Raw genomic sequence first — 54,834 nt, 5'->3', positions numbered from 1 at the left:
CCCGCTCCCCTCCCCCCCCGATCGTACCCCACCCCCCCCCAGCTCCACCCCCCCGTTTTGTCCCCCCCCCCCCCCCCCCCCCTCCTTCCCCCCCCCCCCCCCCCCCCGGGCCCCCCCCCCCCCCGCCCCCGGCGCCCGGGGCCCCGGGGGCGGCACCACGACCGTCTCCGCCGCCTCCTACGGCGCCGCCGAACTGCGCACCGACCGGGGCGTGCCGCCCGCCTACCGCCTGCTGATCGTCGAAACGGCACGCGACTGCGGCCGCAAGGACGTCAGCCCGCCCCTGATCGCGGCCATACTGAAGGTGGAGAGCGACTTCGACCCGGACCTCGCCGACCCCGTCAAAGACGAGTACGGCATCGCCCGCTGGACCCCGGCAGTCCTGCGCTGGTGGATGAACGAGGACGGCACACCCGCCGACTCCGTCCCCGAGCCCCCGTTCCCACCGGCCGAGTCCATCCCGGCGATGGGCCGCTACCTGTGCTGGATCACGCCCCGTCTCGACGCCGGCCTGCCGGGCGACCGCCGGGTACTGATCGCCGTCGCCTACCGGACGTCGTACCGCAAGGTGAACGACGCGGGCGGGGTTCCCCCGAAGAACCGCGCCTACGCCGACCGCGTCGCCCACCACCTCAAGGAGTACACGCCACCCGGGCGGAAGTGACCCTGAGAGGTGAGAGGTACCGTGCGGCGGGCGCCCCGGGCACGGTGTGAGCACACCGCTTCAGCGGTACGACACCGACGTTCATGGGGGAACGACAGTGAACATCATCAAGCCCGCCGCGCTGCTCCTCGCGGCCTCGGCCCTGGTCGCCGGCTCCACGGTCGCGGCCACCGCCGCCGACCCGGCCGGCACCCGGGTCACCGCCCTCCAGCAGGCGGCCGACCAGGTGCTGGCCGACAAGCCCAAGCCCCTGCACGTGTCCGCCGACGCGGTCGAGTACGAGGGACTGACCGTCACCGAGGCGCCCAAGACCAAGGCCGCCAAGGACCTGGCCTGCGACTACGGCCACCTGTGCATGATCGTCAAGGGCACCAAGTTCGACTTCTACAAGTGCCAGACGTGGAACGTCACCAACTGGACCGGCAACGGACCGTTCACCAACAACCAGACGCCGGGCACGGTCGCCAAGTTCTTCAACAAGGACGGCAGCGTCCGCTGGACGTCGACGGCCTACCAGGCCGGCACGGCGACCTGGGACCCGATCTGGTCCCTGCGCCCCTGCTGACGATCCACCTGAACGGGCATGGCCTCCGGTCCCCTCTGGGGCGGCCGGAGGCCATGCCCGTTCACGACGGGGTGCCCCGGACCACCGGGGAGATCACCGCGCACCGCTCCGTCCGGATGTCCCGCGGTCGCTCCGGGGAGCCTTCCGCAGGGCGGCCCGGAGCACCGACGCCCCCACGGGGGTGAGGGTGTGCAGGACGCTCGCGCCGTGCCGCCGGCTGGTGATGAGCCCCGCCTCCCGCAAGGCCGTCGCGTGCCGGCTGGCCGCGGACGCGGAGACACCGGCGGCACGCGCGATCTCCCCGGTGGTCGCGCCGTGGGCGACGGCGCGCAGGACGGTGGCCCGGGCCGGGCCGAGGAGGGCGGTGAGCGGGGACCTCGACGGGGGCGGAGCCGGCGGCTCGTGCACGAGGGGGTAGACCAGTACGGGCGGCAGGCCCGGGTCGGCGAAGGCGATGGGACGCTGGTGCAGGAAGTACGACGGCACGAGCAGCATCCCGCGCCCCTCCAGGTACATATCCCGGTCCACGGAGGGGTGGTATTCGACATGCAGGACAGGCCGTTCCCACCGCGCCCACGGCCCCAGCCCCGTCAGCACCGCCTCCACACCCCCGTCCATCCACTCCCGTGCCCGCAGGAATCGTTCGGCCTCGGTACGGGCGTGGACCTGATCCTCGTAGGGAGCGACAGCGATGTCGTGGTAGGCCCGCAGCAACGTGACGAACTCCTCCCGGGCGGCCCGGTCGGCGAGCCCCGCCGCCCACGAGGGCGCGCCCACGACCCAGTCCAGGCGGCCGATCTCGGCCCGCACCCGGCGCGGATCGGTGGCGCGCACCGCGTCGAGTCCCGCCCGCAGTCCCCCGGCCGGCTGGAACGGCGTGAGGAAGTCGGGAAAGTAGGCGGCTCTCGGATAGAGCGGCAGCAGCACACTCCGCACGGCCGGCTCCAGCCCGGCCTCCCTCAGCCGTTCCCGCACGGTCCGGTACCACGCGGCATGCGCCCAGCGCCCCTGCCGGGTCTGGAGCCGGTGCAGGCTGATGGCGATGTCCCACAACGGGTCGGACGCCGCGCGCAACCGGATGCCGCCCAGGTCGGCGTCGCTGAAGTGGACGCGGAGCATCTCGTCCTCCCCCGGTGAACTGAGCTTTTGCGCTCGACCGCAACAGGATCGCCGGACGTGCCTCCGCCGGGCAACAGTGGGGACGGACCGGCAGGGCGAGGACACGACGCGCCCCGCTTCCGGACGGGTTCCGGGCCGCAACCGTTCTCCGCCCCCGCCATCCGGTCAGGGGCACCACCCGGAGAACGACGGCGGCACCGGGAACCGAGGACTGCCGACCGAAGGAGTCCACTGGGCCGTGCCGCTGAAGCTGACCATCATCCTGACGGTCCTCGCCGCGCTGAGCGCCCTGCTCGCCACCCCGCGGTCACGGCGTGAACGCCGCCTGCGCAAGCACGGCCGGGTCGCGACCGCGATCTGCCGGGGGCACTTGAACCCCCGCGACCCCCAGGGCCCCATACGGGTCCGCTGCAGTTTCCCCGTGGAACCGTACCGAGGCGATTTCTGGGCCGTCGTCCGGACGCGCGAGCGGATTCCCCAGGTCGGCGATCAGCTCCGCATCATCTACGACCCCGACGACCCCAATTACGCGGAGAACCTCGAGTACATGACCACAGCGGCCTTCGGCCGCGAAGACCTCATCATCCTGGCGTGCTGGCTCGTCTTCTATCTCGTGGCCGCGTCCTGCGCCGCGAGCGCGCCGTAGTGAGGAGTCCCGAAGAAGGAGTCCCGAAGACCGTCCGTCCCTGTTCCTGTCCACCGGGGCCGGTGGACAGGAACAGGGACGGGGACAGCGGCCGTCCCCGTGCCGGGGGTACGCCGCGTACGGGCGTACCCCTGCCGGATCTCAGTGGAAGAAGTGCCGCGTCCCCGTGAAGTACATCGTCACGCCGGCCTTCTTCGCCGCCTCGACGACCAGCTCGTCGCGGACCGAACCGCCCGGCTGGACCACGGCCTTCACGCCGGCCGCGGTGAGGATCTCCAGGCCGTCCGGGAAGGGGAAGAAGGCGTCGGAGGCGGCGTACGCGCCCTGCGCGCGCTCGGCGCCCGCCCGCTCCACCGCCAGCTTCGCGGAGTCGACCCGGTTGACCTGGCCCATGCCGACACCGACGGAGGCGCCGTCCTTGGCGAGGAGGATCGCGTTGGACTTGACGGCCCTGCACGCCTTCCAGGCGAAGGCCAGCTCGGCCAGCTCCGCCTCGGGGAGCGCCTCGCCGGTCGCGAGGGTCCAGGTGGCCGGGTCGTCGCCCTCGGCCTGGAGGCGGTCGGCGACCTGGAGGAGTGCGCCGCCGTCGATGGGCTTGACCTCGACCGGGGCGGCGGGGGCCTCGGGGGCGCGCAGCACGCGGATGTTCTTCTTCTTGGTGAGGGCTTCCAGGGCGCCGTCCTCGTAGTCCGGCGCGACGATGACCTCGGTGAAGATCTCGGCGACCTGCTCGGCCATCTCCTTGGAGACCGGGCGGTTGACCGCGATCACGCCGCCGTACGCGGAGACCGGGTCGCAGTCGTGTGCCTTGCGGTGGGCCTCGGCGACGTCCGCGCCGACCGCGATGCCGCACGGGTTGGCGTGCTTGATGATCGCGACGCAGGGCTCGGCGTGGTCGTAGGCGGCACGGCGGGCGGCGTCCGTGTCCGTGTAGTTGTTGTACGACATCTCCTTGCCGTGCAGCTGCTCGGCCTGCGCGAGGCCGCCGCCGTCGGGGGCGGTGTAGAGGGCGGCGGGCTGGTGCGGGTTCTCGCCGTAGCGCAGGGTGTGGGCGCGGTCGTACGTGGCGCCGAGGAAGTCGGGGAACCGGGACTCGTCCACGGGGGCGTACTCGGAGGCGAACCAGGAGGCGACGGCCACGTCGTACGCGGCGGTGTGCTGGAAGGCCTCGGCGGCCAGGCGCTTGCGGGCGGCGAGGTCGAAGCCGCCGTCCCGGACGGCGGAGAGCACGTCGGCGTAGCGGGCGGGGCTGGTGACGACGGCCACGGACGGGTGGTTCTTGGCGGCGGCGCGGACCATCGACGGGCCGCCGATGTCGATCTGCTCGACGCACTCGTCGGGGGTGGCGCCCGAGGCGACGGTCTCGCGGAACGGGTAGAGGTTGACCACGACCAGGTCGAACGGCTCCACGCCCAGTTCGCCCAGCTGCTGCCGGTGGCTGTCCAGGCGCAGGTCGGCGAGGATACCGGCGTGCACCTTCGGGTGCAGGGTCTTGACGCGGCCGTCCAGGCACTCGGGGAAGCCGGTGAGCTCCTCGACCTTGGTGACGGGCACGCCGGCCGCGGCGATCCGCCCGGCGGTGGAGCCGGTGGAGACGAGTTCGACGCCGGCCTCGTGGAGCCCGCGGGCGAGGTCCTCGAGCCCGGTCTTGTCGTAGACGCTGACGAGCGCGCGACGGATGGCCCGCTTGTTGCTCTCGGCGGTGGCGGTCACTGGATAACTACCTTTCGTCCCTCAATGCGATAGCCGTTGCGGGCGAGCCGCCCCACGACATCGACGAGCAGCCTTCGCTCGACTTCCTTGATGCGCTCGTGCAGAGCGCTCTCGTCGTCCTCGTCCCGGACCTCCACCACGCCCTGCGCGATGATCGGCCCGGTGTCGACGCCGTCGTCGACGAAGTGGACGGTGCAGCCGGTGACCCTGGCGCCGTACGCGAGCGCGTCCCGCACGCCGTGGGCCCCCGGGAAGCTGGGGAGGAGCGCGGGGTGGGTGTTGACGAACCGCCCCCCGAAGCGGGCCAGGAACTCCCTGCCCACGATCCTCATGAACCCGGCCGAGACGACGAGGTCCGGCTCGTGGGCGGCGACGGCCTCGGCGAGCGCCGCGTCCCACTCCTCCCGGCTCCCGTAGTCCTTGACCTTTCGTACGAAGGTCGGCAGCCCGGCGCGTTCCGCGCGCGCGAGCCCTTCGATGCCGTCGCGGTCGGCGCCGACCGCGACGATCTCGGCTCCGTAGGCCTCGACGCCGGTGGCGGCGATCCCGTCGAGCAGCGCCTGCAGGTTGGTGCCGGATCCGGAGACCAGTACGACAAGGCGCTTGGCTCGCTGGGCCACGGGCTTGGCAGCCACGGTGGGGGCCTTTCTCGGGGGAGCGGTCTGGGTGCGGGGTCGGTTCGGCACGGCCGCCGTTTCCCACAGCTGGTGACTCGGTACGACCGTCGGTTACCCGACCGTACGTTGTGTACGTTCGTCTGTTTGTACGGTCGTACGAATGCTTCACGCCCCCGGATACGGGGAAGTCTACGAAGCGGCCGACCGTCAGCAACGATACCGGCACACCGGACGGCCCCCTCGGGACGGGGGCGTGGCCGGAAGGTAGCGTCTGCGTGGAGCCGGACCGGGAACGCGACCCGCGCGTCACGCGTTCACCAGTCGTGCCGACCAGTTCGCCCGTTCCACCAGCTCGCCCGTTCCTTATCGCCGTTATCGCCGTTATCGCCAAGGGGAAGACGCTCAGTTGATGCCGGACCGCAGCCTGCGACTGCTCACGCTCCCCCAGCAGTCGGCGCAGCCAGGGGGACGCAGCACCGTGTTGCTGCGGGAGCGCCCCTCCTCGCCGCCCGACACCCCGCCGGACGGGACCAACAGCGGCGAGCGGGACGGCGCCACCGACAAGGACAACCCGTTCGCACCGCCCCCGGAGGGCACGCCGGACCGCCCCTGGCAGCCTCGGCACCCGTCGGGCGACGGCGGCGACTCACAGGGGGACGGCGGACGTTCGCCCTGGGGCCGCCAGTGGAGCGACCGGCAGCCCGGCCGCTCCTCCGGCGGCTTCGGTGAGCGACCCGGCGCTTCCGGTTCCGGCCCCGAGGGTCCGGGCGGCGGCACGGGCCCGCGCTGGGACCCGACGGATCCCACCCAGCGGCGTGCCCGCTATGCCCTGCTGAGCGGCATGTGGGCCCTCTTCTTCGCGCTCTTCACGTGGCCGTACGTGGCTCTGCTGCTCGGCGCCCTGGCCCTGTACTGGGGCATCAGTGCGCTGCGCGCCAAGCCCCGCGCCGCCGCCGACCCGGACACCCCGGCCCCGCCCGCCGCGCAGACCGGCCGCCCGCAGCGAACCGCCGCGATCAGCGGCCTGGTCACGTCCTCCCTGGCCCTCGTCCTGGTCGCCGCGTCCTTCAGCGCCCAACTGGTCTACAGCGACTACTACACCTGCCGGAACGACGCCCTGACCAACGAGGCGAAGCAGTCCTGCGAGACCCACCTCCCGGAGCAGCTCCGGGACCTGCTGGGCACGGACGACTGACACCCGGCCGCCGTTCGACACCGGCCACGGCACGTGCGGCCCGTGCGGCCCGTGCGGCCCGTGCGGCCCGTCCGGCTGGCGGGGACGGGACCGTCCGGGCCGGAGCGGGGATCCGGGGCGGCAGCACCCGGGGGCGGTGCGGGGCGGGACGGCAGGAGCGGTGGGACGGCAGGAGCGGCGGGACGGACAGCGATGATGGGACGGCGGTGATGACGGGGGTGGCGGGGCGGCAGGGGCGAAAGCCTCTGCGGTGACGCGACGCCTGCCCGCCGCTCGAGGCATCCGCCGCGGCCCACAGAGAAGCCGACCGGCAGCAGCGCGTGCGGCGCACCGCCACCGCCACCGCTGCCGCTCCCGCCACCAGCGCCGCCACTTCCGTCACCACCACGCCTCCGCTCCCGTCACCACCATCGCCACCGCCACACCCGTTCGCTGCCGGTGCCGCCCCGTCTCCGCCACCGCCTCATCGAGGGCAACGGCATCCGCTCCCACCGACGCCCACCGCCGTCAGCCGCCTCTCCACCCCGCGTCGCCGGCTCCGGCTCCGGCGCCTCAGCGGCAACGCTTCGCTCCCGGACCGGCCACACCCGCGCCCCCACCGCCACCGGCACCGCCACCACCCCGACCCACGCCAGCGTCGCGCCCCCGGCCTGCCACCACACCGGCCCGAACCGGGCCAGGGACGCACCACCGAGCGGCCCGCCCGCCAGCGCGGCCAGCAGGGCGACGAGGCACGCGCACAGGACGGCGGCCAGTACGGCGGCGACAACGGTCCGCCACCACGACCACGCCCCGACGGCCTCACCTCCTGCCGGCCCCGTCTCCGACCCCACGCCCGCCGTACCCGCCGTACCTACCGCACCCGCCGCTGGACCCGCCGCGTCCGCCGTCGCCGCCCGCGCCGTGAACCACCCCACCACGGCCCCCGCCGCCAGCGGCACCGCCCCGGCCATCCAGTGCAGCGGTGTGCCCGGACCCGCGTCCGGCACCGCCGCCAGCAGCGGAAACGGCGGCAGCAACGGTGCGGGAGCGGAGGCGAGGGGATCCACGACGTGACCGGTTCCGAGCACGAAACCGGGCCCGAGGGCGTAGGCCGCCGCCCACACCGCCGCGTTCGGCACCAGCGCCAGACAGAGCAGCAGCACGGCGAAATGACCCGCCCACCCCTCGGTCAGCTGCAGGAACGCGTCCCGGGCGGCGACTCCGTGCCACACCAGCGACATCGCGAGCAGCAGCGCCCCACCGCCGACGAGGACCGCCGCTCCGGCGCCCGCGGCGCGCGTCGCGGCGCCCAGGCGCGCGTCCGGCTCCACCACCAGCTCCCGAAGGCTCCGGGGCAGCACGCGCAGTGCGCGCCCCACCGGTCCGCCCGGACGGCCGAACGCCGTCCACATACCCGCGCCGGCCGCGCCCATGGTCACGAGCGGCAGCCACACCACCGCCCACCAGGAGGGCCGCAGCGCACCGCCCGCCGCGTACAGGCCGACCGGCGCGGCGACAGCGAGGTAACCGAGAACGACCCCGGCCCAGGCGTTGCGCGCGGAGACGGGCGGCGGGCCGGTGTCCGGGAGGGCCCCGCCCTCGCCCCCGCGCGCACCGAATTCCCCCTTCGCTCCCGCGCCCGCACCCACCACCAGACCAACGTCGTCCCCGGGTTCCGTGGCATCCCGGGCCGCCCGATGCAGCAGCCACACCGGCAGCAGGAGCAGCAGCAGCGGAGTGACGCCCACGGGCGCGGACCCGCCGGAGAGCGTGTCGGCACGGACCAGTTCGGCTCCGTGGGACAGCACCCACAGCGCCGCGGCGACGTGCAGGGCTCCGCCGGGCCCGCTGTCGGGGTACGGCGCACTGACCCACAGCACCATCACGAGCACGGCGCACGCCGCCAGCCCCAGTCCCGCCGCGACCACGCCGCCCAGGAAGCCGGCGGCCAGCCCGGGAGACCGGTCCCGCCAGCGGGTGCGCAGCAGAGACAGCGGGGCTCGGTGAGCGGTCGTCTGGATCACGCCCGTCATGGTCCCAACGACACGCGCTTTCCCGGCGTAACACGCGAAGGTCCGCTGTGTCGCCCAATATATGTTTATGTACTTTTTCGTACGAAGGGGTGCCCTGTGACACGGAGCCCCGCAACCCCGCTCCCTCCTCCCAAGGCACGCCGACGACTGCGTGAGACCGCCGCCCTGACGCAGGCTCAGGTCGCGGAGCGGGTGGGTGTCGCCCGTGAGACGGTCCGTGCGTGGGAGAGCGGCCGCACGACTCCGCGCGGCCGGAAACGGGAGGCGTACGCGAAGCTGCTGAACACCCTGGCCGAGGAGGCGGCGGCGCGACGGACCGAACCGGCGCCCACCTCGCAACCGGAACCGCAAGCGGTGCCCGTCGTCGTGGCCGTCCGCGCCGGATCGGCGAACGCCTCCGAGAAGGCCACCGACAGCCTCGTACTCCCCGCGAAGCCACTGGCCGAGCGGGCACGCGGGTCCGAACCGGAACAGAAGTCGGAACCGGAACCGGAACGGGAACTGAAAGCGGAGCCGGAGCCGGAACTGAAAACGGAGCCGGAGCCGGAACTCGAACTGGAGCCTGGGCCTGGGCCTGGGTTTGGGGAGCAGCCAGCACCGGGATCGCAGCCCGTGCCGACGCCCGGTCCGGTCGAGTTGACGCCCGCTCAGGCCTTCGACGCGCTGTACGAGTTCGGCGCCCCCTCGCTCGTACGGCAGACCTTTCTGCTGACCGGCCGCCGCGAGCTGGCGCGCGAGTCGGTGGAGCGTGCCTTCCAGGTCGCCTGGGAGCGCTGGCCCGAAGTGGCCCGCGACCGCGACCCGGTGGGCTGGGTGCGGGCGACGGCGTACGAGTACGCGCTCTCGCCCTGGCACCGGTTCCGGCTGCGCCACCGGCACCCGGAGCCGCCGCCCGCAGACCCCTCCGACCGCACCCTGCTGAACACCCTTCTCAGACTCCCCCCGCCGCACCGCCGCACGCTCATGCTGTACGACGGTGTGGGTCTGGGCCTGCCGGAGACGGCCGCGGAGACGGAGGCGAGCACCCCGGCGGCGGCGAACCGGCTGCTGCGCGCCCGCGAGGCCCTCGCCGACCGGCTGCCGGAGCTGGCCGACCCGCAGGTGCTGCACCGGCGGCTGGCCGAGCTGGCGGCGACCGAGCGGCTGCGGGCGGCCAGACCGCCGACGGTGCGGATGGGCAGCGAACGCCGGGCGCGGTTCTGGACCCGGGCAGCGATCGCCTTCACGGTCGCCCTGATCGGGAGCACCGCCCTGACCCTGCGCACCGCGCCCACGCAGTACGAGCCGCCCGTGTCCCCGGGCGTCACCGTGCGCGGGGTGCCTCCCCGGGTGGCGCCGGGGGCGCTGTCGGACGAGCAGCTGGAGCTGCGGCAGAAGCTGCGGGACCAGTGGCAGGACGGGCCGGAGCGGCTGACGCCCCGACTCGAATGACGGCGCCGCCCCGACTCGGCCGACGGCGCCACCCGGGCCCGGACGACTGCGCCTTCCGAGCCCCGGACGACTGCCCCTTCCAGGCCACGGACGACAGCGCCACCTGGACGGGACGGCTGTGCCGACCGCCGGACCCGGATGACGCGCGTACGCCGAGTGGCCCGCCCCGTGAGAGGGGCGGGCCACTCGGCGTGGGAGGACGGCGGCCGGCCGTCCGAACCGTGCTCAGCTGCCGAGGATGGCCCGGGCGAGCTTCGCCGTCTCGGTCGGCGTCTTGCCGACCTTGACGCCGGCGGCCTCCAGGGCCTCCTTCTTCGCCTGGGCGGTGCCGGACGAACCGGAGACGATGGCACCGGCGTGGCCCATGGTCTTGCCCTCGGGCGCGGTGAAGCCCGCGACGTAGCCGACGACCGGCTTGGTCACGTTCTTCGAGATGAACTCCGCCGCACGCTCCTCGGCGTCGCCACCGATCTCACCGATCATGACGATCAGGTCGGTCTCGGGGTCGGCCTCGAACGCGGCGAGCGCGTCGATGTGCGTGGTGCCGATGATCGGGTCGCCACCGATGCCGACGGCGGTCGAGAAGCCGATGTCACGCAGCTCGTACATCATCTGGTACGTCAGCGTGCCGGACTTCGAGACCAGACCGATGCGGCCCGGCTTGGTGATGTCGCCCGGGATGATGCCGACGTTGGACTGGCCCGGCGTGATGATGCCGGGGCAGTTCGGGCCGATGATCCGGGTCTTGTTGCCCTTCTTGCCGGCGTACGACCAGAAGGCGGCCGAGTCGTGCACGGCGATGCCCTCGGTGATCACGACGGCCAGCGGGATCTCGGCGTCGATGGCCTCGACGACGGCGTCCTTGGTGAACTTCTCCGGCACGAAGATGACGGAGACGTTGGCGCCGGTCTTCTCGATGGCCTCCTTGACGGTACCGAAGACCGGTACCTCGGTGCCGTCGAAGTCCACGGAGGTGCCCGCCTTGCGCGGGTTCACGCCGCCCACGACCTCGGTGCCGTCACCCAGCATGAGCTTGGTGTGCTTCATGCCGGTGGCGCCGGTCATGCCCTGGACGATGACCTTGCTGTCCTTGTTGAGCCAGATAGCCATGGTGTGTTGGTGTCCTCGTCCTGAGTGCTTACTTGGCGGCGTGGGCCAGCTCGGCGGCCTTGTCGGCCGCGCCGTCCATGGTGTCGACGCGCTGGACCAGCGGGTGGTTGGCGTCGGTGAGGATCTTGCGGCCCAGCTCGGCGTTGTTGCCGTCGAGGCGGACGACGAGCGGCTTCTCGACCTTCTCGCCGCGGTCCTCGAGGAGCTTCAGCGCCTGGACGATGCCGTTGGCGACCTCGTCGCAGGCGGTGATGCCGCCGAAGACGTTGACGAACACGGAGCGGACGTCCGGGTCGCCGAGGATGATCTCCAGGCCGTTCGCCATGACCTGGGCGGAGGCACCGCCACCGATGTCCAGGAAGTTGGCGGGCTTGACGTTGCCGTGCTTCTCACCGGCGTAGGCGACGACGTCGAGGGTGCTCATGACGAGACCCGCGCCGTTGCCGATGATGCCGACCTCGCCGTCGAGCTTGACGTAGTTGAGGTTCTTCTCCTTGGCGGCGGCCTCGAGCGGGTTGGCCGCGGCCTTGTCGTGGAGGGCCTCGAAGTCCGGGTGACGGAACTCGGCGTTGTCGTCCAGCGACACCTTGCCGTCGAGGGCGATGACGTCGCCGGAGACGACCTTGGCCAGCGGGTTGACCTCGACCAGGAGGGCGTCCTCCTTGATGAAGGTGTCCCACAGCTTGACCAGGATGTCGGCGACCTTGTCGGCGACCTCGGCCGGGAACTTCGCGGCCTCGACGATCTCGCGCGCCTTCTCGGGCGTCACGCCGTCGATCGCGTCGATCGGGGTCTTGGCGACGGCCTCCGGACGGGTGGCCGCCACCTCCTCGATCTCCATGCCGCCCTCGACGGAGGCGATGGAGAGGAAGGTGCGGTTGGCACGGTCGAGGAGGAAGGAGACGTAGTACTCCTCGACGATCTCGGGGGCGGTCTCGGCGATCATCACCTTGTGGACCGTGTGGCCCTTGATGTCCATGCCGAGGATGTCCGTCGCGCGGGCGACGGCCTCGTCCGCGGAGGCGGCCAGCTTCACGCCACCGGCCTTGCCACGACCACCGACCTTCACCTGCGCCTTGACGACGGACTTGCCGCCCAGACGCTCGGTGATCTCGCGCGCCGCCTCAGGCGTGTCGATGACTTCACCGGCCAGCACCGGTACATCGTGCTTGGCGAAGAGGTCCCTCGCCTGGTACTCGAACAGGTCCACGCGCTTCCGTCCCTATCAGTGATCTCGCGGTTCGTTGGATGCGTGGGCGTGCCGCGAGGGCAACGTGACGTCCGCTGTGTCACAAGGGGAGCGCACACGGTGACCGAGCGCGCGGCATGTCCGTCTCGCAGGTTATCGCCGGTTGCGGGGGGTCTCTAAATCGTAGGTCACACCTGAGCGGTGATGCCTGTCACATGATGCCGTGCTCACTGGCACGGGGTGCCGGGCGTGAGGGGTCTACAGGGGCGGGTGAGCGCCGCTCCGGCGGGCTCGGTGGGGCTCGGGGGGCTCGGGGGGCTCGGGGGCTCGCGGGCTCGGGGGCTTTCGCCGGGCCGTGGGAGGGGCCTCACCGGGCTGGGGTTGGCCCGGTGAGGCCCGTCGGACTCCCCGGGAGGCGCACGGGTGCGGTCCTCCGGGAAGCGGGCCTGCTGATACCCACCCCAATGGGAACCAGCTGGCCCCGACCGCGGGGTTTCGGCCAAACGGAGGCCGACGGCTTTCGGCCGTCCGGGACCTGTCGACCCGCGGAGTCCACGCCCGCCGCAGTGGTCCGCCGTGCCGGCGTCGCGCGGTGCCGGCCTGTGCGGGGCCGGCGTCGCGCGGTGCCGTCGTCACGGACCACCGGTCACGGGGCCTGGGGGCACTTCCTGATGCCGGGCCGGTGATACGGCGTCGGCGGCGTCCGCCCGGAGGTGCGAGAGGTGTCCGGGCGCCGGGCAGACCTCTCCGCCCGCGCGCGGCGGGGCTGTGGCGGAGGAGGCCCCCGCCGCTAGGCAGGAGAGACGGGAATGTCCCGGTGCCGGTCCTGGGTCTCGGCCGCGTCGGCACCCACCAGGGCGCCGGGCACGAGTGGGAACGGGATCCGGTGGTGCGGGGTGACCGCGTGCGCGTCACCCTGGCGCGGCGTTCCCTGATCGGCGCCGGACGCGCCGCCCAGCGTGCCGTCGGGGTCGCCGGTCGGCGCCTGGTGGGCGGGGGCGTGCTCGGTGGGCGCGGGCACGGCGTGATGGATATCGACACGCGCCGCGGCGGACGCCCCGTCGGCGACTTGCTCCGGACCGTACGCGACCTGTCCCACGCCTCCGGCTCCGTCGGGGACCCGGACGTCTGAGGTGTCGGAGATGTCGGGGGTGTCGGCGGCGTCGGATGCGGCGGGCACCGTTTTCGAGGGCTCGGGGTGCGAGTCCGGATCGACCGGCGTCAACCGACCGGGAAGTCCGGTCGTGCCGGACAGGTCCGGCTGCACCGACAGCGGAGGTGACGACGGCAGGGAGGGTGCGGACGGAAGCGCCGGCAACGCCTCCAGCGGCGGTGCCTGCGCCTGCGCGACCGCGCCGAGGCCCTCGGTCGCCGCCTCCACCGCGTCACCGACCGGCCGCACGAGGCGGCCCTCCACGGACCGGACGACGTTCTCGACCACGGAGCGAGTGTCCGGAACCACCACGTCGGAGCCGGGAATGCCCCAGGAACTCTGCCCCCGCCGAGAGCCCTGCCCCGTACCGGAGTCCTGAGCGGTATCGGAGTCCTGAGCGGTACCGGCGCTCCGGACCGTGCCGGGGCGCTGCGGGGTGGCTGATCCCCGTGCTTCCCGCGGGCGCTCCGCGGAAACGTCGACGACCTGGCCGACCACCCCCCGTACCGACGGCGTTCCTTCGGCCGCCTGCGCCCGCTCTCCGCACAACACCCCGAGCACGAACAGTCCGCCCACCAGCAGCGCCACGCGCAGCGCACGCCGCCCGGCCGCCGTGCGCATCAGGCGCAGAGCGGCACCGGGCAGGGCGGCGGACCAGAACAAGAGGGGAGATTCCTCCCGTGCGGCGGAACGGGTCGCGCGCCGGTCAACGCATCGACACGCCGCGCGATCCTCGCACGGGAGTCCGGAGAATACGCAAGCCCGGCTGCACCGATGGCCAGTCATATCCCTTTTGCCGGTGGCAGTCGGGCCCCCCGGATCGACAGGTCGTCACCCGGCATCCGGTATCGGCAAGGGCCGCTTCTCGATCGCCGCGGCCATCACCTCAGGGAAGAGATCGGGCGTGCAGGCGAACGCCGGTGCCTCCAGCGCGGCAAGCGCTGCCGCATGCTCCCGGTCGTACGCGGGCGCCCCCTCGTCGGACAGCGCCAGCAGCGTCACGAACTGCACCCCCGACGCCTTCATCGCCGCGACCCTCTTGAGCATCTCGTCCCGTATGCCTCCCTCGTACAGGTCGCTGATCAGCACGACCACCGTCTCCGTGGGCCGGGTGATCTGCGACTGGCAGTACGCCAGCGCGCGGTTGATGTCCGTGCCTCCGCCGAGTTGCGTGCCGAAGAGCACGTCGACCGGGTCGTCGAGCTGGTCGGTGAGGTCGACGACCGCCGTGTCGAAGACGACGAGCCGGGTGTCGATCGACCGCATGGACGCCAGCACCGCGCCGAACACGGACGCGTACACGACGGACGCCGCCATCGAACCGGACTGGTCGACGCAGAGGACGATCTCCTTCTTCACGGACCGGGACGCCCGGCCGTAACCGATGAGCCGCTCCGGCACGATCGTCCGGTACTCGGGCAGGTAGTGCTTGAGATTGGCCGCGATCGTGCGGTTCCAGTCGATGTCGTGGTGGCGGGGCCGGCTGATGCGGGCGCTGCGGTCCAGGGCGCCGGTGAGGGCGGCCCGGGTGCGGGTGGCGAGCCGCTTCTCCAGGTCCTCGACGACCTTGCGCACGACGGCCCGCGCCGTCTCCTTGGTCGTCTCCGGCATCGCCTTGTTGAGGGAGAGCAGGGTGCCGACGAAATGGACGTCGGCCTCCACGGCCTCGAGCATCTCGGGCTCCAGCAGGAGCGTGGCGAGACCGAGCCGGTCGATCGCGTCCCGCTGCATGACCTGCACCACGGAGGACGGGAAGTAGGTCCGGATGTCCCCCAGCCAGCGCGCCACGGCCGGCGCGGAGGCCCCGAGCCCCGCCGAACGGTCGCGCCCCGCCCGCGGTGTGTCCCCCTTCCCGTAGAGCGCGGTGAGCGCCCCGTCCATCGCGGCGTCCTGTCCGGAGAGCGTGCGACCGGTGCCGTCGGCCGCATCACCGCCGAGCACGAGCCGCCACCGCCGCAGCCGTTCCTGCGCTGGGCCGGCATCCAGCCGGTCGGTCGTCATGCGTCCACTCCCACAAGGTCGTTGTCGTCGGATCCCGGCCGCCGGCCACCGGCGCCCGGCCCGACGGTTCCGGTGCACGCGTCCACCCCATCGGCCCTGCCGGCCACCGGCGCCCCACCAGCCATGTCGGCCCCCTCAGGCACGTCAGCCCTGCCAGCTGCCTTCGCCCCCTCAGCCACTCGCGCCCTGCCGATCACGTTCGCCCCGCCCGTCGCCTCTGCGGAGTCCATCGCGCCAGCCACACCCACCGCGTCGGTCACGTCCACCGTGTCCACGCCCAGCAGCAGCCGGATCACCGGCAGCACAGCGTCGGCGCGTCCGGTGTCGAGCCCGGCCGCGAAGCCGGGTATGCCGGAACCGGCCGTCGTCACACTCCCCCGCCACTCCGGTCCGCGCCGGACCAGCTCACCGAGGCTGCGCCGCACTCCCGGCTCGTAGGCCGAGAAGGTGCGCCGCAGCAGCGGCAGTACGTCCGTGAACGCCTCTGCCGGCACTCCGGTCAGCCAGGCGTCGATCAGGCCGAGCAGCCGCTCGTCGTGAAGGAGGAGCATGCCGCCGCCCGAGCCGCCGCCGACGAAGCCCTCGATCCATGCCGCCGCGTCCGCCGGTGGCGTCCCCCGGGACAGCACCAGGCCCATGAGCCGCGCCGCCTCCCCCGGCGCCAGCTCGCCGTCGTCCAGCAGAAGCCGTACGGCACGTCCCCGGACGACGCCGGGCACGGTGTCCCGCACGGAGAGCGCCCGCAGCACGGCCCGCCAGCGGGACCGCAGGTCGCTGTGGCCCGGCGCCGGGGCGTCACCGAGCAGGCCCACCGCGCCGTGCACGGCATCCACGTGTCGGCGCATCTCCTCGGCCGCGTCCGCGTCCAGCGCGGCGCAGGCCGCGGGCAGACCGACGAATATCCGTTCGGCGAGACCCGCGGCGACCTCGGCAAGGGCGCTGGTGTCGGTGCCGCGCACATCGCCGTAGCGCAGGGAACGGACGAGGGCCGGCAAGGCCTGGGCAAGGTGGCCGACATCCGCGTCGAGCGCCGCGCGGTCGGCGAGTATCCGCATCACCGGGGGCAGCGCGTCCGGCAGTTCGGCCAGCAGGCAGCGTTCGGCGAGCGCGGTGACCTCTGCGAGGCCCTGCGCCGTGACGGCGTCGGCCTCGGCCCTGGCCGTCGCGGCGGCGAGCACGGTCGTGCCCCACACCCCGGCCTCGGCGACCCGCACCGACAGCTCCGGCTCCCACCGCAGCCGCCACGTCTCCCGGAACGTGCCCGTGCTGCCCCGCGAGGCGGCCGGCTCGCCCCAGCCGACGCCGAGCAGCCGCAGCCGGTGCAGCAGTCTGCTGCGCCCCGCGTCGGTCTCCTTGCGCAGGTCGAGTTCCAGCTCCCGCTCCAGTGCCTCCGGCTTGAGCCGCAGCCGCCGCTGGATCCGGTCGAGGTCGCGCTGCAACGGCACCGCCGGTGCCCCCGCGGGCACCGCCCCCAGCGCGTCCCCCACCACCAGCCGGTCGTGCACGAGCGCCAGCGGCACGTCCGAGCCCTCGCACATCACCGCCCGTACGGCGTCCGTCGTCTCGGTCAGCCCCGGGAGTGGACGCCCGCGCATCACCGCGAGGGTCCCGGCCAGCCGTACCGCCTCGATGACGTGCGCCGAGGAGACGGCCTGGTCCTCCTCCCTCAGCAGCCCGGCCACCTTGGTCAGCCACCGCTCGACGGGCCGGTCCGGCGCGGCGAACAGATGCCCGTACCAGCCCGGCGACTCGATGCCCGCCCCGTACCCCCCGGCCCGGGACAGCCTGCGGTGGGTCCAGGGCACCCAGGTCATGTCCACCTTGGTCCTGGGCAGCCCCTTCAGCAGCGCCCGGTCGGCGGCGACGGCGACCTTGCGCCGCAGCGCGGGCACGTGCCACGCACCGCACACCACGGCGACGCCCTCGGCGAACTCGCGCCGCGCCGCCCGCACCTGGAGCCGCATGTACGCCTCCCGCACCAGGTCCCGGTGGTGCCCGCCCTCCTCCTCCGTCTCCCGCAGCGCCCCCATGGCCTCCTCCAGGGCCGTGAACGGCGCGAGCACGTCCCCGCCTGCCACGCCGCGGTGCTCGACGACGTCCTCCCACCAGCGCTCGGGATCGTCGTGGCCGGCGGCCCGGGCGAGGGCGGCGAGCGGATCGCCCCGGACGGAGTCGGGGACGGCGGCGCCGGGCTCGGTCCCCTTGCCGGGGCCGGGCTCCCCCGGCCCCGTCCCCTCCGCCGCACCGTCCGCCTCCTGCCACGCCAGCGTGTGTGCGGCAGGGAGGTCGATGAAGCGGGCCGGGACGTCGTGTTCCAGGGCCCATCGGACGGCCACCCACTCCGGGGAGAACTCGGCCAGCGGCCAGAAGGCCGAGCGGCCGGGCTCGTCCACGGCGTGGGCGAGGAGCGCGACCGGCGGCCGCATGTCCTCGTCGGCGGCCAGCGGGATCAGGACATCGGCCTCCGGCGGCCCTTCGATGAGCACGACGCCCGGCCGGGACGTCTCCAGCGCGGCCCGGACCGCCCGTGCCGATCCCGGACCGTGGTGTCGTACGCCCAGCAGTAGCGGTCCGCCCCCGGAATCCCCGGAACCCCCGGAACCCCTGGAACCCGCGGAACCCCCGGAACCAGCGGTTCCGACCAGCCTGCCGGTCGCACCGCTCCCAGCCCTGTCAGTGCCCGCCACGCCGTCCCCCTCGCCTACGGGTCCAGGTCGAGTCCCCGTCGTCCCCCGCCGGGCAGAGCACCGGAACACCCGGTCCACGACGCTTCCGCATCCGCATGCCGCTCACGAGCTCACCTCCCGGCAGGCCCGGTAGAAGTCCTTCCAGCCGGCGCGCTCGCGGACGACCGTCTCCAGATACTCCTGCCAGACGACGCGGTCGGCGGCCGGGTCCCGGACGACGGCGCCGAGAATGCCCGCGGCGACGTCACCGGGCCGCAGAACCCCGTCGCCGAAGTGGGCGGCCAGCGCCAGCCCGTTGGTGACGACGGAGATGGCCTCCGCCGTCGACAGCGTGCCGCTCGGCGACTTCACCTTCGTACGCCCGTCGCTCGTCAGCCCGTCGCGCAGCTCCCGGAAGACGGTGACGACCCGGCGGATCTCGTCGATGCCGTCAGGAGCCGACGGCAGGTCGAGGGAGCGGCCGATCTGGTCGACGCGGCGCGAGACGATTTCGACCTCCGCCTCGGCGGTCTCCGGCAGCGGCAGTACGACAGTGTTGAAGCGGCGACGCAGCGCACTGGACAGGTCGTTGATTCCGCGGTCACGGTCGTTGGCGGTGGCGATCAGATTGAAGCCGCGGACCGCCTGCACCTCCTGGCCCAGCTCCGGTATCGGAAGGGTCTTCTCCGACAGGATCGTGATGAGTGTGTCCTGTACGTCCGCCGGAATGCGGGTCAGTTCCTCCACGCGGGCGGTCATGCCCTCCGCCATGGCCCGCATGACCGGGCTGGGTACGAGGGCGTCCCGGCTGGGGCCGTGGGCGAGGAGCTGCGCGTAGTTCCAGCCGTAGCGGATCGCCTCCTCGGGTGTGCCTGCCGTGCCCTGCACCAGCAGGGTCGAGTCGCCGCTGACGGCCGCGGCGAGGTGTTCGGAGACCCACGTCTTGGCGGTGCCGGGAACACCCAGCAGGAGCAGGGCACGGTCGGTGGCGAGTGTGGTGACGGCGACCTCGACGATGCGGCGCGGGCCCACGTATTTCGGGGTGATCACCGTGCCGTCGGGCAGGGTGCCGCCGAGCAGGTAGGTGGCGACGGCCCACGGCGAGAGCTTCCAGCGAGTCGGGCGCGGACGGTCGTCGTGCGCCGCCAGTGCGGCGAGTTCGGCCGAGAACGCGTTCTCGGCGTGCGGGCGCAAGGCCTCCGCTCCGGTCGCGGAACCGATGTGACTCGGTTCGACGGACGCCGGCTCCACGGACTTCGGTTCTACGGACACAGGCATGGCTGATTCCCCCTCCAGCTCGGCCGGTTCGATCTGTCATCCACGGTGCACCACACCACTGACAATCACTCTGACCTGCGAGAACACCGCCGCTCGGACCGATTGTCAGTGGCGGGTCCTACCTTCGATGGCATGACTCAGCAGGGGGAGCGCTGGAGCACGGACCAGGTGCTGGCACTGGCGCCTGACGCCTCGTCACGCACGGCGGGGAGCAGGCTCGGAAGGGCCGGCCCGTGGACCGGAGTGGGGAGTTCCGACGACGAGGGGACGGTGTGGGGGCTGTGCAAGGGCAGCGGCAGCAAGCCGTACCAGACGGCCGTCGACATCGCGGGCGCGTCCGGACCCGCATACAAGTGCGGTTGCCCGAGCCTCAAGATCCCGTGCAAGCACGTGATCGGGCTGTTGCTGCTCTGGGCCGACGGCGATGGAGCGGTGCCGGGGGGCCAGGCGCCGGACTGGGTGAAGCAGTGGGTCGCCGGACGCCGCGAGCGCGCGGAGAGGAAGAGGACGGCGGACGGGTCCGGGCCCGCGGCCGGGTCCGGTGAGTCGGAGGCGGCGCGGCGCCGGGCGGAGCAGCGGGCCGAGCGGATCACCGGGGGTGCGACGGAGCTGGAGCAGCGGCTGACGGACCTGCTGCGCGGTGGCCTGGCCGGCGCGGAGCAGGCGGGGTACGGACTGTGGGAGGAGACGGCGGCCCGCATGGTCGACGCCCAGGCGTCGGGGCTGGCCTCGCGTGTGCGGGAGCTGGGGGCCGTACCGTCTTCGGGTCCCGGCTGGCCGGTCAGGCTGCTGGAGGAGTGCGCTCTCCTGCACCTGCTGGACCAGGGCTGGCTGCGCCGCGAGCAGCTGCCGGACGGCCTCGCGGCGACGGTCCGTTCACGCGTCGGCCTGACCGCGTCCGCGGCCGGCCCCCCGGTGCGGGACCACTGGCTGGTCCTCGCCCAGTACGACACGGCGGACGCACGACTGACGACCCGTCGCACATGGCTGTACGGCGCGGAGACGGACCGCGCCGCGCTGCTCCTCTCCTACGGGGCCGCGGGCCGGGCACCGGAGCCGGCACTGCCGGTGGGACTGACCCTGGAGGCGGAGGTGTCGGCGTATCCGGGCGCCGGTCAGCAGCGCGCCGCCCTTGGACGGCGGTTCGCGCCGCCCGTACCGGCGGAGATACGTCCGAGAGGGGTGACCACCTCCCAGGCGGCCGCCCGTTACGGCGAGGCGCTCCGCGACGACCCGTGGCTGGAGTCGGTACCGGTGACCTTGGACCGGGTCGTCCCGGTACCGGACGGCGATTCCTGGCAGCTGGCGGACGCCGAGGGAGACACGGCGCTGCCGCTCCTCCCCGCGGCCGGCAACCGGTCGGGCCTGTGGCTCCTGGTCGCCCTGTCGGGCGGAGCACCCCTCAAGGTCTTCGGTGAGTGCGGCCACCGGGGCTTCACTCCACTGACGGCCTGGCCGACCGGACCTGGCCCGGCGGTGCCGCTGCACTGACCCGCCCACGCAATGACCCTGAATGAGCCCGTACGGACAGACCCGCACAGACGAACCCGCACGGACGAACCCGTAAGGACGAATTTGCACGAACAGAGCTGCACGGACAGACCTGCACCGACAAACCCGCACGGATGAACCGGACCGGTACCTGAAAGGAGTGCTCATGACCAGGACGCCCGCCCCCGCGGACGCGCCCGTTCCGGGCGTCTGGGAGGAACTCGTCACCGCTGCGCTGCTCGGCACGGACCGGCGCACTCCCCCGGGCTGCCGGCCCGGCCCCGGCGCACCGGCGGCGCTGCTGGACGCGGCGGCGGCGGAGACCGTCCGCCGGCGCGCCGGCCTGCTCCCCGCCCGCGCCGCCCGGCGTCCGGAGCCGGCCCCCGAGGACCCCCGCCCCCCGTTGCCGGCTGCGGCCGCCCGCCGTCTCACGATGCTGCTCGCCGACCGTCCCGGCACGGCGGGCGGCGGCCGCAGGGGTGCCGCGCCCGACCTGATGGAACTGCTGCCCCAGTGGCTGGCGACGGCGAACGCCCGCGGTTATGCGGCGCCGCCCCAGGCGCTGCCGGCCCTGCTGGACGCGGCACGAGGGCGTACCGACCTGCGTCCGGCGGCACTGGCCTTCGCGGGGCCCCGCGCCCTGTGGCTGGCCCGGCTGAACCCGGACTGGCGGTTCGCCCTGCGCGCGACACCGGGCGGAGGCACCGCGCTGCCGGGCCCCGGTGCCACGGAGCGGGTGCGCCGGCTCTGGGAGGAGGGCCTGTTCGCCGAGCGGGTCGCCCTGCTGGCGTCCCTGCGTGCCCGCGACCCCGCAGGCGCCCGCGAGCTGCTCGCCTCGACCTGGGCCACGGAGCGGGCCGAGGACCGGCTGATGTTCCTCGACTCGCTGCGGACGGGCCTGGAGCCGGCGGACGAACCGTTCCTGGAACAGTCGCTGGCCGACCGCAGCCGCAACGTACGGGCAACGGCTGCGGAGCTGCTGTCGGCGCTGCCGGATTCGGCGCTCGCCGCGCGGATGGCTGCGCGAGCCGTGACATGCGTGTCCCTCGACCGCACCCCGGACCCACCGGCGATCGCGGTCGAGGCGCCCCACGAGTGCGACGCGGGCATGGAGCGGGACGGCGTCGTGGCCAATCCGCCCTCGGGCCGGGGGGAACGCTCGTGGTGGTTCGGTCAGTTGGTGGAGGCGGCCCCGCTCGGGATTTGGCCGGAGCGACTCGGTGGACGTTCCCCCGAGGAGATCGTCGCCCTGCCGGTGGCGGACGACTGGCAGGGTGACCTGCACGCGGCGTGGTGCCGGGCTGCGGTACGGCAGCGGAACGGCGCATGGGCGAGGGCTCTGCTGGGAACACCCACGGCGCCCGAGGCCGGGGGGCCGGGCGCGGTTTCCCTGGCCGAGCGGGCCAAACTGCTCGGCACCCTGGGCTCCGGCGAACGGGCCGAGTGGGTCGCCGGGTTCATCGCGACGCACGGTCTGTCCGAGGCGTTCCAGTTGCTCGGCATGTGCGGAGTGCCGTGGGCACCGCCGCTCGGACGGGCGGTGGTCGACGCGCTCAACATCGCTCGTGATGCCGGGAGCTACCCGTGGAGCTTCAGCGGCGTCATGGGTCTGGCCGAGCGCTGCCTCGACCCCTCGGAGGCGGGGCGACTCGACGGCCTGCTGGCGATACCGGACGAAACGGAGGACGCGTCGCCGGGAGCCGGGGGGTACTGGGCGGAGGCGTTTCAACGGCTCGTCACGACTCTGCGGTTGCGCGCGGCGATGGCCGAGGAACTCGGCGCGGGAGACAACGGGACGCGACGCTGACGCCGACGGCACGCGCCGCGCGCCCGCACCCGGCAAGCGCCGCCCAGGCCCACTCGCCCGCGACCACAGCCACCCGCTCGCGCCCGCGCCCACCCGTCGAGTGTCCGTGGGCGGCCCTAGGTGCCCCGCGTGACCCTAGGTACCCCCCGTGACCCTAGGTGCCCCGCGTGACCCTGGGCGCCTCGGGTGGCCCTGGGCACCCTGGGTGGCCGAGTGCCCCGCATGGCCGTGGGCGCCCCGCGTGACCCGAGTGACCCGAGTGACCCGAGTGACCCGCATGGCCGAAGTTGCCGACCCGCGTGACCCGCGTGACCCGCATGGCCGAAGTTGCCGACCCCGCGTGACCCGCGTGGCCCGAGCGACCCGGGCGCCCATCGGCTACCCGTCGGCAGCGGTGCCGCCCTTCGTGCGCGGCCACCCGTGCACGCGGACCCGGCGCCTACGCCTCCGCGGGTTCCCGCACGTTCGCCCGCACCCAGTCCACGATCGACGCCGTGGTGGCGCCGGGCGTGAAGATCTCCGCGACGCCCTTCTCCTTCAGGGGGGCGATGTCCGCCTCGGGGATGATCCCGCCGCCGAAGACAAGGATGTCCGCTGCGTCCCGCTCCCTGAGGAGCTCGATCACGGCGGCGAAGAGCGTGTTGTGCGCACCGGAGAGGATGGACAGTCCGATCGCGTCGGCGTCCTCCTGGATCGCGGTGTCCACGATCTGCTCGGGTGTCTGGTGGAGCCCGGTGTAGATGACCTCCATACCGGCGTCGCGCAGCGCCCGCGCGATCACCTTGGCCCCACGATCGTGGCCGTCGAGCCCCGGCTTGGCCACCACCACGCGGATCGGACCGGCTGCCACACCCATCACTGCCTCCATGAAGCGACTACATCCATCCGTACCGACAAGTACCGCACACTTCACCGACGCCGTACACAGGGCGCGGCATACACATAAGACGCACATCGCACACATCGCGCACACAGCACACAAGCACACGAAGCAGCACACTTTGGCGACGCAGACACCCCGCACCACATCGTCCGGGAAGTGAACGAACGTTATCGCCAGCATCCCGCAACCGGCAGTTTCGCGGTGGATACAGAGGGGGAAATCACACAGTGGGACATGTTCGCCGCACACCGTTCCAGGGTGCGGCGGCACTACGCGTACGGAGAGCCGCAGCGAAGGCAGTACAGGGCAGCAGCGGGCCTCGTCGCCGTTTCAACGACACCACAGGGCTCACAGGGCGCTGCCATGCGCCGCGGCGCGCTCGAACGGGCGAACCTCACAAACATCACCCATCACTGGTGTCACGGCTCTCCACGAGGGCACACGGGGGACAGAGGCGTCACCGCGCGTGCCGACAGGAGGTCGGCCCATGAAGGTCACCACGACAGCACTGCCCCTTCTCCCGTTCTGTCAGCGTCTCCTGCCCGGCATGCCCAGCCTGCCCGGTCTGCCCGGCTTGCCTGACATGCCCAGCCTGTCCGACCTGCCCGGGCTTCCAGGACTGCCCGGGCTCACAGGTCTCCCAGGCCGGTTGACCGGCCTCTCCCTGACCCTCATCAAGGCAAGCGCCCTGGAGGTCGCGATCCTCGCCGGGCACTTACTCCTGTATCCCTCGGGGATCATCCAGGAGCGCCGCCCGATCTCGGCCCTCCCGCCACAGGCCGCCCAGGACCGGCAGCCCTCCCCTCCCACTCCCCGGCTCCCGGCCCGCAGCAGCCCCCCGGTCGTCCTGCTGCACGGCTTCATCGACAACCGCTCGGTCTTCCTGCTCCTGCGCCGCAGCCTGGCCCAGCACGGCAGACACCAGATCGAGTCGCTGAACTACTCCCCTCTGACCTGCGACATCCGCACCGCGGCCGAGCTGCTCGGTCGGCACATAGAGGAAATCTGCGAACGGACGGGCAGTGAGCGGGTCGACATCGTCGGGCACAGCCTCGGCGGACTGATAGCCCGGTACTACGTGCAGCGCCTCGCCGGAGACCTCCGCGTCCGGACACTCGTGACGCTCGGCACCCCGCACGCCGGGACTCGGGTGGTCCCCCTGGCGAACGCGCATCCGATCGTGCGCCAGATGCGCCCCGGATCGGCGGTGCTCGAGGAGCTGACCCTGCCGTCGCCCGGCTGCCGTACACAGTTCGTCAGCTTCTGGAGCGATCTGGACCGCGTGATGGACCCGCTGGAGACCGCCTGCCTCGACCACCCCGACCTGACGGTGCAGAACGTGCGGGTGAGCGGCATCGGCCACCTCGCCCTCCCCGTGCACCCCGCCGTGGCCACCGGGATACGGCAGGCACTGGACACGACCGAGACGGAGGCGGGCGCGGAAACCGGCAAGCACGCCGGCGGCCTGACGGTCGCCTGAGACCCGGAGAAGACCCGGAGAAGACCCGGAAAACCCCTCGAGGCCCCCAGAAGACCCTCACAAGTTCCCGAGAAGACCCCGGTCAGGCTCCGAAAAACAGCCGACGCAACCCGTTCGCCATCGAACAAACATCGAACACAAAGCCAAACTCGTGCCCGCCGTCCCCCAAAACACGGCCGATTGCCCGTTTCCTTCGCGCGTGAAACCTGACGAAGATTGTCGTGCCCGTATACCGCCGGGTACAGTCGCCGCACTGCTCTGGCAGCCCCTGTTGTCGAGGCGAAAGAGAAGTTGGTGAACGACCGTCACCCGTCGGGGACCATGACCACCCCGGCTTCGGCTTCCGACGCCGATCCGGCGCAGTACGCGTCGTACGGCACAGGGGAGGCCCAGTACGGCGACCTCACCACGTACGGCGGATATGCCACCACCGGTTTTTCCACCGGCGGCACCACCACGGCGGCCTTCGACGCGGACCCCCTCTTCGCCTGCCTCCCGGGCCAGGACACCGGAACCCACGACGCCACGGGGTCGTACGAGACCACGGGTTCCTACGACGCCACAGGCACGTACGACGCGACCCAGTGGTCCACCGGCAGCGGACAGGCCCTGAACTACGACGCGTACGCGGCCCAGCACCACGCCGCCTACGACACCGGCGCCTACGACACGACCACGTGGACGGCCGACTACCAGCAGCCCGCCTCCGTGCCGCCGCAGGCCACGGGCGTCGAGGCCACCGGACAGTGGGACACCGGCGCCTGGGCCCAGCCGGACCAGTCCGGCGAGCCGGCGGATCAGACCCAGCAGTGGCAATGGGGCACGCAGACCTTCGACACCAACACCTTCGCCACCGGCACGTACGAAACCGGCACCTTCACGACCGGCACCTTCGCGACCGGCACGGCCGACACCGGCGCCTACGACGCCACGCAGTGGAACTCGGACGGCACCACGGCGGAGAGCCCGCAGACGGCACAGGACACCGGGCCGGAAGGCCCTGCGGACACCCCGCCGACCGCCGAGGAACCCGCCCCGCGCGACGACGACCTGGCCGCCACCGGCGAACTCCCCACCGTGACCGCTCTCCTGGAGGGCCAGGAAGAGGTCAGCCCGGCCGCCCGGATTCCGGCCGCACGCACCGCCTCCCGCGGTGGGTCGCGTTCCCGCCGCCGCCAGCCCGCCAAGCGTTCGGCGCTGCTGACCATCGCCGTGCCGTCGGCCTGCGTGATGAGCGTCGCCGGTATCGCCGCGGCCTCGGTCGGCGGCCTCACCGGCGACGACGGCAAGGAGACCAGGGCGTCCGCGGCGGACGCGGGCACCGCGGGTGACGCGGAAGCGGCGCCGGTGAAGCCGTCCGCCGCCAACAACAAGCTGGACACCCAGCTCACGAGCCTCGCCGCCGGAGCCGACGACTTCGCCGACCGGGCCAGCAGGACCCAGGAACGCATCGACCTCAAGGCCCAGCAGGCCGCCGAGAAGAAGCGCGCGGCACAGGAGGCGGCCCGCAAGGAGCGGCTGCGCCCCAAGTTCGCGCTCCCGGTCGCCCAGCACGGTCTCAGCGCGTACTACGGCCAGGCCGGCATCAACTGGATGTCCGTGCACAGCGGGATCGACTTCCCGGTGTCGTACGGCACGAAGGTGATGGCCTCGACCGACGGCACGGTCCGCACGCAGTACAACAGCGCGTACGGAAACATGATGATCGTGACCGCGAAGGACGGTACGGAGACCTGGTACTGCCACCTCTCCAGTTACCAGGTGCCCTCCGGTACGAAGGTGAAGGCCGGCGACGCGATCGCGTTCTCCGGCAACTCGGGCAACTCGACCGGCCCGCACCTGCACTTCGAGGTGCGTCCCTCGGGCGGCTCGGCGATCGACCCGCTCTCGTGGCTGCGCAGCCACGGCCTCAACCCGTCCTGACGCCGTAACGTCTCAGCAGCCCGGCCCCGGGCCGGCGGCGCGGGCGCTCGGGGTGCCGCGCCCGCGGCGCAACACCCGCGCCGCGCCCGCAGGCAACCCCCGCGAGGCCCCGCGACAGACCCACGATGCACCCGCGAGGCCCCGCGGCAGACCCGCGAGGCCCCCGCGACGCACCCTCAGAGCTTCTCCACCGGCGCGTACCGCAGCAGCAGCCGCTTCGGCTTGGTGTCGCCGAAGTCGATCGTCGCCTCGGCGTTCGACCCGGTGCCCTTCACCCCGACCACCGTCCCGAGCCCGAACTGGTCGTGCGTGACACGGTCCCCGACCGACAGGGAGACCGTCGCCTGCTCGGCGGCGGCGGACCGGCGCGTGGCGAAGCCGGACGCGCCCGACGCCGAGGAGCGGGAGCGGGACGACGACAGCGAGGCCGCCACGCCCGAGACCGGCGCGGAGGGCGCGGGCCCGTTCGCCCCGGTCCGCTTCCACTCCAGGTGGGGTGCCGGAATCTCCTCCAGGAAGCGCGAGGGCGGGTTGTACGACGGCTGCCCCCAGGCGCTGCGCAGTGTGGACCGGGTCAGGTAGAGCCGCTCACGGGCGCGTGTGATGCCGACGTACGCCAGGCGCCGCTCCTCCTCCAGCTCCTTGGCCTGCCCGAGGGCGCGCATGTGCGGGAAGACGCCGTCCTCCATGCCGGTGAGGAAGACGACCGGGAACTCCAGGCCCTTGGCGGTGTGCAGGGTCATCAGGGTGACGACGCCGTCGCCGTCCTCCTCGTCGGGGATCTGGTCGGAGTCGGCGACCAGCGCGACCTTCTCCAGGAAGTCGGCCAGGGTTCCGGGCTCCTCGCTCTCGGCCCGCTCCTGTTCGAACTCCAGGGCGACGGCGGCGAGTTCCTGGAGGTTCTCGATGCGGGTCTCGTCCTGGGGGTCGGTGGAGGCCTGCAACTCGGCGAGGTAGCCGGTGCGTTCGAGGATCGCCTCCAGCACGGTCGCCGGACCGGCACCGGACTCGACGATCGTCCGGAGGTCCTCCATGAGCGTGTTGAACCGCTTGACGGCGTTCGCGGAGCGCGCGGCCATGCCGTACGCCTCGTCGACCCGCTTCAGGGCCTGCGGGAAGCTGATCCTCTCGCGCTGGGAGAGGGCGTCGATCATGGCCTCGGCGCGGTCGCCGATGCCGCGCTTGGGGACGTTGAGGATGCGGCGCAGCGGCACCGAGTCCTCGGGATTGGCCAGCACCCGCAGGTACGCCAGGACGTCCCGGACCTCCTTGCGCTCGTAGAAGCGGACGCCGCCGACGACCTTGTAGGGCAGGCCGACGCGGATGAAGACCTCTTCGAAGACACGGGACTGTGCGTTGGTGCGGTAGAAGACGGCGACGTCGCCGGCCTTCGCCTCGCCCGCGTCCGTGAGGCGGTCTATCTCGTCGGCGACGAACTGCGCCTCGTCGTGCTCGGTGTCGGCGACGTACCCGGTGATCCGCGAGCCGGCGCCCTGGTTGGTCCACAGGTTCTTGGGGCGGCGGGACTCGTTGCGCTCGATGACCGCGTTGGCGGCGCTGAGGATCGTCTGGGTGGAGCGGTAGTTCTGCTCCAGGAGGATCGTCGTCGCGTCCGGGTAGTCCTCCTCGAACTGGAGGATGTTGCGGATGGTGGCGCCTCGGAAGGCGTAGATCGACTGGTCGGCGTCGCCCACCACGCACAGCTCGGCGGGCGGGACCTCTGCCTCGGGCGGCACGTCGACGGGGTGCTCGGAGGTGCCGACCAGCTCGCGCACGAGGGAGTACTGGGCGTGGTTGGTGTCCTGGTACTCGTCGACCAGGACGTGCCGGAAGCGGCGGCGGTAGTGCTCGGCGACGTCCGGGAAGGCGCGGAGCAGGTTGACCGTCGTCATGATCAGGTCGTCGAAGTCGAGGGCGTTGGCCTCGCGCAGCCGCGACTGGTAGAGGGCGTACGCCTGGGCGACGGTCTTCTCGAATCCGTCGGCGGCCTGGGCGGCGAAGTCCTCCTCGTCGATCAGCTCGTTCTTGAGGTTGCTGATCTTCGCGCTGAAGGACTTGGGCGGGAAGCGCTTGGGGTCCAGGTCGAGGTCGCGGCAGACGAGCGCCATCAGGCGCTTGGAGTCGGCGGCGTCGTAGATCGAGAACGAGGACGTGAAACCGAGCCTCTTCGACTCCCGGCGCAGGATGCGGACGCACGCGCTGTGGAAGGTCATCACCCACATCGCGTTCGCGCGCGGGCCGACGAGCTGCTCGACGCGCTCCTTCATCTCGCCCGCGGCCTTGTTGGTGAAGGTGATCGCGAGGATCTGGCCGGGGTGGACGCTCCGCTCGGCCAGCAGGTGGGCGATGCGGTGGGTGAGGACCCTGGTCTTGCCGGATCCGGCACCGGCCACGATGAGCAGCGGGGAGCCGGAGTGCACGACGGCGGCGCGCTGGTTGTCGTTCAGCCCGTCCAGGAGCGCGGCGGCGTCCAGCGCGGGGCGGGGGGCGCCGTCGCGGTAGTGGGTGTCCCGGTCCGGCGGCGCGTCGAACTTCCCGCCGAACAGATCGTGCGGGACCGGCTCCGGTCCGTGATCGTCCTCGGGCGGCGGCGGGGGTTCCTCCTCGTGACCGCGGGGGGTCTGGAGGCTCGCCAGGAAGCTGTCGTCAAAGAGGCTGCTCATCGCTCTCCGAGTCTAGGGCGCCCCACCGACAACCCGGCGCCACCCCGGAAATTGGCCGGCATACCGGCACTGGGCACCCCCTGCGACGGGTGACACCACGGAGAGTGACACCTTCCCCGAAGGTCACGAAAATGTATCGGGCATATCACCTGCCGACCTTCACAGCGGCCCCACGGGTTGGCTACGGTGCGGGCAGGCCGCACGGCCCCCTCCGGCGAACGTCGCCGGGCCGCGCGGCCTCCGCCGAGTCCGGCGTGCTCGCACGGCACCCGGAGCCGGGGACCCGACAGGGAAACCTGGGGTGAATCGGCCGCCCTGCCCCCCGACGGACCCGCCGCAGGGCAGACCTTCCGGAGGGACCACGCCGCCCGCCCCCTCCCCCAGGGCCGGCAGGGCCCGCGGGCCCACCGCCGACCCGGCAGGCGGAGCGTGGAAGGAGTCGCCTCCTTGGCGTCGCACCGCAAGTCGCGCCCCACGGGTACGCGTGTCGCAGGCATACGGACCCCCGCCCTCGCCACGGCAGCCCTCACCTCCGTCGCCCTGCTGTCCCAGACGGCCACCGCCGCGCCGTCGGACGACGACAGGCCGACCCTCGAAGAGGTCGAGAAGAAGGTCGACGACCTGTACCGGCAGGCGGGGTCGGCGACGGAGAGGTACAACGCCGCCAAAGAGAGGACCGCCAAGCAGCGCGAGCGCGTCGACACCCTCCTCGACGACGTCGCCGAGCGCACCCAGCGGCTCAACGAGGCACGCGAGGCGTTGGGGTCCTTCGCCTCGGCCCAGTACCGCACGGGTGCCGCGGTCCCGGAGACCGCGACCTTCCTGCTCGCGGACTCGCCGCAGGACTACTTCGACCAGAACCACCTGATGAGCCGGCTCACCGGCCGCCAGAAGGACGCGGTCGACGACTACGTCACACAGCAGTCCGCGACGATGGAGAGGCGCCGGGAGGCCACCGAGAGCCTCGAGACGCTCAACGAGTCGCAGAGCGAGCTGAGAACGGCCAAGAGCACCGTCCAGAAGAAGCTCGCCACCGCCCGCGAGCTGCTGTCGGAGCTGACCGCCGAGGAGAAGGCCCGGCTCGCGGCGATCGAGAAGAAGAAGCGGGACGAGGCCGCCCGCAAGGCCGCGGAGCTCGCGAAGCAGCAGGCCGAGGAGCGCGAGCGGCAGGAGGAGGCCGCCCGGCGGGAGAGCGGCGCCGCCACCGGGTCCGCCGGATCATCCGGCTCCGGTGGCACAGGTGGCACCGGTACGGAAACCGGGTCCGCCGCGCCGGACTCCTCCCACGGCACCAAGGCCGAGAAGGCGCTCGCCTTCGCCCGCGCCCAGATGGGCAAGCCGTACGTGTGGGGCGCCACGGGCCCCGGCTCCTACGACTGCTCGGGCCTCACCCAGGCCGCCTGGAAGGCCGCCGGGGTGACACTGCCGCGTACCACCTACGACCAGGTCGACGCCGGCACGACGGTCGCCGTCTCCCAGGCCCAGCCCGGTGACCTGGTCTTCTTCTACGACGACCTCAGCCACGTCGGCCTCTACATCGGCAACGGCATGATGATCCACGCACCGAAGCCGGGCGCGTACGTCCGTGAGGAATCGATCTTCTACGACGGCGAGTCGTCGATCCACAGCGTGGTGCGCCCGGCCTGACCCCCGCGGCTCTCTAGCATCGGGCCCATGTCATCCGGCACCTCTCCCACCTCCCCCTACCCGCTGCGCGCCTGGTGGGCGCAGCGTCCCCCGGCGGCCGGGGCCGCGGTGATGGCGACCGGCATCCTGTCGGTCGCCCTGCACCTGACGGGCCACGAGGTCCTGTCCAGGATCACCCTCGTCCTGGCCTGCGCCGCCTGGCTGACACTGGCGGCGAACTTCGTCTACCTGCTCCTGGCCGAGCGCGCGCAGTGGGTGACGCGAGCGGGGACGCCGGGGGCGCTCACCGCCGTGGCCGCGACGACCGTGCTCGGCACCCGCTTCTCGCTGCTCGACCGGCCGGTCCTGGCGGCGGCGCTGCTGGCGCTGGCGGCGCTGCTGTGGCCGGGGCTGCTGCTCCTGGTGGTACGGCGCTGGGGGCGCAGGATGCCCGGCGCCGTGTTCCTGGGCTGTGTGGCCACGGAGGGTCTCGCCGTGCTCGGCGCCACGCTGGCCGCGGCCACCTCGACACCCTGGCTGGCACACGCGGCCGTGGTGCCGTTCTGGCTGGGGATCGTGCTCTACCTGATCGCGCTGTTCCGCTTCGATCTGCGGCAGGTGGCCCGGGGCTCCGGGGACCACTGGGTGGCGGGCGGCGCCCTCGCCATCTCGGCACTGGCCGGCGCCAAACTGCTCGCGGCGGCCGGGACGGGCATGTACCTGTGGAACGACGACGACTACGCCGTCCTGCACGACGTGACCGTCTTCCTGCTCGCCCTCGACCTCGCCTGGTACGCCGCGCTGCTCGCCGCCGAGATCGCGTGGCCCCGGATCCGCTACGACGTGCGCCGCTGGTCGACCGTCTTCCCGCTCGGCATGACGGCGGCGGCGACACTGTCCGTCGCCGCCGTCCTCGACGTCCCGTGGCTGGAGGCGCCCGGTCAGGCGCTGCTGTGGATCGCGGTGGCCGCGTGGCTGGCGGTGGCCGCGGGGGCGGTCGTCCAGGCCAGGGCCGGGCTGCGGTCCCCGGTCACGGACGCGGCGGCCCTCAGGTCCACAGCACGGCGATGAAGATGTTCGCCACGGTCAGCAGGCCCACCAGACCGAACAGCGGCTTCTCCACCTTCTCGTCGTCGCGCTTCACATAGACCAGGCCGAGGATCACGATCAGCAGGGCGAGCTTCACGCCCATCTTGACGTTGTCGACGGACTGGTCGTCGGCCTGGTTGAGGCCGATCAGGACGACGCCGGTGACCAGCATCGTCAGCGCGCCGTGCAGCATCGCCGGAACGAAACGGGCCGTGCCCTGGCCCATCGCCTTCATCTGGGTCAGGAAGCCCCCGAGGAGCGACGCGATGCCGATGATGTGCAGACCGACGAAGATGTGGATGAGTACGTCCATGGGGCCGGAGCCTAATCAGAGGCCCGGGCACCCGCCGACACCGGCCCGCCCGGACGCGAGGGCTCTTGCGCGGCGCTCGCCACGCACATGCGCCTCATAACACCTCACATCCCTCAACCACCCCCGATCCGACAGATCGGTCATCACCCTGCGTGAAGGTGGCGGTCGCGGGACGAGGCCTTCACCACATACGGTCACCGACTGGTCCGGTACCGCCACTTCCGTGCATCTCGCCACCCGGCCATGACCGCCGCGCCTAGCGTCCTCCCCCAGGCAACCGGAGTCGAGCCGTACGGAAAGGACGTGGATCGCAGGTGGGAGCGCACCGCAGGCCGCGACAGCGCGTGACGGGCGGCGGGAGAGTCCGTAGGGCGGCCACCATCGCCCTCGCGGGCGCGGCCGCCGCGACCGGCCTGGGCGGCGGGACCGGGCACGCCGATCCAGAACCGACTCCGGCGCAGGTGAGGGCCAAGGTGGACAAGCTCTACCGGGAGGCCGAGATCGCCACCGAGAAGTACAACGGCGCGAAGGAGAAGGCGGACGCCGCCGAGCAGCGCCTGGAGAAACTACGGGACGAGGCGGCCCGCAAGGAGAGCCGCCTGAACTCGGCACGCGAGGCGCTGGGCTCGGTCGCGGCGGCCCAGTACCGCAGCGGCGGCCTCGACCCGGCCCTGCAACTCGCACTCTCCGCCGACCCCGACGCGTATCTCGAAGGCGCCGCGTTCGTCGAGCGGGCGGGCAGCCGTCAGACGGCCGCCGTCGGCCGGGTACGCGAGGAACTCCGGGAGATCGAACAGCTCCGCGGAGCCGCCCGCGTCGAGGTGACCTCGCTGACGTCGCGCCGGGCCGAACTGAAACGCCACCGCGAGACCGTCACCGGCAAACTGGAGACGGCCCGCCGCCTGCTGTCCCGGCTGACCACCGAGGAACGCGCCGGGCTCGGCCACGGCACGGGCGACCGTGCCTCCCGCTCCTCGGCGGCCGACCGGAGCGCTCTGTCCGCCTCTCCCGCACAGGCGCCCGACTCCCGTGCCGCAGCCGCCGTCGCCTACGCCCACCAGAAGCTCGGCAGCCCCTACGTGTGGGGCGCGACCGGCCCCGACGCCTTCGACTGCTCGGGCCTCATCCAGGCCGCCTACCGCGCGGCCGGGGTCTCCCTCCCACGCACGACCTACGCCCAGATCGACGCGGGCCGCCGCGTTGCACGGGCCGAACTGCGTCCGGGGGACCTGGTGTTCTTCTACTCGGGCATCAGTCACGTCGGCATCTACATCGGCGACGGCCGTATGATCCACGCCCCGAACCCCTCGGCCCCGGTCCGCGTCGCCCCGCTCGACGAGATGCCGTTCGCGGGGGCTACGCGGGTGGTTTGAGTCCTCCCCTCCGTGAAGGGAGGGGCTTCCTGGCTCAGGCTGCCTCAGCCCGGACGAGCATGACGCGTGCGGAGTTCTTGTCCCGTGGTTACGTGGTTCCGCAGGCGGTGCAGGGGTAGGTGCGCGCACCCAGCGGCAGGGCGTGCTTGGACGACGTATCTGGCCGAGGCCTGGTGGTGGCGCTGGCGGACGACCGGGGTGCGCGGGGAAGGGACTGCGGCATCGGCAAGGAGGTGTGGTCGAAGTGGCACTCGTGCCTGGGATCAGCGAAGAGGCGAGCCGAGTTTCAGGCGGAGCCGGGTGAAGGCTGTGGGGCTGGGGCGGTCTGGGAGGAAATCCCTGATCCGCTGCGCGCACTCGCGCGGGCTCGCCGTGCCCGTGTCGCACTCCAGGTCGTAATCGCCGTGGCTGTGCACACGCTCGTACTGGTGGGCGGCAAGGCCCGACGGGCGGTCACCCCGGGCAAGCTCGCGCCGGGTCAACTCGTCGAGCGGGCAATGCACACCCACGAACAGTACGTCCTCGGCCGGCAACAACGTCAGACAGTCGAGCAGCCGCCACGGCTCACTCAGCACATGGTCGACCACGATGTCGTTGCCCGCCTCGGCCATGGCCGCGATCGAGCGGTGAAAGCCCATTCGGGTCCGACGCAACGCGGCATCGAGCTCGTCGGCCCCGAGGTTTCGCTTGCTCCGCATCGCGTTGAAGGTGTCGACCGCCATGTGGAAGAAAACGCCGTCGTCCAGGATCGCCAGAAGCTCCCGAGCGATGCTCGACTTGCCCGAACTGGAGGTGCCGTTGAGGAAGATGATCCGCCCAGACGCCATGCGTGCATGATCACACGCTGACGGGGCCGCGTCAGGGAGTCTCTACGGGCGTATCCCCTTCGCCCGACCACCCCGCATGCTCACACCAGCCGCCGCGCCGTCGCCCATCGGGTCAGCTCGTGCCGGTTGGACAGCTGGAGCTTGCGGAGGACCGCCGAGACGTGGGACTCGACCGTCTTCACCGAGATGTACAGCTGCTTGGCGATCTCCTTGTACGCGTAGCCGCGGGCGATCAGACGGAGCACCTCGCGCTCGCGCTGGGTGAGGCGGTCCATGTCCTCGTCGACCGGCGGGGCGTCGGTGGAGGCGAACGCGTCGAGGACGAAGCCGGCCAGCCGCGGGGAGAAGACGGCGTCGCCCTCCTGGACGCGGAAGACGGAGTCGATCAGGTCCGTGCCCGTGATCGTCTTCGTCACGTAGCCCCGGGCGCCGCCGCGGATCACGCCGATCACGTCCTCCGCCGCGTCCGAGACGGACAGGGCGAGGAAGCGGACGGGCTGCTCCGCGTCACTCATCAAGGGGGCGCAGCGGCGCAGGACTTCGACACCGCCACCGCCGGGGAGGTGCACGTCGAGGAGAACCACCTCCGGCCGGGTGGCGGTGATGACCGCGACGGCCTGGTCGACGTCGGCGGCCTCGCCGACGACCTCCACCCCGGTCTGCGCGGTCTGGCCGATCTCGGCCTGGACGCCGGTGCGGAACATGCGGTGGTCGTCGACGAGCACCACACGCACGTGCCGCTCCCCCGTGCCGCCGTTCGCCGGCTGGGCGGGCTGGGCCGCCTCGCCCGCTCCCACTATTCCGTTCCCCTCGGTCGGGTCGCTCATGACGTCTTCTCCGCCCTCTCCATCTCCAGCTCGACCTCCGTGCCGCCGTCCGGCACCGCGCGCAACCGGGCCGTACCGCCGTTGCGCTCCATGCGGCCGATGATCGATTCTCTGACGCCCATGCGGTCGGCGGGTATCGAGTCGAGGTCGAAGCCGGGGCCGCGGTCCCGGACGGACACGAAGACCCTTCTGCCCTCGACTTCGGCGTAGACCTGAACGGCGCCGCCCTCGCCACCGTACTTGGCGGCGTTCACCATCGCCTCGCGTCCGGCCTGCATCTGTGCGCCGATTCTCTCGTCGAGCGGGCAGTCACCGACGACCACGACCTCGATGGGGACGCCGTGCTTGTCCTCGACCTCCGCCGCATTGCGCTTCACGGCCTCGGCGAGGGTGGTGGGCTCGTCGTCCTCGTCCTTGCCATTGCCCTCCGGCTTGTAGAGCCAGGCGCGCAGGTCGCGCTCCTGGGCCCGGGCCAGGCGGCGCACCTCGCCCGGGCTCTCCGCGTTGCGCTGGATCAGGGTCAGGGTGTGCAGCACCGAGTCGTGGACGTGGGCGGCGACCTCGGCGCGCTCCTGGGCCCGGATGCGCATCAGCCGCTCCTCCGAGAGGTCCTGCGTCATGCGCACCAGGTAGGGGCCCGCGAGGAGCGTTATCCCGACGAGGACGGCGAGGGCCGCCTGGAGAACGGAACCGAGGTGAGCGGCGGACCCCTGCAGGACGAAGATGCCGGTGACACCGGCCGTCACCAACAGGACGCCGGCCACGGTACGCAGCAGGGTGACCGTGCGCCGGTGGCGCCCCACCTCGGCCCAGCGGGCCCGGCGGGCGTTGTCCGCCTGGCGCCAGACGAGGGCGACGCCCGCGCCGACGAGGACGGTCGGCCAGAGGTAGACCCTGGCTCCGCCGCCGAGATCGACGTTCCCCACGAAGACCAGGGCCACGACGACCATGAGGAGGAGGGCGACGATCTGACCCTTGTCCGGTTTGCGGGTGACGAGTCTGCGGCGGCCGTCCGGAGAGGTCTCGGCGGTGACGAGGGACGGCGGCCGCTGGGCGTCGACGCCGCCGACGCCCAGCGGTACGAAGAACCAGAAGGCCGCGTACAGCAGCGCGCCGAGGCCGTCGGCCATGAACAGGCCGACGAAGGCGAACCGCACCCAGATGACGGGCAGCCCGAGGTGTCCGGCGAGCCCCCGCGCCACACCACCGAGCCAGCGTCCGTCGCTGCTGCGGTAGAGCTTGCGCGGCGGCCGCGGTTCGACGAGTGGTGCTGCTGCGGCTTCCGGCATGACACTGATGGTCACACGGCCGGGGGAGCCGGAGCATCAGGGTCGGTCCCCGATACTCCCCTGATCTTCGCGCCGCCGGTGCTTCGAACGCTCCCCCGGCGTCGTGTCAGGGCCGATATCAGGGTCCGACCAGGGTCGAACCGGCTGCCGTCCCGGCGCCGCGGCCGTCACCATGGACCCATGACAGATCACGAGCACGCCGCGACGGGTCCGGGACCCGGCCGCGGCCCGCACCCACCGCCGGGGGCCGGGCCGCAGGACACCGCGCCCGCCGCGGATGCCGCGGGTGCCTCGCCCACCGTGGGTGGTGCGGAGGGTGCCGCAGCCGACGCGGACGATCCCGCCGGCACCGGTGTCCCCGGTCCTCCCCACATGTTCCGGCGCGACCGGCGGCACAAGACGCTCGCCGGGGTGTGCGCGGGCCTCGGACGGCAGTGCGACATGGACCCGGTGATCTTCCGGATCACCCTCGCGGTGCTCTCCGCGACCGGCGGCATCGGCCTCATCTTCTACGGCTTCGCCTGGCTCTTCGTTCCCTACGACGACGAGGACGAGAACGAGGTGCGCAAGCTGCTGACCGGCCGGGTGGACGGCCAGGCGCTGGCGGCCGTGCTGTTCGCCCTGGTCGGCTGCGGGGTCTTCCTGACCATGCTGAACAACAGCGGGGTGCTGTCCTTCGCCGTCATACTCTCCCTCCTGCTGGCGGGCGCCGGGTACTGGTCGCGGCGGCGGAAGGCTCCGGCCCCCGACCCCCTCTCCGCCCAGGCCGTCGCCGACGCCCCGCCGGAGGCCCAGGCGCCCCCGATCCTGATCACCTGGCCCTCCTGGTGGCGCGACCCCATGGTCAAGGACGGCAGACACGTCGGCGGGACGGGCTATCTGTGGGGACCAGCGGACTCCGAGGACCGTGACATCGCGGCGGCCGTCAACATCGGCCGCGGGGTCCAGGGCGGCCACCGCGCCGCTGCGGGCGACCGGCGCTCGCGGTCCCCGCAGCCGCGCGGCCCCCGCGGCATCGGCGGCTGGGTCTTCCTCCTCGCCCTGCTCGCCGGCTTTCTCGGCACCCGGCTGACCTGGGACGAGCACCCACTCGGCACCAGCCTGCAGACCGGCCTGGCCTGTGCGCTGGCCGTCTTCGGCGTCGGTATCGCGGTCAGCGCCTTCCTGGGGCGCACGGGAGCCGGTTCGATCTTCCTGGCGGTCATCACGGCGGGCCTGCTCGCCGGATCGGCCGCCGTGCCGAAGGACGTCGGTACCGAATGGATCCGGACCACCTGGGAGCCCACGACGGTGGCCGGCGTACGCGAGCAGTACGACGTCGGTGCCGGCAGCGGCACCCTCGACCTGTCCCGGCTGGACCTGGCCGAGGGGCAGACCGTGACCACTCGGGCCGACGTGGGGATCGGCCGAATACGGGTCGTCGTGCCGCAGGACGTGACCGTGCGGCTGAGCATCGAGGTGGGCGTGGGCGACATCCAGCTGCCGGGCGACGACGAGAAGGACGTGGACGTGGCACCGGGCAAGCACAAGGAGGTCACCCTGCCCCCCACCACGGGCGGCAAGGACGCCGGCACGCTCGACCTCGACCTCCAGGTCGGCGTCGGACAGGCGGAGGTGACCCGTGCTGCGTCATAGGTTCCAGCCCGGGCGGCTGGTCGCAGGCGTCTTCCTGACCCTGGCCGGCGTCATCTACGCCGGTGATGCGGGCGGCCTCTGGGACACGCCGTGGTTCGTGGTGATCCCTCTCGTCGTGGGCGGCCTCTGCCTCGCGGGAGCGGTCGGAGTCCTGACCCGGACCGTGCACCGACGCCGCGCTGCACTCCGCGCGGCGAAAGCGGACGAGTCCCGGGCGGACCTTCCCGGTTGACAGCCGACGGTGCACGGACGGCCGACGCCCGCGGGCCGACCCAACGAAGTACGGCCCTGCGGGACGCCGGCCCTGCGCGGGACAGGCTCACGGAGATGCCGTTGGCCGACCTCCGGACGGGCGGCTCAAATGAGCGGGGCGTGAACACTTCGGAGGAATTGTTCACGCCTGTCACGGAAGGCCCCCGGAGAGAGCCCCGTCGGCACACTCGGCCGGCACAACCTTCGCGATCGCACCGGCCTGCTGCGGAACCTACTGGTACCCGCCCGTCCGCTGTCGTCGTCGGGAGCGCAGGACGGCGTCCAGGGAGAGCAGCGGGGCGCCCGCGAGAACGAGGGGTGTCCAGGCCATGAGGTAGACGAGATCATTGCCGTAGTAGTACGGGTCGGCGGCCCAGCTGACGGTCAGCCACAGGCTGAGCGAGATCAGCGCGCCGCCGAGCGCCGCCAGGCGGGTCAGCAGTCCGAGCAGGGTGCCGATGCCGACGGCCAGCTCGCCCAGGGCGATGGCGTACCCGAAACCGGCGGGGCTCTTCAGTGCCAGGTCGACCAGGGAGGGGAGGGCCGAGGAATCGCGGACGGTACGCATCATGTCGCCGACGGAGCCGGCGCCCGCGTCCTTCATGAAGGCGCTGTCGGTGAGTTTGTCCAGACCCGCGTAGATGAAGGTGACGCCCAGGAAGATCCGTAGCGGCAGGAGGGCGTAGCGGGTGGACTGGTCCCGCCAGTCACCGCCGCCCGGGTGCGAGGTGTACGCATCCGTCCGCATACCGTGAGTCATCTTTGCCAGCCGCCTCTCGCCCGCGCGTGCCGAGACCTGCTCAACAGACCATACGTACGACGTACAGGCCTCGCTCAATCCTTCTTCGACCGGTTTCTTCCTGTCGGTTTCGACAGATGGCCGTCACCGACAAGTTGGCGTTCCCAGGAGGTTGGCGTTTTCGGGAGGTTGGCGATTCCGACAGATTGCCGGTCGGCAGCGGGCTCGGCGGTGGAGTGTCAGTCCGTCACGTCGATGGCGTACCGGTTGGTTTCCACGCCCGCGCTGGTGACCACCTGGACGTCCACCCGGCCCGGTTCCACGTCCGCGGGCACCGGGACCGTCAGCAGGTCGTCCGTGGGGTTGCTGAAGCCGCCCGTCACGGGGACCAGCGGCACGTGGACGTTGACCGCGCCGATGCGGACGACCATCCGGGACAGCCGGTCCGCGCGTTGAGCACCCGGTGGTACGAAGCCGGCGCCGCGGATCTCGATGTCGTCGCCGGTGCGGATCGGCGCGTCCAGGTCACCGGCCTCCCGCGCCCGTACCACGGAGAGGATCACGGGACGCCCGCCCTCCGCGTACTTCGCGGCCACATAGGTCGCCGCCGAGACCAGCACCACGACCGCCAGTCCCCACGGCAGATCCGGCAGTTGTTCCGGGCGCCGGGCCAGCCGCACCGCCGCGAACACCAGGGCGACGGTGCTGATCACCACGTACTGAATGTCGGCGAACGAACCGCGTCCCGCGTCGTCCGTCAGCAGGTCGGCCGCACTCGGCCGGTCCGCCCGTACCTTCTGCAGCCGCTGCCCCAGCACCCGCAGTCCGACGACCCGACGCACCAGGACCGCGATCCCGCACACCACCGCGAGCACCGTCACCGCGCCGGCGCCGCGGGCGAGTTCGAGCCCGGAGATCAGCGCGTCCCGCCGGCCGTGGCCCGAGGCAACCGCCAGCTGTCCGGCCAGGACGAGTACCGCGTAGGCGACGAAGAGCACCCAGAGGGCCGCCACGGCCCGGGACGTGGACAGACGGTTGTCCTCGCCGATGACCGGGGCCAGCGCCCCGCCCCGCGCCCGGTGGAACCACGACGCCGCCGTCAGCGCACCGGCCACGACCAGCGCGGCCGCCAGCCCGGCGGTGCGCGCCGCCGTCCAGCCGGCCCCGATCGCGGTGAGCGACTGTCCCAGGAGCAGCAGCACGACCGCGGCCCATACGACGGCCGCCGTGCGGCGCCCCAGGCCCGCGAGCCACGCCCGCCCCTCGGCACGACCGCGTTCGGCGACGACTCCCGCGGACTGGGTCAGCTCCTCCGAGACCCACTGCCGGGAAGCCGAGGGCGAGTGGGCCACCGCGGCCGGCAGCCCTTGTCCGGCCGCGAACTCGTCCCGCCTGACCAGGAACGCGGCAACCGCCCGTCGGTGCCCCTCACGGGCGCCGTGCGGACAGTCCCCGCAGGTGCAGCCGCCCCCGTGCGCCGCCTCGTACGCGTCTTTGTCCGAGCCGCTCCCGCGTCTCGCCTCCTGCACCGCCACGCCCGACGCCCGCCTTCCCGAACCCTGCGAAACCCAGTAACGACAACTCCGGCACCGCCCGCGGCAGAACCCGTAAGTCCCGTGGGACGAAAGCGAATTGTGCCGTACACAACCCCCTGCGCGCCCGCCGCCCCCGGTCCGCTCTGCTCAGCGCGGGTGACATGCGGACCGCCGTGTTGACCCGGCTGCGAGAATTCCCTTATGGCCGAGATCATCCAGCGCGACGGGACCTGGGCGTTCGACGGCAGTGCGGTCCGGATCACGCCGGGTCCGCACCGCTCGGTTCCGCTGTTCCGGCAGACGTACGGAGAGGTCTCGGTGCCGCTGGAGGCCGTCGCGGGCGTCGTCTTCGAGCCGGAACGCAAACGCGGGCGGCTGCGTCTGCGGCTGCGCGAGGGCGCCGACCCCCTCCTCCAGGCGACCGGCGGCCGGCTGCCCGACGCGGCGGACCCGTACCGGCTGACGGTGGAGACCGACCGCTGCGGGGTCGCCGAGTACGTCGCCGAGGAGATCCGCCACGCGCTGCTGCTCGACCGGATCCCCAAGGAGCCCACGAAGACCTACCTGCTGCCCGGGCCGCCGGTGCCGGTCTCGGTGCGTTCCTCCGACGGCACGGTCTCCTTCGACGGCGCCCGGGTTCGGGTCGACTGGGCCGACACCTCCGACCGGGTCAAGCGCGCCACCGGCCCGCGGATCATCGACATCGGCGACCTGACACAGGTCGAGTGGCTTCCCAACTCAGGGACGGGCGACGGTTTCCTGCGGTTCGTGACCCGGGAGACGGTGTCCTCCACGCTGCCGCCGGAGAAGGACCCGTACGCCCTGGACCTGTGGGGCAACGCCCGCCGCGATCTGCTCACCGCGCTGATCGCGACCGCGGTCACGGCCCGGCTGCCGCATCCATCGGCCCGTACGTGCGGCGCGGACGGCGCGGACGGTACTTCGGAGTGCGTGGGGAGCGGGTTCCCGCCCCGCCGGCGCACACCCGCCGTACCGCCGGCGCCCGCCGTACCGTCCCCGGCGGATCATCACGATGTCCTGCTGCGCCGGCTGCGCGAGCTCGGCGAGCTGCACCGCAGCGGCGTTCTCACGGATGCGGAGTTCGCCGTGACGAAGGCGGCCGTACTCAGGGACTTCTGAGCACGGACGAATTCCGGTTCGATACCTGACACGACGTGTCGGGTATCGGGTCCACACTCGGTGCATGACATCAAGCATCGTCGCCGGCTGGGCCGATTTCGCCACCGCCGAACCCGCACTGGCCGCGATCGTCGAGGCACGCTTCGGCGCGTACACCCACCACACCCTCGCCACCCTGCGCCGGGACGGATCACCCCGCACCAGCGGTCTGGAGGTGCGTTTCCTGGGCGGCGAGCTGTGGCTCGGCATGATGCCGGGCTCGCTGAAGGCGCTCGACCTGCGCCGCGACCCGAGGTTCGCGCTGCAGGCGAACCCGGGAGACGGCACCGGCATGGGGGGCGGGGACGTACGGATCGGCGGCCGGGCCGTCGAGGTCGAGGACGCCGAGGCGCGGGCCGCGTACGTGAAAGAGGTGGAACCGCCGGAGCCGTTCCACCTCTTCCGTACCGAGCTGACGGAGGTCGTGCGGACCTGCGTCGAGGGCGACTGCCTGGTCGTCCAGGTCTGGCAGCCCGGGGAGCCCCTGCGCACGGTCAGGCGCGCATAGGGCCGGGAGTCACTCCCACTCGATCGTCCCCGGGGGCTTCGAGGTCACGTCGAGGACGACCCGGTTGACGTCCTTGACCTCGTTGGTGATGCGCGTCGAGATCTTGGAGAGCACGTCGTACGGCAGCCGGGACCAGTCGGCGGTCATCGCGTCCTCGGAGGAGACGGGCCGCAGCACGATCGGGTGGCCGTAGGTGCGGCCGTCGCCCTGGACGCCGACGGAGCGGACGTCCGCGAGGAGCACCACGGGGCACTGCCAGATGTCGCGGTCGAGGCCGGCCGCGGTCAGCTCCTCGCGGGCGATGGCGTCGGCCTCGCGGAGCAGGTCGAGCCGCTCCTTGGTGACCTCGCCGACGATCCGGATGCCGAGGCCCGGGCCCGGGAACGGCTGGCGCTGGACGATCTCGTCCGGCAGGCCGAGCTCCTGGCCGACCATCCGGACCTCGTCCTTGAACAGCTGGCGCAGCGGCTCGATGAGCTGGAACTCGAGGTCCTCGGGGAGCCCGCCGACGTTGTGGTGGGACTTGATGTTCGCCGTGCCGGTGCCTCCGCCGGACTCGACGACGTCCGGGTAGAGGGTGCCCTGGACGAGGAACTCCACGGCGGGGCCCTCGTCGGCGATGATCTCGGCCTGGGCCTGTTCGAAGACGCGGATGAACTCGCGGCCGATGATCTTCCGCTTCTCCTCGGGGTCGGAGACCCCGGCCAGCGCGTTCAGGAACCGCTCGCTCGCGTCCACGACCTTCAGCTGCACGCCGGTCGCGGCGACGAAGTCCTTCTCGACCTGCTCGGTCTCGCCCTTGCGCATCAGGCCGTGGTCGACGTAGACGCAGGTCAGCTGGGAGCCGATGGCCTTCTGGACGAGGGCGGCGGCGACGGCGGAGTCCACGCCGCCGGACAGGCCGCAGATGGCGCGCTTGTCGCCGACCTGCTCGCGGATGGCCGCGACCTGCTCCTCGATGACGTTGCCCGTGGTCCAGTTCGGGCGCAGGCCCGCACCGCGGTACAGGAAGTGCTCCAGCACCTGCTGTCCGTGCGTGGAGTGCATCACCTCGGGGTGGTACTGGACCCCGTAGAGCTTCTTCTCGTCGTTCTCGAAGGCGGCGACCGGGACGACGTCCGTGGAGCCGGTGACGGTGAAGCCCTCGGGGGCGGCGGAGCAGGCGTCGCCGTGGGACATCCACACGGCCTGCTCGGCCGGGGTGCCCTCGAAGAGGGTGGAGGACGGCTTGGAGACCGTCAGGTCGGTGCGGCCGTACTCACGGGCGCCGGAGTTGTCGACGGTGCCGCCGAGGGTCTGCGCCATCAGCTGGAAGCCGTAGCACATGCCGAAGACGGGGACGCCGGCCTCGAACAGGGCGCGGTCGACGGTCGGGGCGCCGGGCTCGTACACCGACGAGGGGCCGCCGGAGAGAACGATGGCCGCCGGGTTCTTGGCGAGCATCTCCGCGACCGGCATGGAGCTTGGCACGATCTCGCTGTAGACCCGCGCCTCGCGGACACGGCGGGCGATGAGCTGGGCGTACTGCGCGCCGAAGTCGACGACCAGGACGGTGTCGGGGGCGGCGGCAGCGGGAGTCGCTGATGACACGGGGTGCCTTCCGGCGGTCGGGCGGGGGTCTTGTGCCTCCGATTCTACCGAGGTGGGCAGGTGACACGTCCCGCCCGCGGTGCCCGGGGACCACCGCCCGCACGTCTCACCATACGAACCGGCTTGGACACCGTCCGTCCCCGGGGCATACTGGGCCCATGCTCACGCACCAGACCTTCGTCTTTACCTATGGCAACCGGCCCACCGGCTGCCATGGTCGTGCTGCTTGAGCAACTGACAAGCGACTTCCCAGGCGCCCCGGGCCGACAAGGTCCGGGGCGCCTGGCGTTTCCGGGACTGTCGGCCGGAGCCACCACCCCTTCGGCGAGGAGCCACCGACATGACCGTCACCGCAGCAGACATGGCCGACAAGACCGGCGCCCGCACCACCGAGGCCGCCGACGTGATCACCGGCGCCCGTGAACGCATCGACGCCCTCGACGACCGGATCATCGGGCTGATCCAGGAACGGATGGCCGTCTCCGCCGTCATCCAGGAGGCGCGGATCACCTCCGGTGGCCGGCGCGTGAACCTCTCCCGCGAGATGGAGGTCCTCGACCACTACCGCCAGGCGCTGGGCAAGCCGGGTACGGCGCTGGCGATGACGATGCTGGAGCTGTGCCGCGGGCGCGTCTGAGTGCCGCGGCCGAGTCCGGGCGTCTTCTCACCCGTACGGCGCGTGACCGGTGCCCGAGCCCGTCGTTGGTCCCGGTGTCCGTGTCAGCCAGGGGCGGGCCCGAAAGAACCACGCGTGGCTCGCTGGAGCGATGAGACGTGCGGATCGTGCCGTGCGTCGTGGGACCTCGCTCCAGAAAAGTGACCGGACGGCAGGGGACAGCAGCCCGGTCACCCAAGAGAACGGCCGGCTCCGGGGACTCCCGGGGCCGGCCGACGGAAGAAGGGTCCGGTTCCGGACCGAGCGGCTGCGGAGGCCGTCCCCGTCCAGCACGATGCGGTACGGCGGACCGGGCCGAGTCCCGTACGCAGCCCCACACACCACCACTCACGCCACTGGAGACAAGCGGCGCAGCCCCCCGGCGCCGCTCCCCAGGCACCGGTGCTGCCCTGACGCCGGTGCTGGCCGAGGAAGGGCCCCGCGACGCACCTCCCGCGGGGCCCTTCGCCATGCCCCGCCATCCCCTCCTTCCCCTCCCGGCCCTCTGCCTCCCCCTCTCCCTCGCCCTCTTCCTCTTCCTCTTCCTCTTCCTCCACAGGAGTGACGCGGGACACATAAAGTCTCTGTGAGTTCGGGGACAACCATTCACAGACTTCGCCGATCAAACAGGCCGAACCGATCGAGCAGACCGGTCCGAAGGGTCCACCGCGTCCCACACGCGGAGGCCTCCTCAGAGCCCCGTACCGCACACACGCGGTACGCCTGACTTCACGAGGTCTTCATGAAGCTTCGCCGCGCCATCGTGACCATGGCCGCGACGTCCGTCATCGCTCCGCTGGCACTCCTGTCGGCACCGGCCGCCTTCGCGACCGAGAGCCCGTCCCCGGCAGCGAGCTCCTCGTCCGGGACGGACACCTCCTCGGGCGACCAGGACGACTCCTCCGACGGGAAGACGACCCCGACGGACGGGCAGAGCACCCCGACGGACGGCCAGTCCACGCCGTCCGACGACCAGAGCACACCGTCCGACGACCAGTCCACGCCGTCGGACGACGCGTCGACCCCGTCCGACGACGAGAGCACCCCCGGCGGTTCCGGGACGACCGCCCCCGCCCCGTCGACGTCGGCGCCGACCGACGAGCCGACGGAGCCGGAGGAGCCCGAGGTCCCGTTCTGCGAGGAGCTCGACTCCGAGTACTCCGCCGCCAAGGTGTCGGCGGACATCAAGGGCCTGCCGGGCAAGATCGTCGCGGGCGACGGCCACCACGCGTTCCAGCTCGTCGTCACCAACGAGTCGAAGACCGACGTCGAGGAAGTCGCGTTCTACGCCGAGGTGGGGAACTACGAGTTCGAGGACGAGTCGAAGTTCCTCAGCTCGTACGTCGACCTGGAGTTCAAGAACCCCGAGACCGGCGCCTGGGACCGCATCGGCAGCGACGAGTGGGCCGGTGACTACTTCTTCTTCGTGGAGAAGCTGAAGGCCAAGGCGAGCAAGACCGTCGACCTGCGGGTCAGCATCGACGCCAAGGCCCCGGCCGGCGACGCCTACTCCTTCGCCTTCGGCGCCTACCTGGACAACGTCGAGGGCCAGGAGTGCATCGCCTCCGGCTGGGCCCAGTACGACTTCCAGGTCCTGAAGCCCGGCTCCGGCAACCCCGCTCCGGGCACCGCCACGCCGAACGACAAGGGCGGCAAGGGCGGAAAGGGCGACAAGATCTCGGTGAAGAAGCCGCAGGGCAACGTCTCCCAGCTGCCGACCGGCAGCCTCGCCGAGACCGGTTCCAGCTCCGCGCTGCCGATGATCGGCCTCGCCGGCGGGCTCGCCGTCGTCGTCGGTGGCGGCGCGGTGTTCATGGTGCGTCGCCGCAAGGCCGGTATCGAGGCGTAACCAGCGGTACGGCCTGACGGCAGAACAGTAGGGCCGCAAGACGGGAAGGACCTGCGCTCGGAGGGGGGCGCAGGTCCTTCTGTGTGTCCGCTGCCGCTACTTCTTCGGCGGCACCGCCGGAATCCCCAGGAACGGCAGCCGCAGCGCGCCGAAGGCCTCCGCCGGGACCGCCGGGGACTTCGGCTCGACGGGGGCGAGGCGCTCGTACGCCGTTCCCTGGGCCGGGCGCGGGTCGCTCTCGCCCTTGTTCGGCCAGTACGACATCGCGCGCTCGGCCTGGGCCGTGATGGTCAGGGACGGGTTGACGCCCAGGTTCGCCGAGACCGCGGCACCGTCGACGACGGAGATGCCGGGATGCCCGTAGAGCCGGTGGTACGGGTCGATGACGCCGCTCTCGCGCGAGGCGCCGATCGGGCAGCCGCCCAGGAAGTGCGCGGTGAGCGGGGTGCCCATCAGCTCGCCGACGTTGGAGCCGGCGAAGCCGCCGATCTCGGCCGCCAGGGCCGAGGCGCCCTCCGTCGCGGCCTTGATCTGCTTGGGGTTGGGCGAGCCGTGGCCCTGGCGTGCGGTGAGCAGGCCCTTGCCGATGCCCGTCGGCTTCAGATGCGTCGTCAGGGAGTTGTCCAGTGACTGCATCACCAGGCCGATGATGGTCCTCTCCGACCAGCGCCGGTTGGACAGGGAGCGCAGGACCCGCGTGGGGTGCCTGGCCGCGTGGCCCAGGAAGCCCAGGACGCGCGAGGCGCCCGAGGCGGTGGGCCCGGCGTAGGGGACCTGGAGGATCGACAGGCCGCCCATCGAGTTGGAGCCCTTGCCGTAACGGACCGGCTCGATGTGGGTGTCGGCGTCCGGGTGGATCGAGGACGTGATGGCGACGCCGCGCGTGAAGTCGGCCCGCGGCTCGCCGGTGGCCCTGCGGTAGCGCCGGTCGTCGGTCTGGGCGCCGACCAGGGCCTCGGAGTTGGTGCGGGTCAGCTCGCCGAGCCGGTCGGACAGGTGGGGGAGCCGGCCGCTCGCCTTCATGCGGTGCAGCAGCGTCTGGGTGCCGTAGGTGCCGGCGGCGAGGACGACCCGGCGGGCCGTGAAGGTGCGGCCCGCGCCCTTCTTCTGCCGGTGGGTGGGGAGGGTGGCTATCGCGAACCCGCCGCGGGAGTCGTCGGTGACCGAGACGACCGTCGTCATCGGGTGCACGACCGCGCCCGCCTTCTCGGCGAGGTACAGGTAGTTCTCGTTGAGGGTGTTCTTCGCGCCGTGGCGGCAGCCGGTCATGCACTCGCCGCACTCGTTGCAGGCCCTGCGGTCGGGGCCCGCGCCGCCGAAGTAGGGGTCGGCCACCCGCTCCCCCGGCTTCGCCCTCGTCGTGCCGCCGGCGTCCCGGCCGTCGCCGAAGAAGACGCCGACCGGCGCCATGTGGAAGGTGTCACCGACGCCCATCCGCTCGGCTGCGGCCTTCAGGTGCACGTCGGACGGGGTCGTCGTCGGGTTCAGCCGGACCCCGAGCATGCGCCGGGCCTGGTCGTAGTACGGCGTCAGCTCGTCGTGCCAGTCGGTGATGTCCCGCCACTGGGGGTCGTCGAAGAAGGGCTTCGGCGGCACGTAGAGGGTGTTGGCGTAGTTGAGGGACCCGCCGCCGACCCCGGCGCCTGCCAGGACCATGACATTCCCGAGCAGGTGGATGCGCTGGATGCCGAACATGCCGAGCCCGGGGGCCCAGAGGTAGTTCTTCAGGTCCCAGGAGTTCTTCGGCAGCGACTCGCGGGTGAAACGACGGCCGGCTTCCAGGACGCCGACCCGGTACCCCTTCTCGGTGAGGCGGAGGGCGGACACGGATCCGCCGAACCCCGACCCCACGACGACGACGTCGTAGTCGTACCCGTTCTCGTCCTGGGTCTGGACGGACTTCTCCTGCGACACGTGCTCTCCTCGTCGAGAACGGGTACGGGTGACGGTTGTCCAGGGCTGTACAGGGCTGCTCAGCGGAGGCGGAAGGCCTTCATCAGGCGCAGGCTCCGGTTCATGAACGCCGCGTACTTCTCGTCGTCCATCCCCAGCGACGGCGCCATCGGCAGCAGTCGCTGGTGGGCGACGGTCTGGGCCTCGGTGTACTTGAGGATGCCCTCGGAGCCGTGCCGGCGGCCGAGGCCGGAGTCCTTCATGCCGCCCATCGGGGACTGGACGCTGCCGTAGGCGGGGGCGTAGCCCTCGTTGATGTTGACGGTGCCGGTGCGCAGGCGGGCGGCGACGTCGCGGCCGCGCCGGGCGTCCTTCGTCCAGACCGAGGAGTTCAGGCCGTACGGCGTGGAGTTGGCCTGCTCGACCGCCTCGTCCTCGGTTGTGAAGCGGTAGACGGAGACGACCGGGCCGAAGGTCTCCTCGGTGCACACGGTCATGGGGGCCGCGACCCCGTCGAGGATGGTCGGCTCGTAGAAGTACGGGCCGATGTCCGGGCGGGCGACTCCGCCGGCGACGAGCTTCGCGCCGTGCGCGACCGCGTCCGCCACGTGCCGCTCGACGGTCTCCAGCTGCCGCTCCCCCACCAGCGAGCCCATGTCGGCGCCGTAGGCGAGGGAGGTGCCGAGCCGCATGCTCCTGGTGCGGGCGGCGAAGCGCTCCAGGAACGCGTCGGCGACGGACTCGTGGACGTAGAGCCGCTCGATGGAGATGCAGAGCTGGCCGGCCGAGGAGAAGCAGGCGCGTACGGCGCCCGCCGCCGCCTTCTCGATGTCGGCGTCCTCCAGCACCAGCATGGCGTTCTTGCCACCGAGTTCGAGGGAGACGCCGACCAGGCGGGCGGCGGCGCCCTGGGCGACCTCGCGGCCGGTGCGGGTGGAGCCGGTGAAGGAGACGTAGTCGGCGTGCCTGACGACCTCGGGGCCGACGACCGGCCCGTCGCCGAGGACGACCTGGAAGACCTCCGCGGGCAGCCCGGCCTCGATGAGCAGGTCGCGGGCCCACAGAGCGGTCAGGCAGGTCTCGGTGTCGGGTTTCATGACGACCGCGTTGCCCGCGACGAAGGCGGGGAGCGCGTCGCCGACGGACAGCTCCAGCGGGTAGTTCCAGGGGGCGATCTGGCCGACGACGCCGCGCGGGTGGCGCAGCTCGGTGACCTTCGTCAGGGCCGGTACGGCGCCGGTGTGCCGCTTGGGCCGCAGATACGCGGGTGCCTTGCGGCCGTAGTGCCGGGCGGCGACGGCGACGGCCTGGACCTCCTCGTGGGCGTGCAGACGGGCCTTGCCGGTCTCCAGCTGGATGAGGTCGAGGACCTCGGCCTGGCGTTCGAGGACCAGGTCGTGGAAGCGCAGCAGGACGGCGGCGCGCTGCCGTACCGGTGTACGGGCCCACACGGCCTGGGCGGCGCGGGCCCGTTCGAAGGCGGCGGCCACGTCCTCGGGCGTGGACTCGGGCAGGTCGGCCAGCTTCTCACCGGTGAACGGCGTGTGGTTGGCGGTGCGGCCGGAGCCGGCCACGCCCTTGGTGAGCTGGGCGACCAGCTCGGGCGTGACCACGTCGGCGGCGGTGCGGGCGCCCGCCGGGGCGGGGGCGAGAGGGTTCGTGCCGGTGATTTCCGGGGCCTGCGCGTCCGTCATGAGCCGCAGGGTATGACGCCGCGAGGGCTTTGTGTACCCGTCGGTAATCGGGATTCACCGAGTGCTCACACAATGCCAGTGATCGCTGGCAGCGAACCCGCTGATCAGGGCGTTACGCGGGAGGGCTGACCTGATCGATGCGTACCGCCCCGGAGTGGGCCGGGTCGCCGACCACTGCCGCCAGGCCCTCGGTGGTCTCCTCGAGCGCCCGGCGGACGGCGCCCGGCGCGTCGGCCCAGTCGGAACCGCCGCGCGACGAACCGGCCCAGGCGGAACCGCCGCGCGACGAACCGGCCCAGGCGGAACCGCCGCGCGACGATCCGGCCCAGGCGGTACCGCCGCGCGACGATCCGGCCCTGGTCCTCCGTCAGGGATTGCGGATCTCCCAGTTGGCGATCACCGTACGGGCGATGTCCCGTCCGTCCTCGGCGAAGTAGCCCTCGCGCGGGTAGTCGATCGACACCTTGTACATGTCGCCGTTGCCGGCCCGGTAGTAGACGACGTGGTACTCACGCTTGCGGGGGTTCTGCGTGTCCGTGGTCGTGTAGGCGATGACGTTCTCGGCCGCTCTGCCGTCCTTGTACTCGGTCGCGACCGGTTCGCCCTTGGGAGCGGGCTCGTCGGCGAAGTTCGACGAGTACTCGCCGTCCTTGAACACGTCCCAGTCCGCCCACGCGTTGGCCATGGCGGAGTCCGGGATCTTGCCGTCATCGTCGTCGGCCTTGATGTCGCGGTCCACGTGGACGGTGACCGCACCGCTCGGGTCCGCGAACGACTCGGTGGTGCCGTCCCAGTCGTCGGGGTGCTTCAGCTTCACGAACGCCGCCGGCACGCCGACACTCATGCCGTGTTTCGTGCCGAGTGCCTGCCTCTTCCACCCCTCCGGCAAGGGCCCCGCGAAGGGGTCCGCGACCACCAGGTACGACGCCACCGCCGCCGCGACGACCGCCGCGCCGAGGGTGATCCACGCGTTGCGGCCCAGCCGGACGCTCCATCCGGAGACCGGCCCGGACGGTCCGTCGCCCTCGGCGGCCCGTACGACCTGGGTGGCCGCCGGCGCCGGCGGGTTGGCGGCGGCGTCCAGCAGGGCCCTGACCCGGGCGGCGTCCGGGCGGCGCGCCGGGTCCTTGTCCAGCAGGCCCGTGATGGCCTCGGCCAGCGGTCCCTTCGCGGTGGCGGGCGGTGCGGGCGCGGCGTTGAGCACGGACTGGAGCGTCGCCGGGGTGTTGCTGCGGCGGAACGGCGAGACGCCCTCCGTCGCGGCGTAGAGCACCACGCCCAGTGACCACAGGTCGCTCGCCGGGCCGGGGCGCTGGCCCAGCACCCGCTCGGGGGCGATGTACTCGGGCGAGCCGACGAAGCCGCCGGTGTCGGTCAGGCTGGTCTCGCCCTCGATCTGGGCGATGCCGAAGTCGGTGAGGACGACCCGGTCGTGCCGGCCGAGCAGTACGTTGTCCGGTTTCACGTCCCGGTGCAGGACGCCCGCCGCGTGCGCGGCCTCCAGTGCGCCGAGCACCTGCAGACCGATCCGGGCCGCCTCCCGCGCGCCCAGCGTGCCCTCCTGCAACGCGTCGCCCAGCGAGCGGCCTCGCACCAGCTCCATCACGATCCACGGCCGGCCGTCCACCACGGCCACGTCGTGCACGTCGACCACCGCGGGGTGGTCGAGCCGGGCCGCGGCGCGTGCCTCGCGGCGCATCCGTTCGAAGGCGTTGTCCCGTTCCCGTTCGGGAAGATGGTCGGGTACGCGGGGCTCCTTGACGGCGACCTCGCGGTCCACCGTCTCGTCCTTGGCCCGCCACACCGTGCCCATGCCGCCGTGCCCGAGCTTGGCGATCAGCCGGTAGCGGCCGGCGATGAGCCGCCCGGCGCCCGGGTCCTGTGCGGGCGGCCCGGCGGGCTCGGGCGTGGACCGCGGCCGCGCCCGCGGCGGTACGACCTGGGTGGGTGCCGCGTACGGGTTGCCGGGATGTGGCACGGCGACGGGCGGGTTCGGTGGTTGCAGGCCAAAACTCGTCGGCTCGTCCGACCCGTTGCGAGGTCCCCCGTTGCTGCTCATGGATCATCCATATCGCGCCGGACGCGTGCGTATCCACCGCCCGCGGCCCGCGGTCACAGACCCGTGACGCACGCTGCCGCTTATCTCCTGTTTAGGTGCGTTGCGGCGGACTCCGAGGGGGACGGAGACGCGAAGGAAGCTGCGGAGGAGGCATCGGAGGACACCTCGGTGGACACCTCTGAAGAGGCATCGGAAGAGGCATCGGAAGAGGCTTCGGAAGACGCGGCGGACGGTGCCATCGGCTCCGTCGTGGCGGGCGCCGAACTCGTCGGCGTACCGCCGCCGTCGGCATCACCGTCCGCGAGCAGCGCCGCGGTGGTGACGCCCGCGCCCGCCGCCGCGACGACCAGCAGCACCGCGAGGAGCACGCCCCGCGTCACGCGCCGGGGTTCACCGTCCTGGTGCAGCGCCGGCGTACGGCCCGTGGCCAGGAAGGCGCGCAGCATCCGTTCGGCCTCCGCCGCGTCCAGCCGCCGTCCCGGGTCGCGTTCCAGCAGGCCCCGTACGACGGGGAGGAGGGGCTCGGCCTGGGCGGGCGGGCGGATCTCCTCGGTGACCACGGCGTGCAGGACGCCGCCCAGCGAGTCCCGGTGGAAGGGGGACGCGCCGCTGAGGACGGCGCACAGCAGCACGCCCAGAGACCACAGGTCGGACTCCGGCCCGGTCCCGGCACCGGACATCCGCTCGGGGGCGGTGTACTCGGGGGAACCGACGAAGGAACCGGTCTCGGTGAGCGTGGTGGCGCCCGCCACCTGGGCCACGCCGAAGTCGGTGAGGACGACCCGGCCGTCCTCGGCCACCAGCACGTTCGACGGCTTCACGTCCCGGTGCAGGATGCCGGCCGCGTGCGCGGTGCGCAGGGCGCCCAGCAGGGCGATGCCGATCCGGGCGGCCTCGGTGGCGTCGACCGGGCCGTGGGTCAGCACCCGGTCGGCGAGCGAGCCGCCGTCGACCAGTTCCATGACCATGTACGCGCGTGCGTCGGCCTCGACCACGTCGTGCACGACGATGACGTGCGGATGGCTCAGCTGCGCGACCGCCCGGGCCTCGCGCAGGGTGCGCTCGCGGCGCCGCCGGGCCTCGGCCGCGGAGAGGCTCTCGTCGAGGGGGAGCGCCTTCACGGCCACCTCGCGGGCGAGCAGTTGGTCGGTCGCTCGCCACACGATGCCCATGCCGCCGCGGCCGAGCCGCTCATGGAGCCGGTAACGGCCCGCGATGACACGCCCGCCCGCCCCCTCGGTCACCATGCGTCCCATCATGCCGCACCGGACGCACCGACTCCGGACCGCTGTCACACGGGTGGCCGACAACCGACGGGTCCCGGGCGGCGCCCGGCCGGCTGCCGGCCGGCTGCCGGCCGTCGTACGGCGGAGGTCAGCCGGTGCTTTCCTGCCAGCTCTGCAGCACCGACTTGAACCGCTGCCGCATGGTCGGCCAGTCGTTCGCCGGCCCCGACATGTTGAAGGCGTACTCGACACCGTCGCGGGACATGTACGTCTCCGCCACGGCGCGACGCGGTCCGGGGAAGGGGGTGTCCTTGGCCAGCGCCGTCCAGGCGTACTCCCACCGGGCGCTGTCGCGGTCGCGGTAGGTGGAGCGCTCCATGGTGACGCGCTGGTAGCCGACCAGGCGGTGGAGCTGCACCTCCAGGTCGAGCTGGTGCGCGTAGGGGTCGTTGTAGTCGGGAGCGGTGTCGACGGATATGCGGAGGATGTGCTCGCCGCCGTTTGGGGTGTAGTCGACCTGCTGGAGTTCCCCGGAGTCGTCGAACTCCGTCCGCTGCCACCCCTCGGGCAGGTAGAGGCTGAAACCCAGCGGGTCGTCATGGCGGATCCAGTCGGCCGGGACGGAGGTGCCGGGATCCTTGCCGGTCGTGGCGGAAGCGGAGGGGGAGGTGGAAGGGGATGTGGAGGTGGAGGTCGAGATGGAGGGGGACGGCGAGTGGGTGGTGTCCTGACCGGCCGACGCGCCGCCCTCGTCCTGCTGCTGGAGTACCACCACGGTGCCCGCGCCGACCAGGGCCGCGACGGCGACGACCAGGGCGAGCGTGCGCAGCCGGCGGCGCCGGGAACTTTGGGGAGCGGCCGCGCCCGCCGGTCCGGCCGGCGCGGGCCCCGTCGGCGCGTGCCCCATCGGTGTGGGGCCCATCGGCGCGTGCCCCATCGGCGTGGGGCCCGCCGTCGGGTCGCCGGACGCCGGATGCCCTGTCGCCGCGGGGCCGACCACCGTCGGGCCGGTCATCGGCCGGAACGGCGTCGCGGTGTTCCCGCCCGTCTGCCCCGGAGTTCCCCAG

40 protein-coding genes and 2 pseudogenes (1 of these 42 running past the window's edge) are annotated in these 54,834 nt (G+C 72.4%); 18 read left to right on the top strand and 24 right to left on the bottom strand.

The window, feature by feature from the left end; genetic code table 11:
- Positions 1-148: 148 nt before the first annotated feature.
- Together ACZ7G3_RS01715 and ACZ7G3_RS01710 are read left to right on the top strand one after the other, a co-directional pair.
- Positions 149-664 (top strand): annotated as a pseudogene (locus ACZ7G3_RS01715) (lytic transglycosylase domain-containing protein); the annotation flags it as partial.
- Positions 665-761: 97 nt separating this feature from the next.
- Positions 762-1,229 carry a hypothetical protein gene (locus tag ACZ7G3_RS01710; protein WP_470922800.1) on the top strand — a complete coding sequence of 156 codons (468 nt, stop codon included), beginning with the start codon at positions 762-764 and terminating at the stop codon, positions 1,227-1,229.
- Between the two features lie 93 nt (positions 1,230-1,322).
- Here the strand turns inward: ACZ7G3_RS01710 and ACZ7G3_RS01705 are convergent, their stop codons facing one another.
- Complete coding sequence (locus tag ACZ7G3_RS01705) at positions 1,323-2,348, bottom strand: MarR family transcriptional regulator (RefSeq protein ID WP_470922799.1); 1,026 nt, start codon at positions 2,346-2,348, stop codon at positions 1,323-1,325.
- Between the two features lie 238 nt (positions 2,349-2,586).
- Here ACZ7G3_RS01705 and ACZ7G3_RS01700 point away from each other — a divergent pair, with 238 nt between their 5' ends.
- A complete protein-coding gene (locus ACZ7G3_RS01700) occupies positions 2,587-2,994 on the top strand; it encodes a hypothetical protein (RefSeq protein ID WP_470922798.1) in 408 nt (135 codons plus the stop codon).
- A 141-nt stretch (positions 2,995-3,135) separates the two neighbouring features.
- Here the strand turns inward: ACZ7G3_RS01700 and purH are convergent, their stop codons facing one another.
- Both purH and purN read right to left on the bottom strand, forming a co-directional pair.
- A complete protein-coding gene (gene purH, locus ACZ7G3_RS01695; RefSeq protein WP_470922797.1) occupies positions 3,136-4,707 on the bottom strand; it encodes a bifunctional phosphoribosylaminoimidazolecarboxamide formyltransferase/IMP cyclohydrolase in 1,572 nt (523 codons plus the stop codon).
- On the bottom strand, positions 4,704-5,342 hold the full coding sequence (gene purN / locus ACZ7G3_RS01690) for a phosphoribosylglycinamide formyltransferase (RefSeq protein WP_470922796.1): 639 nt from the start codon (positions 5,340-5,342) through the stop codon (positions 4,704-4,706). Before purN ends, purH begins: the two co-directional genes overlap by 4 nt.
- Before the next feature lie 391 nt (positions 5,343-5,733).
- Here purN and ACZ7G3_RS01685 point away from each other — a divergent pair, with 391 nt between their 5' ends.
- Positions 5,734-6,519 carry a hypothetical protein gene (locus ACZ7G3_RS01685; RefSeq protein WP_470922795.1) on the top strand — a complete coding sequence of 262 codons (786 nt, stop codon included), beginning with the start codon at positions 5,734-5,736 and terminating at the stop codon, positions 6,517-6,519.
- A 401-nt stretch (positions 6,520-6,920) separates the two neighbouring features.
- On the opposite strand, the gene ACZ7G3_RS01680 is transcribed toward ACZ7G3_RS01685, so the two are convergent.
- Entirely contained in the window at positions 6,921-8,534 is a 1,614-nt protein-coding gene (locus tag ACZ7G3_RS01680) for a cell division protein PerM (RefSeq protein WP_470922794.1), read from the bottom strand.
- A 96-nt stretch (positions 8,535-8,630) separates the two neighbouring features.
- On the opposite strand from ACZ7G3_RS01680, the gene ACZ7G3_RS01675 reads away from it, so the two are divergent.
- Positions 8,631-9,965 carry a helix-turn-helix domain-containing protein gene (locus tag ACZ7G3_RS01675; protein ID WP_470922793.1) on the top strand — a complete coding sequence of 445 codons (1,335 nt, stop codon included), beginning with the start codon at positions 8,631-8,633 and terminating at the stop codon, positions 9,963-9,965.
- Between the two features lie 225 nt (positions 9,966-10,190).
- Here the strand turns inward: ACZ7G3_RS01675 and sucD are convergent, their stop codons facing one another.
- The 6 genes and pseudogenes from sucD to ACZ7G3_RS01645 all read right to left on the bottom strand — a co-directional run bounded on the left by sucD (position 10,191) and on the right by ACZ7G3_RS01645 (position 19,362).
- Complete coding sequence (gene sucD, locus ACZ7G3_RS01670) at positions 10,191-11,075, bottom strand: succinate--CoA ligase subunit alpha (protein ID WP_426597164.1); 885 nt, start codon at positions 11,073-11,075, stop codon at positions 10,191-10,193.
- 28 nt (positions 11,076-11,103) lie between these two features.
- The gene (sucC, locus tag ACZ7G3_RS01665; protein ID WP_053135877.1) at positions 11,104-12,285 is read right to left on the bottom strand and encodes an ADP-forming succinate--CoA ligase subunit beta; all 1,182 of its coding nucleotides are present in this window, start codon (positions 12,283-12,285) and stop codon (positions 11,104-11,106) included.
- A 769-nt stretch (positions 12,286-13,054) separates the two neighbouring features.
- Positions 13,055-14,080 (bottom strand): hypothetical protein, encoded by a 1,026-nt coding sequence (locus ACZ7G3_RS01660; protein ID WP_470922792.1) that lies wholly within the window; start codon positions 14,078-14,080, stop codon positions 13,055-13,057.
- Between the two features lie 168 nt (positions 14,081-14,248).
- Entirely contained in the window at positions 14,249-15,418 is a 1,170-nt protein-coding gene (locus tag ACZ7G3_RS01655; RefSeq protein WP_470922791.1) for a VWA domain-containing protein, read from the bottom strand.
- 263 nt (positions 15,419-15,681) lie between these two features.
- Positions 15,682-18,105 (bottom strand): annotated as a pseudogene (locus tag ACZ7G3_RS01650) (DUF5682 family protein); the annotation flags it as partial.
- A gap of 102 nt (positions 18,106-18,207) precedes the next feature.
- On the bottom strand, positions 18,208-19,362 hold the full coding sequence (locus tag ACZ7G3_RS01645; protein ID WP_426597167.1) for an ATP-binding protein: 1,155 nt from the start codon (positions 19,360-19,362) through the stop codon (positions 18,208-18,210).
- Positions 19,363-19,494: 132 nt separating this feature from the next.
- Here ACZ7G3_RS01645 and ACZ7G3_RS01640 point away from each other — a divergent pair, with 132 nt between their 5' ends.
- Together ACZ7G3_RS01640 and ACZ7G3_RS01635 are read left to right on the top strand one after the other, a co-directional pair.
- Positions 19,495-20,853 (top strand): SWIM zinc finger family protein, encoded by a 1,359-nt coding sequence (locus ACZ7G3_RS01640; RefSeq protein ID WP_470922790.1) that lies wholly within the window; start codon positions 19,495-19,497, stop codon positions 20,851-20,853.
- 166 nt (positions 20,854-21,019) lie between these two features.
- Complete coding sequence (locus ACZ7G3_RS01635; protein ID WP_426597169.1) at positions 21,020-22,660, top strand: DUF5691 domain-containing protein; 1,641 nt, start codon at positions 21,020-21,022, stop codon at positions 22,658-22,660.
- Between the two features lie 439 nt (positions 22,661-23,099).
- Here the strand turns inward: ACZ7G3_RS01635 and ACZ7G3_RS01630 are convergent, their stop codons facing one another.
- On the bottom strand, positions 23,100-23,516 hold the full coding sequence (locus ACZ7G3_RS01630; RefSeq protein WP_055418278.1) for a cobalamin B12-binding domain-containing protein: 417 nt from the start codon (positions 23,514-23,516) through the stop codon (positions 23,100-23,102).
- A gap of 514 nt (positions 23,517-24,030) precedes the next feature.
- Here ACZ7G3_RS01630 and ACZ7G3_RS01625 point away from each other — a divergent pair.
- Both ACZ7G3_RS01625 and ACZ7G3_RS01620 read left to right on the top strand, forming a co-directional pair.
- Complete coding sequence (locus ACZ7G3_RS01625; RefSeq protein WP_470922789.1) at positions 24,031-25,023, top strand: esterase/lipase family protein; 993 nt, start codon at positions 24,031-24,033, stop codon at positions 25,021-25,023.
- 294 nt (positions 25,024-25,317) lie between these two features.
- Entirely contained in the window at positions 25,318-26,946 is a 1,629-nt protein-coding gene (locus ACZ7G3_RS01620) for a M23 family metallopeptidase (RefSeq protein ID WP_470922788.1), read from the top strand.
- Positions 26,947-27,122: 176 nt separating this feature from the next.
- On the opposite strand, the gene pcrA is transcribed toward ACZ7G3_RS01620, so the two are convergent.
- Positions 27,123-29,609, bottom strand: a complete 2,487-nt coding sequence (gene pcrA / locus ACZ7G3_RS01615; RefSeq protein WP_470922787.1) for a DNA helicase PcrA — start codon at positions 29,607-29,609, stop codon at positions 27,123-27,125.
- Between the two features lie 447 nt (positions 29,610-30,056).
- Between pcrA and ACZ7G3_RS01610 the strand changes: the two genes are divergently transcribed.
- Both ACZ7G3_RS01610 and ACZ7G3_RS01605 read left to right on the top strand, forming a co-directional pair.
- Positions 30,057-31,256: a C40 family peptidase gene (locus ACZ7G3_RS01610; protein ID WP_470922786.1), complete on the top strand. Its 1,200-nt coding sequence runs from the start codon at positions 30,057-30,059 to the stop codon at positions 31,254-31,256.
- Between the two features lie 27 nt (positions 31,257-31,283).
- Complete coding sequence (locus ACZ7G3_RS01605; RefSeq protein WP_426597174.1) at positions 31,284-32,306, top strand: tellurite resistance/C4-dicarboxylate transporter family protein; 1,023 nt, start codon at positions 31,284-31,286, stop codon at positions 32,304-32,306.
- On the opposite strand, the gene ACZ7G3_RS01600 is transcribed toward ACZ7G3_RS01605, so the two are convergent.
- Positions 32,284-32,637 (bottom strand): hypothetical protein, encoded by a 354-nt coding sequence (locus tag ACZ7G3_RS01600; protein WP_361210449.1) that lies wholly within the window; start codon positions 32,635-32,637, stop codon positions 32,284-32,286. The genes ACZ7G3_RS01605 and ACZ7G3_RS01600 overlap by 23 nt on opposite strands.
- Before the next feature lie 314 nt (positions 32,638-32,951).
- Here ACZ7G3_RS01600 and ACZ7G3_RS01595 point away from each other — a divergent pair, with 314 nt between their 5' ends.
- A complete protein-coding gene (locus ACZ7G3_RS01595) occupies positions 32,952-34,010 on the top strand; it encodes a C40 family peptidase (protein ID WP_470922785.1) in 1,059 nt (352 codons plus the stop codon).
- 263 nt (positions 34,011-34,273) lie between these two features.
- Here the strand turns inward: ACZ7G3_RS01595 and ACZ7G3_RS01590 are convergent, their stop codons facing one another.
- The 3 genes from ACZ7G3_RS01590 to ACZ7G3_RS01580 all read right to left on the bottom strand — a co-directional run bounded on the left by ACZ7G3_RS01590 (position 34,274) and on the right by ACZ7G3_RS01580 (position 36,953).
- A complete protein-coding gene (locus ACZ7G3_RS01590; protein ID WP_426597176.1) occupies positions 34,274-34,837 on the bottom strand; it encodes a chloramphenicol phosphotransferase CPT family protein in 564 nt (187 codons plus the stop codon).
- A gap of 80 nt (positions 34,838-34,917) precedes the next feature.
- The gene (locus ACZ7G3_RS01585) at positions 34,918-35,664 is read right to left on the bottom strand and encodes a LuxR C-terminal-related transcriptional regulator (RefSeq protein ID WP_426597177.1); all 747 of its coding nucleotides are present in this window, start codon (positions 35,662-35,664) and stop codon (positions 34,918-34,920) included.
- Positions 35,661-36,953 (bottom strand): PspC domain-containing protein, encoded by a 1,293-nt coding sequence (locus tag ACZ7G3_RS01580; protein ID WP_470922784.1) that lies wholly within the window; start codon positions 36,951-36,953, stop codon positions 35,661-35,663. The genes ACZ7G3_RS01585 and ACZ7G3_RS01580 overlap by 4 nt, the downstream gene beginning before the upstream one ends.
- Positions 36,954-37,133: 180 nt before the next feature.
- Between ACZ7G3_RS01580 and ACZ7G3_RS01575 the strand changes: the two genes are divergently transcribed.
- Positions 37,134-38,588 carry a PspC domain-containing protein gene (locus ACZ7G3_RS01575; RefSeq protein ID WP_470922783.1) on the top strand — a complete coding sequence of 485 codons (1,455 nt, stop codon included), beginning with the start codon at positions 37,134-37,136 and terminating at the stop codon, positions 38,586-38,588.
- Positions 38,575-38,820: a hypothetical protein gene (locus tag ACZ7G3_RS01570; protein WP_426597180.1), complete on the top strand. Its 246-nt coding sequence runs from the start codon at positions 38,575-38,577 to the stop codon at positions 38,818-38,820. The genes ACZ7G3_RS01575 and ACZ7G3_RS01570 overlap by 14 nt, the downstream gene beginning before the upstream one ends.
- A 252-nt stretch (positions 38,821-39,072) precedes the next feature.
- Here the strand turns inward: ACZ7G3_RS01570 and ACZ7G3_RS01565 are convergent, their stop codons facing one another.
- Complete coding sequence (locus ACZ7G3_RS01565) at positions 39,073-39,600, bottom strand: DoxX family membrane protein (protein WP_470922782.1); 528 nt, start codon at positions 39,598-39,600, stop codon at positions 39,073-39,075.
- A 218-nt stretch (positions 39,601-39,818) separates the two neighbouring features.
- The gene (locus tag ACZ7G3_RS01560) at positions 39,819-41,114 is read right to left on the bottom strand and encodes a hypothetical protein (RefSeq protein ID WP_470922781.1); all 1,296 of its coding nucleotides are present in this window, start codon (positions 41,112-41,114) and stop codon (positions 39,819-39,821) included.
- Between the two features lie 201 nt (positions 41,115-41,315).
- Between ACZ7G3_RS01560 and ACZ7G3_RS01555 the strand changes: the two genes are divergently transcribed.
- Positions 41,316-42,254 carry a DUF4429 domain-containing protein gene (locus ACZ7G3_RS01555; RefSeq protein WP_470922780.1) on the top strand — a complete coding sequence of 313 codons (939 nt, stop codon included), beginning with the start codon at positions 41,316-41,318 and terminating at the stop codon, positions 42,252-42,254.
- 64 nt (positions 42,255-42,318) lie between these two features.
- A complete protein-coding gene (locus tag ACZ7G3_RS01550) occupies positions 42,319-42,801 on the top strand; it encodes a pyridoxamine 5'-phosphate oxidase family protein (RefSeq protein WP_470922779.1) in 483 nt (160 codons plus the stop codon).
- Between the two features lie 9 nt (positions 42,802-42,810).
- Here the strand turns inward: ACZ7G3_RS01550 and guaA are convergent, their stop codons facing one another.
- On the bottom strand, positions 42,811-44,391 hold the full coding sequence (guaA, locus tag ACZ7G3_RS01545; RefSeq protein ID WP_426597185.1) for a glutamine-hydrolyzing GMP synthase: 1,581 nt from the start codon (positions 44,389-44,391) through the stop codon (positions 42,811-42,813).
- Positions 44,392-44,731: 340 nt separating this feature from the next.
- On the opposite strand from guaA, the gene ACZ7G3_RS01540 reads away from it, so the two are divergent.
- Both ACZ7G3_RS01540 and ACZ7G3_RS01535 read left to right on the top strand, forming a co-directional pair.
- A complete protein-coding gene (locus ACZ7G3_RS01540; RefSeq protein WP_426597186.1) occupies positions 44,732-45,028 on the top strand; it encodes a chorismate mutase in 297 nt (98 codons plus the stop codon).
- A gap of 760 nt (positions 45,029-45,788) precedes the next feature.
- Complete coding sequence (locus ACZ7G3_RS01535) at positions 45,789-46,895, top strand: LAETG motif-containing sortase-dependent surface protein (RefSeq protein ID WP_470922778.1); 1,107 nt, start codon at positions 45,789-45,791, stop codon at positions 46,893-46,895.
- A 96-nt stretch (positions 46,896-46,991) separates the two neighbouring features.
- On the opposite strand, the gene ACZ7G3_RS01530 is transcribed toward ACZ7G3_RS01535, so the two are convergent.
- The 5 genes from ACZ7G3_RS01530 to ACZ7G3_RS01510 all read right to left on the bottom strand — a co-directional run.
- A complete protein-coding gene (locus tag ACZ7G3_RS01530; RefSeq protein ID WP_470922777.1) occupies positions 46,992-48,809 on the bottom strand; it encodes a GMC oxidoreductase in 1,818 nt (605 codons plus the stop codon).
- A gap of 59 nt (positions 48,810-48,868) precedes the next feature.
- Positions 48,869-50,482: a succinic semialdehyde dehydrogenase gene (locus ACZ7G3_RS01525; protein ID WP_470922776.1), complete on the bottom strand. Its 1,614-nt coding sequence runs from the start codon at positions 50,480-50,482 to the stop codon at positions 48,869-48,871.
- 367 nt (positions 50,483-50,849) lie between these two features.
- A complete protein-coding gene (locus tag ACZ7G3_RS01520) occupies positions 50,850-52,541 on the bottom strand; it encodes a serine/threonine-protein kinase (protein ID WP_426597190.1) in 1,692 nt (563 codons plus the stop codon).
- Between the two features lie 80 nt (positions 52,542-52,621).
- Complete coding sequence (locus ACZ7G3_RS01515) at positions 52,622-53,797, bottom strand: serine/threonine-protein kinase (protein ID WP_470923181.1); 1,176 nt, start codon at positions 53,795-53,797, stop codon at positions 52,622-52,624.
- Between the two features lie 118 nt (positions 53,798-53,915).
- Positions 53,916-54,834, bottom strand: the 3' portion of a protein-coding gene (locus ACZ7G3_RS01510; RefSeq protein WP_470922775.1) for a serine/threonine-protein kinase. Its footprint extends 884 nt past the window's final position; only the last 919 of its 1,803 coding nucleotides appear in the window; its start codon lies off the right edge, out of view; it ends in the stop codon at positions 53,916-53,918.

The organism is Streptomyces sp. NPDC037271 (genome assembly GCF_055603605.1).
The sequence above is the reverse complement of the archived record's forward strand: the minus strand, read 5'-3'. Positions and strand labels throughout refer to the sequence as shown.

Coding starts and splice junctions, on each gene's coding strand:
- ACZ7G3_RS01535 (WP_470922778.1), top strand. CDS start 45,789: ATGAAGCTTCGCCGCGCCATCGTGACCATGGCCGCGACGTCCGTCATC.
- ACZ7G3_RS01540 (WP_426597186.1), top strand. CDS start 44,732: ATGACCGTCACCGCAGCAGACATGGCCGACAAGACCGGCGCCCGCACC.
- ACZ7G3_RS01685 (WP_470922795.1), top strand. CDS start 5,734: ATGCCGGACCGCAGCCTGCGACTGCTCACGCTCCCCCAGCAGTCGGCG.
- ACZ7G3_RS01550 (WP_470922779.1), top strand. CDS start 42,319: ATGACATCAAGCATCGTCGCCGGCTGGGCCGATTTCGCCACCGCCGAA.
- pcrA (WP_470922787.1), bottom strand. CDS start 29,609: ATGAGCAGCCTCTTTGACGACAGCTTCCTGGCGAGCCTCCAGACCCCC.
- ACZ7G3_RS01585 (WP_426597177.1), bottom strand. CDS start 35,664: ATGAGCGACCCGACCGAGGGGAACGGAATAGTGGGAGCGGGCGAGGCG.
- ACZ7G3_RS01525 (WP_470922776.1), bottom strand. CDS start 50,482: ATGACGGACGCGCAGGCCCCGGAAATCACCGGCACGAACCCTCTCGCC.
- ACZ7G3_RS01600 (WP_361210449.1), bottom strand. CDS start 32,637: ATGGACGTACTCATCCACATCTTCGTCGGTCTGCACATCATCGGCATC.
- ACZ7G3_RS01555 (WP_470922780.1), top strand. CDS start 41,316: ATGGCCGAGATCATCCAGCGCGACGGGACCTGGGCGTTCGACGGCAGT.
- ACZ7G3_RS01625 (WP_470922789.1), top strand. CDS start 24,031: ATGAAGGTCACCACGACAGCACTGCCCCTTCTCCCGTTCTGTCAGCGT.
- ACZ7G3_RS01640 (WP_470922790.1), top strand. CDS start 19,495: ATGACTCAGCAGGGGGAGCGCTGGAGCACGGACCAGGTGCTGGCACTG.
- ACZ7G3_RS01580 (WP_470922784.1), bottom strand. CDS start 36,953: ATGCCGGAAGCCGCAGCAGCACCACTCGTCGAACCGCGGCCGCCGCGC.
- ACZ7G3_RS01635 (WP_426597169.1), top strand. CDS start 21,020: ATGACCAGGACGCCCGCCCCCGCGGACGCGCCCGTTCCGGGCGTCTGG.
- ACZ7G3_RS01515 (WP_470923181.1), bottom strand. CDS start 53,797: ATGGGACGCATGGTGACCGAGGGGGCGGGCGGGCGTGTCATCGCGGGC.
- ACZ7G3_RS01605 (WP_426597174.1), top strand. CDS start 31,284: ATGTCATCCGGCACCTCTCCCACCTCCCCCTACCCGCTGCGCGCCTGG.
- ACZ7G3_RS01680 (WP_470922794.1), bottom strand. CDS start 8,534: ATGACGGGCGTGATCCAGACGACCGCTCACCGAGCCCCGCTGTCTCTG.
- ACZ7G3_RS01645 (WP_426597167.1), bottom strand. CDS start 19,362: ATGCCTGTGTCCGTAGAACCGAAGTCCGTGGAGCCGGCGTCCGTCGAA.
- ACZ7G3_RS01575 (WP_470922783.1), top strand. CDS start 37,134: ATGACAGATCACGAGCACGCCGCGACGGGTCCGGGACCCGGCCGCGGC.
- sucD (WP_426597164.1), bottom strand. CDS start 11,075: ATGGCTATCTGGCTCAACAAGGACAGCAAGGTCATCGTCCAGGGCATG.
- ACZ7G3_RS01590 (WP_426597176.1), bottom strand. CDS start 34,837: ATGGCGTCTGGGCGGATCATCTTCCTCAACGGCACCTCCAGTTCGGGC.
- ACZ7G3_RS01705 (WP_470922799.1), bottom strand. CDS start 2,348: ATGCTCCGCGTCCACTTCAGCGACGCCGACCTGGGCGGCATCCGGTTG.
- ACZ7G3_RS01655 (WP_470922791.1), bottom strand. CDS start 15,418: ATGACGACCGACCGGCTGGATGCCGGCCCAGCGCAGGAACGGCTGCGG.
- ACZ7G3_RS01630 (WP_055418278.1), bottom strand. CDS start 23,516: ATGGGTGTGGCAGCCGGTCCGATCCGCGTGGTGGTGGCCAAGCCGGGG.
- ACZ7G3_RS01565 (WP_470922782.1), bottom strand. CDS start 39,600: ATGACTCACGGTATGCGGACGGATGCGTACACCTCGCACCCGGGCGGC.
- ACZ7G3_RS01520 (WP_426597190.1), bottom strand. CDS start 52,541: ATGAGCAGCAACGGGGGACCTCGCAACGGGTCGGACGAGCCGACGAGT.